This window comes from Pantoea sp. CFCC18177 (assembly GCF_059412425.1).
Window position 1 is genome coordinate 114,849 of the sequence record NZ_JBNBPL010000008.1, and the last position, 56,285, is coordinate 171,133.

The window sequence follows — 56,285 nt, forward strand, 5'->3', positions numbered from 1 at the left end:
GACTCAGTCTGGTCATTTTCCACCTGGAAACGTGCGACGGAGTGCTGCAGATTGACCACCTGTTGTTGCAGGGAACTCGCGGCGGTGGCCACTTCTGAAACCAGTGAGGCGTTCTGTTGGGTCACGCCATCCATCTGCTGAATCGCAATATTAATCTGCGAGATACCACGCGTCTGTTCCCCTGACGCCAGCATCACTTCATCCATAATCTCCACCACTTTCTTCACATCAGCCATGACCTCATTCATGGTTGAGCCCGCCTGCTTCACCATGCCTGAGCCCTGCTCGATGTTACTGATCGAGTCATTGGTCATCGCACCAATCTCTTTGGCGGCGGTGGCGCTGCGCTGGGCCAGCACCCGTACTTCAGAGGCCACCACGGCAAATCCGCGTCCTGCTTCTCCGGCGCGCGCAGCTTCCACTGCGGCATTAAGCGCCAGCAGGTTGGTCTGGAAGGCGATACCATCAATCACGCCAACGATGTCACCAATCTTGGCCGAACTTCTCTCAATGGAACTCATGGTGGTCACCACATCCGACACCACGTTGGCACCGCGCGAAGCAGAGTCAGACGCTTTCTGCGACAGCGCGTTGGCTTTGCGCGTGTTGTCTTCGTTATTTTTAACCGTCGCCATGATCTGCTCCATGCTGGAGGCGGTCTCATCCAGTGACGCCGCCTGCTGCTCAGTGCGGCTGGAGAGGTCGATATTGCCTGACGCGATCTCCTCCACCCCGGTGCCGATGGTGTCGGTGCCGTTACGCACCAACAGCACCATGTTCTCCAGGCCATCACGCATGCGTTTTAATGAGGTAAACAGGCGTGCGATTTCATTTTTGCCGGTGGTATCAATCTGTGCGCGCAGATCGCCCTCGGCGATACGGTCAAATACCGCAATGGCGTTATCCAGTGGTTTGACGATAAGGTGAGTCATCACCGCCCAGGCTAACCCGGCCAGCAACAGCGCAGAGGCGATGGAGAAATAGAGGGCGTACTGCATACGTTGTACCCGCACGCTCGAGTCATCGTAGGCCAGATCGATACTTTTCAGTTTAAAGGCAACCAACGCTTTGGAAGCACCATCAAATGCGCCGTACAGGGCGGTCGATTTCCCGGCACGCTGGCGATATTCATCCAGTTTTCCGGCTTCCAGTGCGGCAAAGGCGGGGTCGATAAACTCTTTCATCAAGGCATCGCGGGTGGTGGCCATTTTCGCCGCAATCGGGCGCTCAGCCGCCAACTGCGGATATTTCAGGTAGTCCTGCCATTTGGCACCGGCGCCATCGATTTTCCCGCGTGCGCGATTCAGCGCGACTTTGGCTTTATCCGTGTCGCCGCTGCTCATTAAAGATTCGTATAAACGCAGATCGAGGCGGGCGCGTAATAACAGTTCTGAGCTGTCATTCAGTGCCACCAGCCCTGGCAAGACTTCCGTATCCACATGCGCAAAGGATTTATTCTCCGACTGTACGGCCACCAGTCCCAGGGTGCCGACAAACAGTAATAACGCAGCCAGTGACACAATCATGATACTGAGTGCAGTTCGAATCTTTATTCTACGAAACATAGAGTATTCCCTGATATTGGTTGAAAGATAAATTAGCGCCTGCGATAGCAATATAATTTTTAAACAGGAAGTATCGGGTGATACTTCCTGTGAAGATTAGGGGTATTATTTTGTCGGTATATTCGCTAAAAATGATGTGAGCTTTTGACTGTAAAATTTGGCTTGCATCATGGTGCCATGGCCGCTGGTGTCGGCACTGGCGGGGATCAGAAATAACTCCGCCTTTTTAATCTTATTTAATTCGCCTTGCAGGATGCCGGTCTCAACCGGATTACGCTCATCATCTGCGGAGTTAATAATTAACATCGGTGCTTTAATACGATTTAATGCCGGCAGGGCATTATAATTGGCTGACGAACTCCAGATATAAATAAAGTCGTTGGCATCTGCGGTGACCGGTGCGGCCAGGCGTTCATCAATCAGTTTATCTGCCTGAGCTCGCGTTGGGGCTTTATGCTGATAGGCCAGCGTGCCGCCGGTAGTGGCGATACTGAACATGATGTTGGCGGTCTTTAGCGTGGGTGGCTGCTGCTTATAATTACCCTCAGCCCAGGCAGGATCGCCTTTTATCGACTCAATCAACATGCGGCGCAGCATCCAGTTGCGACCTGACAACTCATTTGGCTGTGAGGCCATCGGCACCAGTGCATCCATCATGGCGGGGTATTTCTCACCCCACATCCAGGTCTGCATCCCGCCCATGGAGTAACCCATCACCAGATGCAGATGCGAGATGCCCAAACCTTCGGTTATTAAACGATATTGGGCGGTCACCATATCGTCATAATCATAGTGGGGGAATGCCATGCGTAAACCATCCGAAGGTTTGGATGATTTTGCAGAGCCAATACTTTCAGGAATGATAATGAAATATTTACTGCTATCCAGCGCCTGACCGGGACCAAATAACTCGCCCGCAAAGCCGGGGGCCAGTAATGCTTTTACAGGTTGGTTAGTTCCGTGCAGTAATAATACCGCCGGTTTACTGCGATCGCCGATAGTGTAGTAATGAATGCGCAGGTCTTTCAACTCTTCGCCGCTGTTGAATTTGAATTTAGCGGCAACCCAGTCAGCTTCATGAGTGACAGGGGATGCACTCTCGGCAAGGGCTAAAGGTGACAGTGTTAACAGAATGGCACCAACCATCCCTGATATTATGCGGGTATTCATAACATTCACTCTTAAGTTGTGTGTAACGTCTGAATGCCCAATATTAGGTTTTATTAGGATTAATCCCAATACATATCAATCCCTTCTGCGATTTAAAACACAATTCACTTATTTTTTGAGTTTGAACCCTATTATCTTCAAGCGGTTGTTTTTAGGGTAATACACCCATTGACAATAATATCCCGGCGAAATCGTTAATTTCCGCACAACGCTCCCTGTTGTGCGGAACTCAGGACTACTCTTTCGGCGTACCTAGCCATTGTGCGGCTTGGGTGGTCTGACGCGCCTGTTGTACCTGTTCAGTGGAGACCGGCTGAGCAGCGTTACCCCAGCTATTGCGGATATAGGTCATCACATCGGCAATATTGCTGTCTGACAGTTTCCATGCAAACGCCGGCATACCCGCCGCCGTTGGGTTAGCATGGGTGAACGGCCCCTCGCTGCCATTGAGCACCACGTTAAGCAGGCTGGAAGCGTCGGCAGAATTCACCTGCGCATTACCGGCGAGCGTCGGGATCATATTTCTGATCCCTGAGCCATCCGAAACGTGGCAGGCATTACACTGCGACTCATACACCTTTTTGCCCACCAGCATCGCGCTCTGCTGGCTGTCGATCGCTGTAGGTACAGTGGTCTGCGATGCAGGCAGTGAGTGTAAATACTGCGCAATAGCGTGCAGATCGCTGTCACTCATATACTGCGTCGAATTTTCAATCGCTTCGGTCATCGGGCCTGAAGATGCTGTTTTGCTGTTCGCGCCAGCGCGCAGATAGCTCACAATATCTTCGTTGCTCCACTTCCCGAGACCGGTGTGTGGATTCGGCGTCAGATCCGGCGCAAACCAACCCTGCAACGATCCGCCCTGCAGATAAGCAGAGGTGTCGCCGCCAAGGACGTTTTTGGCCGTGTGACAAGAGGCACAGTGCCCTGGCCCCTCAACCAGATACGCACCGCGATTGATCTCGGGGCTCACTTGCGTGTTGGGTTGGAAGACCTGATCTTTAAAGAACAGCAAGTTCCAGCCCGCCAGGGTCCAGCGTTGGTTGAACGGGAAGGGCAGTTGGTTCTCTACCACTTTGTTGTTCACCGCCGGAATGGTGCGAATATAAGCCCACAGGTCGGTGAGATCCTGGTCGGTTAATTTGGCATAGGCATTGTAAGGCATCGCTGCATACAGGTTGCCGTGTGAACCGATACCGTGGCGTACTGCGCGGTCAAACTGCTCCTGCGTCCAGCCGCCGATGCCGGTTTCCTTATCCGAGGTGATATTCGAAGACAGGATGGCACCAAACGGCGTATCCAGCTTATATCCCCCGGCAAAAGGTTGGCCGCCCTCTTTGGTGTGGCAGGCGGTACAGTCAGATAAACGCGCGACATACTCGCCTCGTTTGATCTGGTCCTTAAGGCCCGCACCCTCTTCAATCTTCACCGTTTGCGGATAGCTTTTATGCAAGCCGTACTCGACCAGCGCGGTATATCCCAACGCCCCGGCCACTGCCACCACGCCCACTGCGAGCGCAATGCGTCGTAATTTATTCGCCATCATGTTCTCCTTAACCGACCAGTGAGCCTGGATTTTTCAGGTATTGATTGACGATGGCGTGCGCCGTCCACAACGTCAGCGCACTGAGCGTGATAGTCGGGTTATAGCCGCCGTTATTCGGATACGATGAAGCACCCAGCACGAACAGGTTGTGCGCATCCCAGTGCTGCTGATAGCGGTTCAGTACCGACGTCGCCGGATCGGTGCCCATCACGGCGCCACCGATGGTGTGCGAGCTGTCATACGCGCGGAACGGCGAGTTGTGCGCATCCGGGAAGGCTTCCGTCTGCCAGCTGCTGGCGCCGGACACTTTGCAGATATCCTCGATGCGGTCGCGGATAAAGCGCGCCATTAAACGGTCATTCTGGTTGTAGTCGAAGGTGAGACGCAGCAGCGGCTGGCCGTTGGCATCGGTGTAGTTCGGGTCCAGTGACAGGTACGAATCACGGTGAGAGTAGGAGGTGCCTTGCCCCTGAATCTTTGCGTAGTTTTGGTAGCTTTTCTGGAAGGTTTTTTTCCAGGCGGAGCCCCACATTTTGCTGTTGGGCGGCAGACGGTCGGTCATGCTCAGCGGCGTGCCCTGATCGGACAGTGCCTGAATGCCTGCACCGCCGAGGAAGCCGAGACCGGTATGGTCAAAGTTATCGCCGTTGAAATCATCAATTTGCGTCGAGAGCGCACCGGTCGAGATGAACGGATTCATCTGCTCATTCTCGTAGTAGAGATAGCCCATCGACATGGTTTGATAGTTATACGCACGACCCAGCGTGCCTTCACCGGTGGCGTGATCGTAGGCTTTGCCGATTTTCGACAGCAGTAGCAGACGCACGTTGTCCAGCTGATACGCCGACAGGCAGACGATATCCGCTGGCTGGAAACCGGTATTGCCATCGGAATCCAGGAAAGTCACCCCGGTCACCGTTTTGCCGTCTTCCGCTTTGTCGATGTACAGCGCGGTACACTCGGTCAGCAGGGTGAAGTTGGTGCGATCCATTAACGCCGGCACCACACAGATGTTCGGTGATGATTTCGACCAGTTGCCGCAACCATAGAAGCCGCAGTAGCCGCAGTAGGTGCAGGGTGCAAGGTTGATGCCGAGCGGGTTGGTGTAAGCCGCGCCGATGGTGCCAGCCGGGATCGGGAACGGGTGATAGCCCATTTTCTCGGTGATCTGATGGAACTTATCGTTCCAGTGCGAGCGGATCAGCGGTGGCGTCGGATATTCACTGGTGCGGCTGCCTTCAAACGGGTTACCGCCTGCCTGTTTTTCCCCGTTCAGCACGCCGGCTTTACCGGAGATGCCGGCAATTTTCTCTACGCGATCGTAGAAGGGTTCCAGTTCCGCATAGCTGACGCCCCAGTCCTGAACAATCAGGCCATCGGCCAGCTTCATGTTGTGGTAGCGGTCGCGCAGGCGGGTAGCCATTTCGAAATCGGACGGATTGAAACGCCAGGCGTTGGCGGCCCAGTGTTTACCGGCACCGCCCACGCTGAAGCCCATCTGGAAGGCATTCCAGTCACGCGCAGGCAGCGCTTTCTGGCTGCTGTCATTACGAAACGTCAGGGTTTCGACGCGAGGCGGTTTGAGGATTTCGCGGCGTACGCCATAGCGCAGTTCGTCAGCGGCAATGGCAGGGGAGAAGTTGGTCTGGGTTTGTTCCCATGGGCCACGTTCAATGGCGACAACGTTTAATCCGGCGCGGGTCAGTTCTTCAGCCATAAGTGAACCGGCCCAGCCGAGGCCGATAATAACGGCATCAGCCTTGGGTCTGGTGTAATTCATGATGTGCCTTTTAATTTAAGCTTTCAGGAGGTCAATAATGCTGATGGGTTCAATATTGAGTTTCTGTCCCTTTAACGGCGCATAGTCGCGATAGTCATAGCGTGCACCGGGGAAACCAATCATTTTCCAGCCCACCATATTACGGTTGCCACCGTATATAGGATCGGCGAGGAAACCTTCCTGAACATTACCCAGCAACTGGCTAAAAAGATATTTGGCGGAGAGGGAGGCGTAAGTAAATTGGTCCGCTTCCATTTTTTCCAGATAGCTGTCTTTGGCATTATCATCTAAGTCAATAAATGATTTGCCGAGTAGCGTCTGGCAATGAGCCTCTAATTCCGCTAATCCTTTGCGATAGATATCAGCAGGGGATAAAGGGGATTGATTGCCCTGAGCAGCGGTGCCATTTTCGAACGGACCCACATTGTAACGCCAGCTGCCGCGGCCGTAATCGCCAGCCAGTTGGTTGTCGATAAACACCACGCATCCCGCCTGAGACGCGCTGACACTCAGTTCATCTGCGGGGATGAGGCGGTCAAAAATCGCCGTGACCAACTGAGATTCACGCTCGGTGAAAAACAGCCGTTTGGTGGGATCGGCAGGGGTCGGCGGCTGCGTTTGTTTTGCGCGCCATATTTTGCCACCGGATAAGACATTGTCCGCTGCACCGGCGGGTTTAAATATCGATGCAGCTGTTCCTGTTGCGGCCAGAACCATTCCCGTTTTAATAAAAAATCGACGTTCCATACGATGCTCCATAGACGTAGAGTCACCGACTACATGAAAACACGCTCACTGAAAATAGATCAGACGAGTTTATCGAATAGACAGTGTTATTTTGAGTTTTTTAGAATTGAATAAAAATGACGTTGCGGGTTATTACTCTCCTTAATAAATTGCCGTCACTTTATTTCATGACGGCATGATTAATTAACCTTTTTTTAAATGAGAATGTCGCAGGCGTAATTCGCCATGACGCCACTCTCCATTTTCAGTCGCGACATTATCCAGTAAACGGTTTATCGCTTCGGCAATTTGCAAATCAGCCCGTTGGTTCCAGCTGGTTAGGTTCCATGTGGTCGCATGTGCCTCATCAATATCATCAAAACCCACGACGCCGATATGTAGCTGCGCATCATGATCGCGGATCGCCTGCAGGGCACCAAAGGCCAGCACATCATTTTCGCAGAACAGCGCATCAATTCGCTGCTCTGGCGGCGTATCACGCAAGTAGGTTGCCATCACGTTGTACGCCTGGTCACGGTCGTAGCGTTGTGCAATCAGCACCGCGTCCAGTGACTGACCCGCTGCGTCAAGGCTGGCGGCATAGCCTTCCATCCTGAGTAGGTGGCTGGATGACGTGTCCGGTCCTTTCATATAGCCGTAACGCTGATAACCCTGCTCTAACAGGAGATTACCGAGCGTTTCGCCTGCCGTATAACCATCAACGTTGACCACTTCGACATCCGCGGCATCGGTGTTACGGAACACATGCACGGCGCGGATGTGGTGCAGCGATTTAGCAATCACCAGCAACTCATCACTGACAATGGTGGCCAGATAGAGAATGCCATCGACCTGCAACTGTCCGGCCATCTGCAACACGGAGTGATAGTTTTCCGCTGACTCAATGTTCAGCAGCAGTGACATGTAGCCACGCTCATTGAGTTGCTGCGTTGCCTCTTTCAGCATTCTTAGCGTGTGCGGGTTGCTGAATTCATCCGCGACGATGCCAATAATGTTGGTTTTGTTCTGTTTGAGGCTTCTCGCCAGTAGGTTCGGCCTGAAACCCAGTTTGTTCGCTGCTGCCATGACGTTTTCAAGTGCCACCGGTGAAATGGACGCGCCGGGCTTAAACGCGCGCAATACGGTCCATTTCGATACCCCGGCCAGCGCAGCGACATCATCCGCTGTTGCTTTGCCGGGTTTGGTTTTGTTGTCATTTTTTTTCATAGGCTGATCACGCTGATCCAGAGGGCAATAACCTCACAGCATAAAGCAGCCTCCGCGTATTCCCAAATGACCGGGGCCCGTTCCTGGGCTTTTGATCTCCACATTAACCGTGGTGATAACAAGATGTTGCGATTATGTTTAGCAATGCCAACGTTGGCAACCCCTTTTGCCAACGTTGGCATTGATGTAAAGCATGATGTGCGTCACATTTGTGCGGTTAGTTGAGTGGAATCATGGAGTTAAGTTAAATAACTGTGATTTCCTTAACAAAATCGGGGAATTGTTAAAATTTGTAAGTCTTGGAAGAGCCGATAGAAAATCGGAAGTGAGTTGTCTGATGCTTGTCAGTTGATTTACTGGCGCTAACGACGTCTGGAGCCGCACCGGGGCTGGCGGTCCTCGCGCCGCTGTCGCGGTACCTTCACTTCACTCGTCTGCCTTACGGACCGGTGCCGATGGAACATCCATGTTCCAGCGCCACCTTTCGCCCGCGTCCTGCGGGCTCTCCTGGCAGACTCATTCCGTTCAGCGCTGCGGAATGCCAGCCCCGGTGCGGCCCCAGCCGGCTGATTAACTTATGTGTTGGTTGTCAGAAAGGGCAGAGGAGTGGCGGTAGGGTACTGCACTGAAAAGAGAGGCTGCGAATCAATAAACAGCCTGAATACCTGTATTTAGTCACTGTTTGGGAGAGTGGTGCAGGGGGTATTTGCGTTCACTCGATTACCCATTTGCATTTCTAATGGTCATCTCCAACAAAAATAGAGACAGTTTCCTGGTGAGTTGACTGGCAGCTATGAGCGAATTGCGGACGTCAAAATCATGACGTTATGGTATTACTACCAAATTGAACCTAACATAGGTTCAAGGTATTTATAATGTATGCGCACGTTTTTGATGGTGAATCTGAGTTAAAAAGTGTATTACTGAGACTCACAATTCGTAATCTTTTTTCTGGTTCTTATTGGAGAAAATATGAAGCTAGATCCTGAAAAATATAAAAGAAGTGTTGCTCTATTATGTCCTGTCTGCGGGAACCTAGAGATGGAATATGCTGAAGATTCTGAGATGGTAAAATGTACGGACTGTGGCATGGAGTTAACGAAAAACGAGTTAATCCAGGAAAATGGTTCAAGTATTGATGCTCATGTCAATGAGATAAAAAAGGAGTTATCGCGAGATATACAGAAACAGTTTAGTGATATATTTAAAAAAACATTCAAGTAATTTAAAGCATAAGGATATAACAATGTCGACGAGTGACCTTATCGCTTTTGGTGCGCTTGCAGTATCAATTTACACTGTCATTGCATCCGAATTTAAATCAAGGAAAAGCGATAAAGAACAACGAGTTATAAAAGATGAGCAAGACAGGTTGCGTAAGCTTATCCTGGAAAAAGAAACAAAGTCTGCCATTAATGAAATGAAGGCAGAGCTTGGTGCGAGAATAGTTAATCCATCTAACAATAGATACAGGTTAAAAATCTACAATAGAGGTAAGGTAGAGGCAAGAAACATAGATGTTCACTTTCCTGATAATGATGGTGATGAATACCTGATAATGTCTGAGGTGAAAGATAAATTTCCGTATGAGTTATTGCGTCCTCAACAGGCAGTGGAGATGATCGCATCAATAAATTTTGAGAGCAAAACGAAGTATCGCATACAGCTCACATGGGATGATGATTACCAGAAAGGTAATGTAGGCGACTTTTACCTCTCAATATAGCTTATTTAAAGCTTGTTTTCATATCAACCGACGTTCAGTAAAAAGCAATACTATAGCTATTGAAGATGAACGCCTAAACATTCCTGATGACTCCAGCATGTCTGCATGGCTATCCAGTGATAACTTGTTCTCCACGAATTAGTTCATGCAGGGGTTGGAAACATCCGCTTCTGGCACAGGGCTGCCTGTTGTGTGGGGCGGATGCCCGCCTTGAGCGAACAGCGGCCATGAGTAATTGTTTTAGTATTTTGAGCGAATGTTTTTCAACGGGGAAAAGATCGTGTTTTTTTGTTTGGATAGGCGATGCAGGGAGCGGGGTGGCACCACCGAATTTAAACTCCCGAGAAGCCACTCGACTGGAGTTTCCGGTGGTGCCGATTCACCAGGCCCGGGCGACTCACTACTTCCGGGCTGTCTGGTCTTACGTCAAAAACCGCGCACGAACAGGATTACTCAGCACCTTCTACAAGTGTAAACGTGCCCGTTGCCGAACGGAGACGTATGATTTTCGCAGCCTGATAGGAAGGACTTTCATAGAAGTTTTTAGCATCTTCATAGGTGTTAAATTCAAAAATCATATGCTGCTCATGATGCTCGCCTTCAAGATTTTCAAACTGGCCTGACCATGCAATGATTTTCGGTTCGAACTCCTTTACGGCTTCGTCAGCAGCCCGGACATAATCACCGAATGCCTTTGGATCAGTAACGGTAAAGTGTGCAATTAAATAACCTTTATTCATTTTTTCCCCTTTAAACTTCATTGGTATTAGCAAGATCCTGAGGGCTGAAACGTTCAACAGCTCTGTTTCATCGCACCTTTCAGTTTCTAAAAGGCGCGGGATATCGGGTTACATTCTGGTGCTCAATCATCCAGCCAGGGTAATAAGGCGGAAGCACACTGACAGCGTCCAGACGTTCAAGCTCGTCTTCGCTGAGGATGACATCCGTAGCGGCAAGGTTATCTTCAAGCTGTTCAATGCGTTTCGCACCCAGAATGACGCTGGTAACGTGAGGTCTGGAAAGCAGCCAGGCCAGCGCAATGCGGCTGACTGTGACGCCATGAGTCTCAGCAATGGCCCGCATTTGAGTGACACAGTCCCATGCCAGCGCAAGGTTGACCGGAGGGAAATCAAAGTGAGTTCTCCGTGAGTCCTCCACTGACGGTGCGCCCGGGCCATATTTTCCCGACAGCAGGCCGCCTGCAAGCGGTGACCACACCAGAAGCCCCATGCGCTCATCCTGCACCAGCGGAACCAGTTCACGCTCAATATCCCGACCGGCAACCGAATAGTAGGCCTGAAGCGTCTCGAAACGCGTCGCATGCAGCGCCTCGCTCAGGCCCAGGGCTTTACCTAATTTACCTGCAGGCCAGTTGGACACACCGACGTAACGAACCAATCCCTGCCGGGTCAGGTCATCCAGAGCACGCAGCGTTTCTTCAACAGGGGTTACGGTGTCATTTGAATGAATCTGATATAGATCGATATGGTCAACCTGAAGGCGCTCCAGGCTTCTCTGAACCGAATCCATAATGTGCCCACGCGATGCCCCCTGGTCATTAGGTGTATCACCCATGACGCCCGCCGTTTTGGTCGCCAGAATAATCTTATTTCTTTCTACGCCCAGATCTTTTAATGCCTGGCCAACCCTGCGCTCAGACTGACCAAAGGAGTAAATATCTGCGGTATCAATGAAGTTAACTCCGCTTGCAAGTGCTGTAGCAATAAGATTGTTTGCTTCTTCCTGGTCGAGCGCACCAATCGCTGACCAGATGCCCGCGTCGGTGTTACCCCCCAGCGTCATCGTGCCAAGGCATAGCTCTGAGACAAAAAGACCTGTACGGCCAAGTTGGTTATATTTCATCAGCGTACTCCTGAATTTTTAACGTTGCAGACCCTGCAAGCCTGCGCTTAAGGGCCTGTGAACAGTTAAAACTGTGATGATTTACCTCTAAGAAATTGCTGTGCCAGTCTGGCAACACGACGACCGTAAGAGCGCGCGGTTTCAAGGTCGCCCACGGACATTTCTTCCGGTGATGCGTCTGCATCAGTCTGAGCCATTGCGCCAATGGAGGAGCCCATACGGTTTAAATCATCGCGCACCGAGGCCTTAGTATTTGCCGGTTTGATGTCCATGTTTACCCAGATACCGCCATGCTGACCGGCCAGTAAAAAGAAGTACTCAAGCGTATTGAGTTTGTCACCGTTAATGCTTGCGCTGTTGGTGAATCCCCCAAAAATCTTGTCCTGCCATTTGTTTGTAAACCAGGGCTTGGATGACTCATCAGCGAACTTCTTAAACTGCCAACTTGGCCCGCCCATGTAGGTTGGAGAACCAAACAGAATGGCGTCAGCGTTATCAAGTTTTTCCCATGCCCCATCAGCCAGATTCCCCTGTGGGTCAATAAGCAGCAATTCTGCACCTGCGCCTTCTGCAATAGCCAGTGCCATGCGTTCGGTGTGACCGTAGCCGGAGTGGTAAACAACGACTGCTTTAACGTTTGAAATTTCCTGAGTCATGTCGGGGCCTTTTAAATTGATGTCCAGGGACGACGTTGTGTTTGATTAGCTTATTGAGTAACGGCTAGAGTATAAATATCTAAAAAATGAACTAACTGTTATCCATATGGAGAACAATGAAAAACCTCGATGCACTCATGATCTTTTCGCGTGTAGCTGAAATGGCGAGCTTTACCCGCGCAGCTGAAAGCCTGGGAACACAAAAGGGGCGGGTATCGGCCGTCATTCGCGAACTTGAGCAGGAGATAGGTGTTGCGCTGCTTCACCGCACCACGAGAAGCGTGCAACTTACTGAAGATGGCAGACTGTTTTATTCCCGCGCCCGGGATTTGCTTGCAGAAGCGGAAGAATTGAAGCATCTCTTTGCGGGGCAGGACACCCTGCTCAGGGGTAAGCTTCGGGTAGACATGCCTACCGAGCTTGCACGCAGCATGGTGGTGCCTGCACTTCCGCAGCTTTTAACGAAACATCCTGAGCTGGAGCTGGAGTTGTCCAGCACTGACAGACGAGTCGATCTTGTTCAGGAAGGCTTTGACTGTGTTATCCGCCTCGGCCCGGTGTTTGATGAAACGTTGATTGCGCGAAAGCTCGGCATGCTGCGAATGGTGAATGTGGCAAGTCCCGTTTATCTGCGCCGTTATGGTGTTCCACAATCCATTGACGATTTAATCAGCCAGGGACATCAGATGGTGCATTATACGCGCCTGTTCGGTTCGCGGCTTTCTGGATGGGAATATCCTGAAGGAGAGGGCTATTCGTCGCTTCCACTTCCTGGCACGATGCAGGTCAACAGCGTGCAAACCTATCATGAAGCCGGACTTGCAGGCATAGGGCTAATTCAGGCTGGTCACTGGGCGCTAAAACACCATATAGAACGCGGTTCTCTGGTTGAAATCCTGCCTCATCTGCGTCCCTCTCCACTTACCGTTTCACTGGTTGTAGCCCACAGAAGAAATCTTTCTCACCGCGTCAGAGCGTTCACTGGCTGGATCGAAACGGTCATAGCACCTTGGTTAGATAGATGAGTGATAAAAACCGAATAGCGCTCAAGTATTTTTGTCGGGTAATGATGATGTCCGCTCCTGGCACTCAGCTGTCGAATGAAATGCTCAGGGACAGCTAAGAGCGAGGATCGGACCTTTTACGTAAAATGGAGGAGTCAGATGAAGGCATCTTGAGTCACCCGATCACATCAACCGGTATATGATTTAAGGCTAGGTGATCTTCAGCTTAAACAGCCGATATATTGCAACCCGGCCTGAATCGGTTACGTTCACTTCACGGTATCCCTGTGTACGCGTTACCCATTTTTTTTGCAGGAAAAGTGTAAACAGGGCTGAGCCAGCGTCACCGCCGAGATGGAAACGTCTTTCACTCCAGTCCAGACAGCCGCAACAGGGCTTGCGTCGTGTGCGAGAGTTAAGCAAAACGCCCATTTTCTCAACATGCATTTTGCCGGCTGATGTCAGTTCCGAGCCATCTGCTTCAAGCCATTTTTCCTGCAGCATAAATTCATAAATATTGACAGCAAGCTCGCCTGCCAGATGGTCATAGCAGGTGCGTGCGTAACGCAGATTGACCGGCGTACTGGAAACGGGGGCTTTGGAAGTCCCCATGGAAACTCCCATCAGGTTTTCCAGCAGTCCGGCGATATGATGGCCCGCAAGGCTGTAATAGCGATGACGTCCCTGCGTCAGGCAAATGACCAGACCGTTGCTGAGAAGTCGGTTCAGATGCCCGCTGGTTGTCGAGGCTGCTATGCCAGCCACTACGCTAAGTTCGGTAGCTGTCCATGCGCGCCCGTCCATCAGGGCGCACAGAATACTTACCCTTGACGGGTCAGACAGCGCAGAAGCCACCATTACCATTGATGTTTCAAGGACATCATCTGGCTCACTGTCGCGCTTTGTTTTAACGAGGTTCATTCAGAAGGTATTGCCCATTTTCGGGTGACTTCGGCTGCCCGGGCATCATCATCCGTAATGAGAATGAGCCGGTTACTGTGATCGCTGTACTGTACCAGAATATTGATGCCGTTCCGGGCAATTGTGTCAGCTATTTCTCCCAGCTCTCCGGGCCGTTCCTGAGGTAATTTTCTTACCAGGGGACGACACACATTGCAGACGTCAAAACCGGCTTCAGTCAACACCTTGTGTGCTTTATCGCCGTCTTCAACCAGGAAATGTGCGTGCCCTCCTTCTGGTCCTGTAAATACGCCACCACCTTCAAGTCCCACTCCGTTTCCACCCAGTACACTACCCAGTGAACCAAGTGAGCCCGGGCTATTTTTAAGAATAACGTGAATGTCATACATGCGGATTTGTTCCCTTATCAGAAGAGTAATCACGGAATACGCTGGCTACCCGTATTCTGTAGAATGAAAAAATCGACTGCTTACCTTCTTTCTGAGCGGCCTGATGCATTACATTTCGCTTCCATCCGGCGACAGACTCCTCATCTTCCCACCACGACAAAGAAAGAATCTTTCCGGGCGTAGTCAGGCTCTGGAAACGCTCGATTGAAATAAAGCCGGGCGTGTCGGATAAGAGAGGCTTCAGCTCCGAAGCGAGCTGAAGATATCTTTCCTGAGCCTCTGGCAGGGCATCTGCCTCAAAAAGTACTGCAATCATGGTCCGCTCCGTTGCTAATTTACGGGCAGTTTAATGATGGCAAATGCATGCTGCTTCGGTCGGCACCGAAGTATGCTTGTGTGTTAGCGAAGCCATCGACATGGATAAGCGATAAACAGCAAACTCATAAGTTGAAAGGCGGGACAACATAGAAGTGCGGATTCACACGGAATGTCCGCTTCTTGCACCACAAAGCTGCCCCTCAATAAGCCAGATCGGGCAGCTATGAGCGAAGAGCAGACATTCGCACTTGTTCTCATTGATGCTGAGCAATGTCTCACCGTCAAACTCAGTCCTGGCAATCAGGCTGAAACCTTACCCCGCGGATCATCAATGTGCTGTTTCGCCACGTCGTAACGAATACCCTCACGATTAAGGATGCGGACATGTTTCACCACGGTCGCCAGTGCTTTCAGGAATGTTTCTGAATGTTCGTGTCGCTCATAGGCTTCAATGTCCGCCCAGCCCTCTGACAGATGAAAAGCATCTGGATTCACCAGGTCTTGAGAGAAGGCATAAAATACACAGCCAGGCAGCTGCTGTGCTGCCTGCATTTCAGGCTTTACAGCATCAATGAAGGTTTGGCGGTCATCAGGGTGTACGCGATAGTAAGCGCTGACGATGATTTCAGTCGGTTGGGTTTTGTCATGATCGCCCGCAGAAGAAATGCGTGTGTCAGCTGTATTAATACTCATTTTTTATCTCCAGTTATTTTTAATCGAATGCAAAAACCACTTCAGGCGGACTGCTCGCCACTGAATGCACGCCATGCGGCGAGGGTATCCAGCGATTCCCGCAGCAGTTTGATTTTGCCCCCTTCAGCAACCAACCTCCCGGCATAAGTCTGCTTGTATACCCGATCGGTGCCCGCCAGTTCGGCTTCCACGCTGTATTCGCCAAAAGCCTGTGTAGGGGTATCGATAAAGAACTGGATATTGCGGAAGCGGAAATCAGGAATTTTAACCAACAATCCGGCGATGAAGCGTTCGATTTCAGCCGGCCCCTGCACTCTGTGCAGCAAGCCTAGCGTTTGCAGATAAGGCAGTTCCAACACGCCATCTGCGGCAAAAAGGGCCGCGGCGGCTTTAGGATCCTGGATACTGTCCAGGTAGTTCTGGAGTAATTGAACGGCAGTTTTCATGATAAGAGTGCTCCTGTTTTCAGTGCCGGACGAGTGTCGGCGGCGTGAAGCAACAATAATGAAACTCAGGAGCAATCAAAATAGCAAAGAATGAAAGCCATCATTTCATAAATGAAATAATGAAGAGGATCACTTAGGCCAGCGCCATTCAGGTTCACTGAGATGTTTGGCAAAGAAGTCTGACAGCACCTTGACCTTCAACGGCCGGCTGCGGGAAGTGGGTGTGACAAAATAGAGCCCGCCTTGTGTCATTGACCACTCATCCAGCAGATGTAACAGGCGACCATCTTTCAGATACTCCGCGGCCATAAATTCTGGCAGTTCCGCAATCCCCAAGCCCGCCAGCAGGGGCGGCAGCAGGGCGTCGGAGTTGGTCACGCGCAACGGTCCGCTCGGGACAATATCTTCCTGCGCGCCGGAATCATGCGTGAAGCGCCATACCTGGCTTCTGGCACGATAGGCATAACTGAAGCACTGCCGGGAAGTGAGTTCACGCGGATGCTGCGGTACACCCTGCTCAGCGAGATAAGCCGGTGAGGCCACCAAATATTGCGTCACGGCACACAGCCTGCGCGCCACCAGCGAAGAGTCCGGTAATGCGGCAATACGTAACGCGGCATCAAAGCCTTCGGCAATCAGATCGACTGAGGCATCGGACAGATGCAGATCGACACTCAGATCCGGGAACTGGCGGATAAGTTCTGGCATCAAAGGGGCGACCCAGCGTAAGCCAAACGACATGGGCACCGCTAAGCGCACCTGACCACGAGGCTGCACTGACAGTTCATGGGCTTCGCTTTCCACCTCTTCTGCCTGGCGATACATCTCTGACGCCTTCGCCGCCATGCTTTGACCAAACTCCGTTAACGCCAACTGGCGAGAGGTCCGGTTAAACAGCCGGCCGCCCAGCCGCTCTTCCAGGCGAGCAACGGCACGTGACACGGTGGGTACGGAAACCCCCATCACTCTGGCTGCCGCCGCAAAAGAACCTTCCTCTGCCACTTTCGCAAACATCGCGAGTCCTTCGAAATCGGGGAATCTGTTCATTTCAAATCTGCAATGATGAGTTTCAAATCATTCTATTTTGAAAGTCGTCGCACGTCGATATGCTTATTCCATCGCGACAACAACCGCTGTCGTCAATGAGCTGAATCACTTATCACAGGAATATAAGACATGAAAACTCAACGTATCGCTTCAACGCTGTTTGCTTCTTCTCTGCTGCTGGGCGCTGCCAGCCTCTCTGCTCCGGCTTTCAGCGCTGACGCTGCACCGCTGGTCACCATCTCAGGCGTTGACCACGCCGGTATCAACGTACCTGACCTGGCTAAGGCCATCGCGTTTTTCCAGACCACCTTTGGCGCCAAGATTGAATCGGACATCACCCCCGGCGCTATCCCGGATGCATGGAAAGCCGCGTTTAACTGGCACCAGTCCAGTGACCTCAAGCGTTTTGTCATGATGCGTCTGGCTGATGGCACCGGAGTCGAACTGTTCCAGTACAGCGGTGCGCAAATCGGCCATACACGTCCTCATCAGGATGATGATGCGGCAACGCATATCGCCCTGAGAACGCAGGATGTGCCCGCCAGTTTTAAGGCGATCCAAAAAGCCGGACTGAAAACCCTGAATGAGCCAGTGACCAACGCCGACGGCACTCAGTGGTTTTATTTCCTGACGCCATGGGGCTCGCAGATTGAGCTGGTAGGCAAAGCGAAAGCAGCAAACTGACAGAGGACACAAACATGAAAAAGGTATTCACCCAATCCCTGCTGCTGGCGGTACTGCTGGCCGGGTCACATAACGTATTAGCGGAGAACACAACCATGAACATCACGACGGCTCAAATCGCACCCGAAGGCCTGCAGCAGCTGATCGATCGCCACTTTGCTATCTGGAATAACACCGATGCCGTTGAACGAGAGAAAGCGTTTGCCGCGGTGTACTCCGCAGACTTTTTCGTTGCCGATTATGCCGGACTGAACACAGGGGCGGACCGCGTGAATGCTGCCATCAGTAAAATTCAGGCACAGCATCCGGGCTTTATCTTTACCCCGGCACCTGTCGAGTGGAATCACGGTATTGCCCGTGTGACCTGGGGTTATGGCCCAAAAGACAATCCGACTCTGGTGCGGGGTGAGGATGTGTTCACGGTCAGCGCGGGCCGCTTAACCAGCGCGCGTGTTTTCCTCAATAAATAACGCGACGAATTTGCCCGATTTTTGATTATCCACCTGTGTGGAAAGTGTTTTCCGGATTCGTGCATTTTTTCGCACTCATTAATGACGTTACAGTGCTTACCGAACTCAGCAGCGTGAACTGCGCGGTAACCCGATGACTTTAAAAGCCAATTTAAACTTAGAAAGGAGTTTCACCATGAGTAAAAAACTTGCAGGCAGATTGCGTTAGTGACGGGCGGTAGCTCAGGTATTGGCCTCGCCTCAGCGCAGGAGCTGGCGGAGCAGGGCGCAAAAGTCTACATCACCGGCCGCCGTCAGGAGGAGCTTGATGCCGCCGTGGCCTTGATTGGACCATCAGCCACCGGGATTCGGGCGGATGCCTCAGTGCTGAGCGATCTCGATACGGTGTTTTCTACGATTGCCAGCGCTTCAGGAAAGCTTGACGTACTGTTCGCGAATGCTGGTGGTGGTGACATGATGCCACTCGGCGCCATCACCGAAGAGCATTTTGAACGTATTTTTGGCACCAACGTACGTGGCGTGCTGTTCACCGTACAGAAGGCGCTTCCGCTGCTGACCAACGGTGCCTCCGTCATTCTTACCGGTTCGACCGCTGCGGCGAAAGGAACCGCCAGCTTCAGTGTTTACAGTGCAAGTAAAGCCGCTGTGCGTAACCTGGCGCGCTCCTGGGCACTTGACCTCAAAGATCGTGGCATCCGCGTCAATGTCGTGAGCCCGGGTCCGATCCGTACCCCAGGTCTGGGCGGTCTGGTACCCGAAGAGCACCGCCAGGGTTTGTTTGATGCACTCGCCGCCGGCGTACCTTTAGGTCGTTTGGGTGAACCGGAAGAGATCGGTAAAACCGTGGCATTTCTGGCGTCTGATGATGCGAGCTTCATTAACGCAGCGGAAATATATGTAGACGGCGGCTTAGCGCAGATTTAATTCACTACCAGACAGAATTTCTCAATTATTAATAACCACGACGACATAATTATTTATTTTGTCGGTGGACAGCCTTGCGCCATGCATATCAGAAAGATGAATAAATGTCGTTGTAAAAGACGATATTTATTCATTCGGGTATGACGTCAGGCCAGGAATAACCTGCACATCATCAACGGAGAATCCAAAAATGAGCTTTATTACCACACATGACACAACCCGTCTTTTTTATAAAGACTGGGGTGACAAAAATGCGCAGCCGGTTATTTTCTCACACGGCTGACCATTGAGTTCAGATGCCTGGGATGGGCAGATGCTTTTCCTGTTACAGCAAGGATATCGTGTGATCGCGCTTGACCGTCGCGGTCATGGTCGCTCCGACCAGCCATCTTACGGCAATGACATGGACACCTATGCCGACGACCTTGCCGTGCTGCTGAATGAGCTGGATGTAAAAAATGCGGTGCTGGTTGGACACTCGACCGGTGGTGGTGAAGTCGCGCATTACATCGGGCGCCATGGCGAAGCTCGCGTAGCAAAAGTGGTGCTGGTTGGCGCGGTTCCGCCCATTATGATTTCATCGGCTGAGTGGCCTGAAGGCACCGATATGGCGGTGTTCGATGGCATTCGCAAAGGTGTCTTTGAGAACCGTTCGGACTTTTATCTCAACCTCGCTATCCCTTTCTACGGGATGAATCGCGAGGGCGTAGAGATCAACGAAGGCCTGCGCCTGAGCTTCTGGAATCAGGGCATGGCCGGTTCGATTGTCGGTCAGTACGCCTGTATCAGAGAGTTCTCGGAAGTGGATTACACCGAAGACCTGAGAAAAATCACCGTTCCAGCACTGGTCATTCATGGCGATGATGATCAGATAGTCCCAATCGGTCACTCTGGGCTCTTATCTGCTGAGATTATCCCGCATGCCGAACTGAAAATTTATCCCGGCGCTTCTCACGGTCTGGCGGCAACCCATCAGGATCAACTTAACCAGGATTTGCTGGAATTTATTCAGTCGTAGGTCACCCGAGCCAGCCACCTCATTTAATTATGAGGTGGTCATGCTATTTAATTTGTTTTTACCCTCACGCCGCATTTTCCTTTTCATTTTTTAGAATAAAGGCACGCATGCGTATGAAGTTATATCAATTCATCCCTTCCCTGCTGGCGCTGTTATTTATGGCGGATGCTGTAGCACAGGATCACGCTCATCAGGCTGTTCAGTCGAGTGCTGCTGAATCCGCATTCATCCAGGACAATCAAACAGCGATGGACCAAATGATGACAGCCATGGAGGTCAAGCCATCTGGCAACATCGATGATGATTTTGTGGCGATGATGGCCCCGCACCATCAGGGGGCGATAGACATGGCCATCGCCGAACTTCGCTACGGCACCAATCCGCAGCTTCACCGTATCGCGCAGGAAATTATTGTCACTCAGCAGCAGGAGATCACTGCCATGTATCAGGCACTGAATAAACCGCTGCCACCCGCGCTGGCGGCTCCCGACCAGATTGCGCCAGTAGAGGGTGCAACGCCCTGATAAACCTCACCAATTCTCCTTTTGACAGACCCCCACTGAACAGGATGATGCAATGAAAACGTTATTAAGGATCGGACTTGCCGTCGCTGTCGCGCTCTCTGCTTTGCCCGCGATGGCAGGCCAGGCTCCCTTTAGTGCTGCAGCCGCCGAGATCCCCCTCAGCCACCATGACCGTGTGTATGCCGCGGAACAGTTCTCGAATACGGTCTCCGTCACCGATCCAGCCAGTAATAAGTTGCTCGGCGTTATCCGGTTGGGCGATCCCCAGCCGGCAAACCTCAGCCCTCTGTACAAAGGCCAGGTGTTGGTACACGGCATGGGATTTTCACCGGATCGTAAAACGCTGGTTGTGGTCTCGATTGGCTCAAATTCGGTGAGCTTTATCGATACTGCGACGAACACCGTCAGGCATATCACCTACGTGGGACGTTCTCCGCACGAAGCGTTCTTTACGCCGGATGGAAAAGAAGTGTGGGTGACGGTCCGTGGCGAGGACTACGTTTCGGTACTTGATGCCAGCAGCGGTGAAGAGAAGACACGCATTAAAGTGCCTGGCGGTCCGGGCATGCAGATCTTTTCGCCTGACGGGCAGTACAGTTACGTCTGCTCTTCGTTTAACCCGGAGACCGTGGCGGTTGACGTCAGGACGCACAAAATTGCCGGCTCGGTGAAACAGGCCAGCCCGTTCTGCCCTAACATCGCGGCATCGCCAGACGGTAAACAGGTATGGTTTACCCTCAAGGACACGGGGAAAGTGCAGGTCTTTAACGCAAGACCGCCATTCAACATTATTAAAACGCTGGATACCGGCCCCATCACCAATCACGTCAACATCGTCGAAAACGCGAAAGGCAGTTTTGCCTGGGTCACGGTCGGTGGTCTGAACCGAGTCAACGTCTACCGTACTGATGACTTCACACAGGTGGCTTCGATTCCGGTGGGAAATCTCCCGCACGGCCTGTGGCCATCTGGTGACGGGAAGCGTATTTACGTCGGTCTGGAGAATGCCGATGCGCTCACAGCCATAGATACGACGACTTATAAGGTGGTCGCTACCATCCCTATTGGGCAGGCGCCGCAAGCGGTTGCTTATGTGCCTGGTGCTGTGCCGCAAGGGGATGGAATGAACGGCCTGCAGCCTCTGGGGATTGCCGGCCAGGCAGTGCATCTCCAGCTGAAAAACGTGGGTGCCGCCAAGAACACGCAGCCGACGACAACAGTTTCACTGTTTGAACAAGGGATAACCCAGGTTCTTCAGGCATCGGCGACGGGTCTAGAACCCAAACAACCTTACTTGCTGGCATTGTCATCGCGAGCCGACGGCAGCGGTGAACTGGAACCCTTGACGCGCTTTATGACTAACCCTGCTGGTGCGGCCATTGTTAATGCGGTTGGCCCGATACGGCAGATCGTAGATGCCCGACACGCGGATGAACGTCGCTACCTTGTGATTGCCAAAAGCGACGGCAGCCAGCAGGGGAACGTCGTCCAGGTTCGGGCGCGCTGATACCTAACCGGTGTTGTCAATCCCGTCACTACGCCTCTGCATGACTGAAATTCTGGCTCACTCTTACCCGCCTAAATGGCGGGTTTTTTTATGGATTAATACGGTAAACACGCATCTACAATTCGTTCATATTTTTTGAATGTTTTCGATAAATCTCTTTGCTTTTAAACCCAGGCTTGTAAGCGCATGATTAATTCATCGAGGCAGATAGCCTTAAAAACTAAATAAATCATTGAGGAACAGACCATGAAAAACATCAAAACTTTCGTTGCAGTTATCGCACTTTCAGTTGTTTCATTTGCCAGCTTTGCTCAGAGCGTCACCGCTTCAGCCTCAACCCTGGATGCTGCAGAAGCGCAGATTGCTGCTCAGGCACATCAGGTCGGTGCTTCATACAAAATTACCGGAGCCCGCTTCAATAACGGCGCCTATATTTCTGCAGAATTGACTAAATAAGCACTGACAAGAGATTAAGGGCCGCCCAAAGCGGCCTTTGTTTTTTTATTGGAGACTAATAATGCACCTGCAATATGTTCACCCGAGGCGAGTCATTGGGTAGGATTAACAGATGAATTCGATGATCTATCCGATTGTAGCTTGAGTCAGCGGGTTGCTGGTCCTTTTTGAGAGGCAACAGAACGGCGCCTTAGAGCGAAAAGCGGAAGTTCATACTTATTCTCACCGCTGACCTTTATTTTTCTGTCAGTTTTTCCTGAGATTCTGGGTAACGCTCACCAACAATTGCAAATCGATCCAACGTCTTCCGAATGTCCCCAAGCTCACTTTGTGAAAATACCAGCTCGGTACTTGCCAAATTCTCGTTTAAACGCTCAACCTTCTTCGTGCCTGGAATCGGCACAATGCCATCGTACTGAGCAAGCAACCAACCTAATGCAATTTGGGCTGGAGTCGCATTCTTGTTGGCAGCTAAGAGTTTGACGTAATCAACCAGCTGTAAGTTTTGGCTGAGATTATCAGGAGAGAAACGTGCAATTTGGCTTCGGAAATCATCAGAATCAAACGTAGAGTTTTGTTCAAAACGGCCTGTAAGAATGGCTTTACCCAAAGGACTAAAGGGTACGAACCCAATCCCCAGCTCCTTGAGTGTAGGCAAAACACCCTTTTCAGGGGCTCGATACCACATTGAATATTCACTTTGCACGGCTGTTAAAGGTAGTGCTTGGTGCGCACGGCGTATGGTCTCTGCTGAGGCTTCGGAAAGCCCCCAGTGAAGCACTTTTCCTTCCGCAATAAGGTCACTTATCGTTCCTGCAACGTCCTCAATAGGTACACTTGGATCAACGCGATGTTGATAGTAGAGATCGATGCGATCGGTTCCAAGGCGTTGCAAAGAGCCTTCAACTGCCATGCGTATTGACTCTGGTCGACTTGAAAGAACCGCTGCGCGGCCATTAGGACCATCCGCATCGTTACCTTTTGATAAATCAAATCCGAATTTCGACGCAATCACGACTTCATCACGAAAAGGTGATAACGCCTTGCCTAATAAAACTTCATTGGTATAGGGGCCATAGACTTCCGCAGTGTCAAAAAGAGATACTCCTTTTTCAAATGCAGTACGTATGACCTTGATGGCTTCTTCATCTGATACATACGGGGGATAACTTTGAGTAAATCCCATACAACCCAAGCCAAGTGCTGAAACTTTTAAGTTTGAGCTTCCTAAAATACGTGACTTCATCACTCGTCCTCCAAAGGGTTCAGAAACGGTCAATAAAAAATACAGGACTAAAACAAACGAGCCCGGAATTAACATCCAGGCTCGTTTGAATTTAATTACATCTCTTGGCTCGTAGGTCTGAAGAGTATTTCATTGATATCTACATTCACAGGTTGTGTTATCGCAAATTCAACAGCGCTAGCAAATGAGGATGGCGGTATTGCATGTTCGTCGTAAAATTGCTGAATCTGACCAGCAACACCCTCTTCAGTAATATGATGAGTCAACTCGGTATCAACAGCGCCAGGAGAAATAATGGTCGTGCGCAGATTGTAAGGTTTTACTTCGGAACGAAGCCCTTCGCTAATCACACGGACAGCATGTTTAGTTGCGCAGTAAATAGCACCGGCGGGTGTTACTTTATGGCCAGCAATCGAGGATATATTGATGATGTGACCAAATTTCTGCGCTTTCATAATCGGAAGAGCAGCGGCAATTCCGTAGAGAGTGCCTTTGATGTTGATATCAATCATGTTATCCCACTCATCAACCTTTAGGCTTTCCAGCATGGATTGCTGCATTAACCCGGCATTATTAATGAGGACATCAACACGACCGAAAGCATCAACCGCAGCCTTCAGTAATTTCTCAACCTGAACTTTATCGGTGACATCCGTGGCAAGAGCAATGGCTTTACCACCCGCACGTTCAATGTCTTGAACCAGCTTTTCAAGTCGATCGACACGTCGAGCACCCAGTACAACGATTGCGCCTTTAGCACTCAAACTGCGCGCCGTGCATTCGCCTAGCCCACTGCTGGCACCCGTTATAACAATGACTTTCCCGTTGATATCATTACTCATTCTGTATCACCGTATTGCTCATCAGAAACTTTTTCCAGCCACTCTACGACGCTGCCATCCTGCGCTTCCTGAATCGCAATGTGAGTCATTGCGGTGGTCGCACTCGCACCATGCCAGTGTTTTTCGTGAGCGGGAATACAGACAACATCACCAGCACGAATCTCGCGTGCAGGTTCTCCCCAGGTCTGCACGTAGCCAAAACCTGAAGTCACAATGAGACGCTGGCCAAGTGGATGGGTATGCCATGCAGTACGTGCGCCCGGCTCAAAAGTGACATGGCCAGCGCTGGCACGCGCATTTTCATCGGTAGCAAACAATGGATCGATACGAACCGTGCCAGTAAACCAGTCTTCAGGGCCAACCATTGAGGCTTGTGATCCAACTTTATTGATTGTAGTCATCTCATTTCCTTAAACTTGTGGAGTAATAATCTGAAGATTAGAACAAGCAGACTTTAATGCCTGAGTCATCTTCTTATAAAAGCAGAGTTAAACTGCATATCAGATCTCCAGTATGCCTGACGAGAAGCTATGCATTAACCCTCTAAACATGAATGCATATATGAAGGAATCTCATTAATAAATGAACGATAAAATATCAATAATTTCATCGCGTTAACATTTCCGGTGTTAATCAAGAGTTGCTTCCGCATACTCATCAATTTTTCTGGTTTTGTCTATTTATGAGAATCTGTAATGACTCTATTCATGTTTTAACTGATGTCTTTTAAAGGTGAAAAACTTAGGATGATTGTTGTAAGCCAGTTTGAATATTTATCATGTTTTCACTCATAGCTCTGTCTAATTTATTTCATCATTCATTTTAACAATAATTATATTTTACATTTAAGAAGGTTAACCATGTCTGCGTTTAAAAACACAATACTCTGCATATCATTGTTAATGGCTTATTCTGCCAACACTTATTCCGCCTCACCTAAAACAGTTGCCGAAGGGATAAATATTGTAGGCTCACAAAAGATTACTTTTAACAACGGCACGGTAAAAATGGCCGGTAATTTGTATCTTCCTCCTGAATATGATGCTGCGAAAAAATATCCCGCCATAGTGGTATCGCATCCATGGGGTGGCGTTAAAGAACAAACTTCCGGTTTGTATGCACAGCAACTTGCACGAAAAGGATTTATTACTCTTGCGTTTGATGCATCACATTACGGCGAGAGTGGTGGGGTTCCGCGCGACCTTGAAGATCCCTCTGACCGTGTACAGGATATTCGTAGTGCAGTGGGATATCTTGCTAGTCTCCCGCAAGTTGATGCTAACCGCATTGGAGCTGTCGGCGTTTGTGCTGGAGGCGGATATACCCTTCATGAAGCTCAGACGGATTTGCGTGTAAAAGCGGTTGCAGGCGTTGTGGCATACGATATTGGCGAAGCTACGCGAACAGGAATTGAGGGTATGCCTGTTAGCGCTGAAGATCAGCACAAACTACTGGCAGGTGTAGATGAGCAACTCAACAAAGAAGCTGCCGGGGCACCTGTACTGGTCCAGCCGTTACTGCCGCCGCTGAGCAGCATTAATGCCAGCACCCCAAGCTTCGTGCGGGAAGCGACAGACTATTATCTGACACCGCGTGGTGCACATCCAAATGCTCATAATCGCTATGTCATTACAAGCCCGGGATTACACCTCGCCTACTATCCGCTGGAACATATGGATACGATCTCACCGCGTCCCGTTCTGCTTATTTCAGGTTCGCGTGCCGAGACACTAAAATTCAGTGAAGCGGCTTATGCTCAAGCAAAGCAGCCGAAAGAAATCATGGTGATCCCAGGTGCGTCGCATTTTGATCTTTACGACAAGCCTCAATACGTCACACCTGCCGTTAACAAACTGGCTGAATTCTTCGGTAAGAATCTGTAGTCGTTCCTGGGGAGGTTTAAATTCGAAAAAACCTCCCCAATCAACTTATTGCTTTTTTCTGGCCAGTAACGCAATCGGTATAGCCATCATCACGACAATAGAACTCCAAAGGAATACCATACTCATGTGACCGGTCGTAACTACGAGTCCCAGCAGCGGGCTCGCCAATCCAATCGCAAGATCAGGAAAGGCAGAGTAGGTTGCCATTGCCACTCCTTTATTGGCCCTACCCAAGCGGCGTACAGCCTCAGAACCGAATGCGGGATACACCATTGCCCAACCAGCGCCGGTTAATGCAGCGCCTGCAGCTGCAATCCATGGTGAAGGAGCCGCCCACAGTAAAATTTGTCCTAGCGCTGTCACCAGGGAAAATGAAATCCCAACGCGAATACCTCCAGACTGATCGATGAGTTGGCCAAGGAACAGGCGTGCGGCAATTAATGCGGCTGCAAATGCGCTCACCGGTAACCAGCCCATTCCCCAGCTCTTTTCTGCGTACATCAATACCGAAAACGAAAGCAATGCTGCATAACCCACACCATTGAAAGCCGCGCCCAATCCGGGCAACCATACAGATGAGAGTGCTTTGGAAAGCGTTCCCTTCTGTTCTGCGGGCTCCACTCGCTCTGGCAAAATGCGAACAACGATCATGGCAGCGATGGGAAGTAACGCAGTGGTTATGGCTATGGCGGCAAAACCAAAATGATCAAATATAGCAGTACCCAGCGGAGCACCAAGGGCAAAAGCAGCAAACATCGCGGTGCCCACCCAGGCAATAACCCGCCCGGTTTGTTTACCCCCGGCAAGCGCGAGTCCAAGGGTCATGCCGCCGGTGATGATGAAGCTCTCGGCACCACCAACAATCGCTCTTCCAATCAAAACCAGCACGATAGCGGCAATGGGCTGGGAGGCGAACGGCAGAGAAATTAAATAAAATATGCCTCCTGCTACAGCCAGTAATAATCCCAGATGAATTGACTTTCTGCCGCCAAATTGATCTGCATAGCGTCCGGCTGCGAAGCGAGTAGCCAAAGAAGCCGCGAACTGTGCGCCAGTAACTAAACCTACGGCGAAAGTACCGAACCCTAATTGGTGATGTACGTAACGAGGTAACACAGGTAATGCGATACCGATAATCAAAAAACCGGCTAAAACAACTAACATTAATGTCAGCAGCATCCGCATAAAACTCGTTGATTCGTTAGACTCTACTGACTCACTTTGCATAACAGATCTCTTGAAAATAATTGAAAACTAGGCCCGCCAGATGACGGACCACTGATTTTCCCCCGCTACTATGGGAGTGCGAAAGCAATGATGTAATCGCCCCTGATTGGTGTAGTGCGATTCCCCCCGGCACTTATCACTACATACTGGCGTCCATTTTTTGCGGTATAGGTCATCGGTGTTGTTTCACCACCCACAGGTAAGCGTCCCTTCCAAAGTTCACGACCGGTTCTGATATCCATCGCGCGGATGTAATAATCCTGTGTTCCTGCCATGAAGACCAACCCTGATGCTGTCGTCACTGGGCCACCTAGCGTCGGCAGACCCACGGGCATAGGCAAGTGCATAGCAATACCCATTGGTCCGGTATCTTCAACCGTTCCCATAGGCACGGACCAAACGACTTTTCTGGTCGCGAGATCGATGGCGGTTAAAGTTCCATATGGCGGTTCCTGGCATGGAATACCCAACGGGGAGAGGAAGCGCGATTGTTCTACACCCCATGGCGTGCCATATTGCGGTGCGCCACCGTCATGCGTTCCATCACCGACCGCGTTTGCATCATATTGCTGCCTGCGAACCAAACGGTTCAATACCCCCATGCGCGAGTCATTTACTAACAGATAGCCAATATTTTCGGCAATTGAGGATGATCCCCAGTTCATGCCGCCCGCCCAGCCAGGGAAGAAGATCGAGGTCTTTTCTGATGGTGGCGTGAATTCACCTTCGTAACGGGCCTGACGAAATTCGATGCGACAGACGAGTTGATCGAGTGGCGTCATTCCCCACATGCGTGATTCTTTCAGTGGCTCAGTACCAATGGATGGCATACCTACAGAATAAGGTTGTGTCGGGGAAGTGCGGTCATCACTGACGCCACCTTGAGGTACTGCTCGCTCTTCAACCTTTGCGATTGGCTCGCCGGTACGTCGATCCAACATAAAGATTTCACCACGTTTAGTGGTTTGGATCAGCGCTGGGATGGTACCGCCTTTGCCATCTGGAACATCGTAAAGCGCCGGTTGTGAAGGGACATCATAGTCCCAGCGGTCATGATGGACAGTTTGGAAATGCCAGCGTTCACGGCCTGTAGCGATATCTAAAGCCACTACGGAGGATGAGTATTTGTCTGCCTCAGCCGAACGATGCCCTCCCCAGAAATCAGGGGTTGCATTGCCGGTTGGCAGATAGATGAGGCCTAATTGATCATCGTATGCCGGAGTTGACCAAACGTTAGGCGTTCCCGGTGTATAGCCCTGACCTTCAGGTGGTAACGCGGTAATGGCCGGATTGCCCAAGTCCCAGGCCCATACTAACTTCCCGGAATGTACATCGAATGCGCGGATGACACATGACGGTTCGCCCGTTTCATGGTTATCCTGAACCAATCCCCCCACCACAACCAGGTTACGTACGACTGTTGGAGCTGCGGTAGGAAAATAGAATCCTGGTTTGAACGTTCCCATACCAGTATGAAGATCAACGATGCCATGTTCGCCAAAGTCTTCACAGGGTTTGCCCGTTTGCGCATCTAAAGCCACAAGGCGAGCATCTACAGTCGTTGAGATAACACGACGACGACACTCAATTGCAGGATCGGCTGTAGCTGATGCCAGCGAGGGATCGTTTGAGGCATCATAGAAAGCGACACCACGGCAGCGTGGGAAAAAGTTGCCGCTAGCGTGTGGGTTATAACGCCAGATTTCCTGCCCTGTTTCAGCGTTTAGGGCGAAAATCTGGCTCGAATGTGTGCAGCCATAAAGCATGCCATTGGCGAATAATGGCGTAACGACATGGGCTTGCGGTCCTTTTGGAACTTCACCCGTTCGGTAAGTCCAGGCCACGCTTAAATTGGCTACGTTATCCGGGGTAATTTGATCTGCATTGGCGAAGCGTGTGCCTGCAGGCGTTCGCCCATAATGGAGCCATTCTGCTCCGGGCTCCGCACCCGATGCCTTTCCTGCTATAGGCTGTGGGGGCGCACTATCAGCGACCACGGGTTGCGGTAGAAAAGCTTTCCAGCCTGTAGCAATGAGAGCGAGGATGATGATTCCAGCTGCACTGTATGCAGATCTTGTCGGAACATGTCCTTTCCTGAATTTAAGCAGTGGTGTAATCAACAGAACAAATACAGCTAAGACGCTTAAAGCAAAAAGGCGTGAAACAAGTGGCCAGAATGTGAAGCCAACCTCCCATATTGACCAAATGAAACTAGCGATGAAAGCGATGAGGTAAAGAGTCACGCCAATAGGGCGACGTAGGCCAAGTAATATCCCCGCGAGGATGATAACTAATCCCGCTGGAGCAAAGTACCATGAACCGCCTAAGCTAATAAGATATACACCGCCAGCTAGCATAAATAAGCCAACCACAGCGATGAGCGTAGCCAATATAATTATTACGGCTTTTGCTGCCCCAGATTTATTTAAAGTAATCATTATTTAATATCCTTTTATTAACGTTACAAGCAGGTGTTAAATCGAACCATTCGCCTCCAAAATGCGAAGACTCTTATAAAAAGAGAAAATGGGGCTCATCCCATAATTGAGACAAGCCCCGAGGGTATTTAACGGACGGTATAGCCACCATCAACAGGTAGTGCATGGCCAATGACAAAAGTAGAGGCTGGGCTGCACAACCAAAGTACGGCATCAGCAATTTCTTCAGCGCGGCCCAGACGCTTAATGGGTACATCTTTCATGAGTTCAGCCATCGCTTCAGGTTGGCTTTCCAGCATGCCAGACACCATCGGCGTATCAATAATGCCAGGACAGATAGCGTTAACGCGGATGTTTTGCGGGGCATATTCCAGACCGGCGCTTTTGGTTAATCCCACAACGCCATGCTTTGATGCATGGTAAATGCCACGTTCTGCAATACCAACCAAACCGCCAAGCGAAGAGTTATTAACGATTGCGCCACTTCCTTGCTTCTTCATCTGAATCAATTCATATTTCATACAGTTCCAGATGCCGCGCAGATTTATATCCATAACGAAATCATAATCTTCAGGATCGGCGATGGCCGTTTCAGCGACGGGACTTTGCACGCCCGCATTATTAAATGCCGCATCTATGCGTCCAAATGTGGATACAGCCTGATCAATCATGGCTTTGACCTCATCAATGTTCGCAACGTTGCAGCGGATACCAATCGTACTGTAGCCTGCCGCATTGAGTTCAGCTGCTGCGTTTATAACGGCCTCTTCATTCACATCTACCATGACGACTGATGCACCTGATGCTGCGAAGGCCTTGGATGCGGCAAGACCCATTCCAGATGCTGCACCAGTAACCAGTGCAACTTGATCTTTGAATGAAAAACTCATGTTTTGTTTCCTCTTTATGACGTACAGGAGATCACCAGCGCAAATTAATTAATATGCGCTGGTGCTATACGAAATTTGGTAATATTCAGAGTGTTAAATAATAATCCCGAGCATGGCAGATTTAATCAAAGAGGGTCATAGCCGGGTTTTTTATAGAGATTATCAGGTTTACCTATAATCTCAGGCTTGTAAACATCCTCAACCCATTTTTCCTTTAAAATATCCTCGATAGACAAAGAAATGAATTCTTCGCTGATACTCAATGATTTACTCAGGGTATCCGTCAACGCCTCGGCAATCATTTTTTTGTTCTCTTCAGACTGACCAACAATCTTGACAATTATATGGGGCATAAATAACTCCCTGGTTAATTGCTACGCTTTTAATGGCCTGCCAATTAGGCCATCGAATAGAGTCAATCTTAACATTACGCGCAGGCTGTGATTACCAACTCTGGATGGGATGGAATTATGAGGAATTCTCATTACTGAAAACCATCTTCGCGTACTCAATCATTATTTCAGTGTTAACTTCAGTAACTTGTCTGCAGACGGGCCTTCAGAGCGGGGTGAACGATTGGTAGTAATCACATAGATTGCGGTATCTGTGGCCAGCACATCACGTAAACGATCGCCCGAACTAAAGATTTGCCTGAGATTCTTTTGCTGGTTATCAAAAACATACAATCCTCTCGCACCCAGAGCAGCAACTAACAGATTGTTGCCTGCGAACGTTGCACCTGAAGGAGCCCAGGTTTGCGAGCCAGAATTAAGCCAAGCGGTTTTCATACCTGCACGTCTTTCATCACCCTGAATGACTGGCCAGCCGTAATTTGAACTGGGAGTAATAATGTTCACTTCATCATGCGCTATCTGACCATGTTCAGTGGCAAACAGCTCTCCACGTTGATTCCATGCTAATCCCTGAGGATTACGATGCCCCCAGCTGTAAATCAATGAACCGGCAATCGGGTTATCCTGCGGAACCTTACCATCCAGTGTCATTCGTAACACTTTGCCTGCCAGACTTTGCATATCTTGTGGGCGGTCTTCGTTTTCAGTCCACCCTGTCGTGGCATAAAGGTAACCATCTGGTCCAATGGCAATACGCCCACCGTTATAGAGACGATGGCCAGGAATACCCGAAAGAATGACTTTCGTTTCCTGCCATTGTTTCCCATCAAAATGCACCTCGATGATTTTATTGGTCAGCCCAGTATTGCTGCGGTAGGTGTGATAAAGCCAGGCATTGCCACTCTGGGCAAAGTCTTTTGCCAGCGCCATCCCCATCAGCCCGCCGCCACCTTCATTAACAATCGGGTCTGATGTTTTAACGGCATAGCGTTGAAATTGACCATGATGCAGCATCACGATGTTTCCGGCTGCTTCCGTAATGATGAGCTGATCGCTTGCTGCCTCGATATCCCATGGGTAGTTAAGCTGATCGCTAACAACCTCAACGTTCCAGTCTTGCTGGCGAACTGACTGAAGGCGTTCATCGATGTGATCTTCCGTTGTGGCCTCTGCTAACGGTGCGAGTAAGGCAGTCGCAGAGAACGACAGGGCAAGGAGTAATCCTTTCATCTATTTTCCCCATTACATATAAAACACCGTGTCGTTACTTAATCGCTGGATTGATGAGAACCGTCGCTTCCCGCGTGCGATTGCTTATCATCGGGCTGAGATATTGGCTGTTTTTATATTTTTTACGGTAGGCATCATCAATCTTATCGTTGATATCACCACTGACAGTTTCGAAAGTGACATCCCGGCTTTCACCCGCAGCAACAATTTGTCCCGCCTTTTGCTTCACTGCAGATTGGTACCATCGCGAACCTACGCCGTTATAAGCACGCACATATAAAGCACCTTCAACTTCCACACACCAGATCCAGGTCGGTGTTCCCAGGGTTTTACCATCAGCTCTCAACGGTGAAATGTGCAGATCATCCGCCTCGATAATATTGTTAAGTTCCTCACTGGACCACGGCATAAAAATCCCTCGTCAATGCAATAAGTAATAAAAATCCCTCCGTTTAAACGGAGGGTAAATACCTACAGAAAGCATGAATAAAGACTCAATTAACATAGCGTGATTATGGATTGCTGATTAGGCGGAACTCATGAATAGAGTCATGAGGAAATGTCATTAATCGATTTTTCAATGCCTAGCAGATTCATAGACACTCTTTAAAAACTATAGTTAAATCAGTTCCAACCAGTACAGGAGCGAATAACATGGCCCGAGACAACCTCAATGATTTAGTGGCATTCGTCACTGTCGCACGAGAACAGAGTTTTACCCGCGCAGCAGCGCAGTTGGGGGTATCTCAGTCTGCACTCAGCCATACCATGCGTTCGCTTGAAACCAAAATGGGTGTGCGATTGTTAACACGCACGACACGTAGCGTTTCACCCACTGAAATCGGTGAACAGTTGCTGGCAAGCCTTGCACCTAAGTTTGATGACATCTACAGCGAACTGGCGGCTCTTCACGATAAAAAAGAGCATCCTGCAGGGACCATTCGAATTTCTGCCACCGATTTCGCCATCGAAACTATTCTCTGGCCAAAATTATCGCCACTGATGCGCAAGTATCCCGATATCAATATTGAGTTCGTTAATGATTACGGCCTCACCGATATTGTGGAAAAACGCTATGACGCCGGTGTACGTTTGGGCGGGCAGTTAGCGAGCGGAATGATTTCGGCGCGAATTGGCCCAGATATGCGCTTTATCGTCGTGGGTTCGCCGGACTATTTTTCGGGTAAAACGCTGCCAACGTCACCGCAGGAACTTCTTAAGCACCAGTGCATAAACCTGCGACTTCCGGTACATGGTGGCTTCTACGTGTGGGAATTTGAGAAAGATGGCCGGGAAGTAACGGCACGCGTTGATGGACAGATTATTTTTCACAGCATCTTTCAAATTGTCAAAGCGGCTGTGGCGGGCTTCGGCTTAGGCCATGTACCAGAGGAACTTGCTGAACCCTATATAAAATCTGGCGAGTTAGTCCAGGTCATGGAAGAGTGGACTCCCTATTGGGAGGGGTTGCACATCTACTATCCTAACCGTCGCGGTTCTTCAAAAGCCTTCTCACTGGTCATTGAAGCGCTTCGCTATCGAAATTAATCAGGCTGGCTGTGTAGTCAACAAAGCCAGCCTGTGATTAGCTGTTACGCGATTCGAAAACCTTTTTTACCACAGGTAATGCTGAAAAGACCTTCGGCCAACCGGCGTAGAATGCCAGCTGCGTCAGCATTTCGGATGCCTGGCTCTGTGTCAGACCATTATTCATGGCTCGATTGAGATGGTATCCGATTTGCTCAACCTGGCCACTGGCAATTAAGGCACTGACAGTGACCAAGCTGCGATCTCTTGGTGCGAGATCAGGACGTCGCCACAAATCGCCAAACACCGCCTTCTCAGTAAATTCCACGGTTCCTGAAGAAACGTTATTAAAGCTATTAGCAACCTGAGTAGATCGCGCCTGTTCAACTTTTTGATCGACCGGCTGCAGTGTGACATCGGCTTGAGGTAACTGCGCTCGCGTTATGCCGCGTTGGGCGAAAACAGTGCGAGTAATTTCAGCGGCGGAGGTCGCACTTGCCCAGCCGCTGTAATAGGCCAGATGAGCTATGATTTCGGAAATTTCACCCGGTTTAACCCCATTATCTAACGCCAGGTTTATATGGTAAGGCAGTTCTACCCGATCATTGCGCGCGATGAGCGCTGCGATAGTGACGATGCTGCGATCGCGTGGGCTAAGCTGAGGTCGTTTCCATAGATCATCATCCACATACTTTTGCGTGTAATTCTCTAAAGCTGGGGATGCTTGACCTAAATCAGCTAATGAGGGGGAAGCAGATACGGATTGATTTTTTGACGCTGATTGCACACAGCCACTTAACAATATTGCCAATGAGATCATAGTTAAAGTGCGGGTTCGCATAGTTAAATCCTTATGATTCATTGTTATATTGCTGAGCTGAAACCTTTTCCATCCACTCAACATTTTTTCCCTCAGGCGTGCCTTCCTGAATCGCCAGATGTGACATACCTGTCGTAGCGGTCGCGCCATGCCAGTGCTTCACGCCCGGCGGACAATGGATAATGTCTCCAGCATGGACCGTTTTCCTTTCCCCGCCCCATTCCTGTGTCCAGCCCGATCCTGAGGTGATCACCAATGTCTGGCCTAATGGATGAGTGTGCCAGGCGCTGCGGGCGCCAGGTTCAAAATTGACATGTCCCACGGTGGTACGAGCGGGAGATTGTGGCTGAGTGAAAAGAGGTTCAACGCGCACTGTACCGGTAAAATTTGCTTCAGCTCCGGTAATCCAAGGTCGGCTACCGTTTTTACTGATGCTCACTTTCTCTTTAATGGGCTCGGCAGAAAGCGCGTGAGAAATATCGCTATTATCTGCCATGACAGAAAAGCTGGTAGCAAGCGTCAGCATAATTGATGCAGAGGTTATTCTGGACATAATTATCTCCTGATAATAAACAGACTGTATTGAAATGCTAATGGATTTAATTGCTCATTTTTCTAATTATTAAATAAACGCAAATTTAAAATTATAATTTATTCTTAATGAATCTAATTTAGCTATCTGTATTTAATGGGATGACTCTGATCGTGGCATTTCTGGAATCACCCGTTATCATATGATTCAGATAACTACTTCCCTGGTATTTTGCTTTATAGGCGTTGTCGATTTGTGTATTGATATCGCCATCTACAGATTCAAACCTGACTTCTTTAGTCATGCCTGCAGCAACAATTTTACCTGCCTTTTCTCGCAAAGCTGCCTGGTACCAACTTGAGCGTTGGCCGTTGTATGCCCTAACGTAAAGGTTGCCATCAACTTCTACACACCATATCCATGTGGGAGTGCCATATGTTTTCCCGTCTTCACGAAAAGGCGCGATATGCAGATCATCCGCTTTTATTATTTGGCTCAGCTCATTCTGGCCCCATTGCGCTGCCGGTAAGCTTGCATCTCGCACACTCAGCGTTTGAACGGAATTAGGTGGCGTTGTAGCGGAAGTTGCAGCATGGCCTAGCGATGATATTGTAATAAAACCAAAAAAAAGGATGGATACGTTAAATGATTTATTAGTGGGTCGCATATTTTCTCCGCAGCTTTTCCGTCATCTCACATAAAGACGTGAATATTGACAACCTGATTTTATTTTAAATTAGGTTAATCATGAGGGGGAAAGTTGAGAATATAGCAACTTTGTAGGTGGCACTATGGCGAAAAATTAAATACTACTATGAGAGATTTTCATTAATCAAGAATTGAATCTTCTTTACAGTTTATGACGCAAAAAGACAATGATTGCAATTATATCACTGCAAACAGTTCTATCTATGACCTATATCCAACGCTGAATTTATGAGTTTCTCTCATGGCTGTATCCAATAAAATGCAATTGAAAAGGCAGATTGTGATGCGTAGTTTGAATGAAAATAAGTGTCGTGTATGAAAGTTTGTATCCCGACAGGGATAGCTCATTTCTCTGGGGAAAACATGAATAGACTCTCCGACAAAAGCAAGATTATAAACTGGCCAATTGAACTCCTCCTCAGCACACTGAACATAAGCCATATAAACAAAAAAGAGATAAAACTTTTGTTATGGGCTTGGGTCTATATTTTCTCACTGTTTCTTTCTTATTACATTTTACGTCCAATAAGAGATGAGCTGGGTGTGGCTGGCGGTGTTAAAAATCTCCCATGGCTGTTTACCGGGACACTGCTGGCTATGCTGATAGTAAATCCCATCTTTTCATATTTAGTCAAACGCTGTAGCCGTGAACGTTTTATCAAACTTACCTATCGTTTTTTCTCGTTCAATTTATTGCTATTTCTTGCGGCGTTGCAGTTTTCATCAACCGAGCAAAACGTCTGGATTGGCCGGGTGTTTTTTATCTGGGTATCCGTATTTAATCTTTTCGTCGTCTCGGTATTTTGGTCTTTTGTCGTCGATATCTTCAATTCCGAGCAGGGAAAACGACTCTTCGGTTTTCTAACTGCAGGCGCAACAATCGGTGGCATTGCAGGTTCATCACTGACTTCCAGCATGGTTGATGGAATCGGTCAAAATGGCCTGTTGTTGATTGCGATGGTGTTGATTGAATGTTCGGTTTTTGCTTCGCAGCGCTTGGCAAACGTACATCAGCGCCAGGGTAAAGAAGTTGGTACTCTCCCGGATGATCAGAAACCGATCGGTGGGGGAATTTTCACCGGCATGGCGCATACTTTTCGATCACCTTATCTGTTTTCGATTGCTTTATTTATCTTCTTTTATTCAACAACATCTACCATCCTTTATTTTCATCAAGCCAGTATTGCTGAGTCTGCTTTCAGCGACCGTAACAGCCGAACCGCGTTTTTTGCCAATATCGACTTCTGGGTGAATGTATTCACGCTACTATTCCAATTGCTGTTAACGGGCAGAATACTGGGCTGGCTGGGTGTTGCTTTTACACTATGCGCATTACCACTGATTACCACGCTTGGGTTTGCCGCATTAATTGGCTATCCCACCATTGCCATATTTGTCGCAGTGCAGGTTGCAAGGCGAGTCAGCAATTTTTCTCTGGCAAGACCGGCCCGCGAGATACTGTTTACCTCTGTCACGCGTGAAGACCGTTACAAGACTAAAAATTTCATTGATACCTTTGTCTATCGCGCGGGCGATCAATTGGCTAGCTGGACCTACGCTGGATTCATTGCCGCAGGCTTAAGCTTGAGTGGGATTGCTGTGGTTGCTGTGCCGGTAAGTTGCCTGTGGCTGATTCTGAGTATTTGGTTAGGTCGTAAGCATGAAAAATGGGGTGATGTTCCCATTAAGAGCAACACATGAATATTGTTCCCTACTGCTAAGGAGAACCATGATGGCAGCTAATTTCATTAACGGCATCGAACGAACATCATTGAACCCGTCCCTCAGCCGTCGACAGATAGTGAACCGGTTACTGTCTTTGAGCATTCTTTCCAGTGTGTATCCACTCAATGCTCTGGCGGCAGTTACCGCTGATACCACCGCTCCTACGCAAGCCAAAAAGCGTGTGCTAATCACCGGCTCATCGAGCGGATTGGGATTTATGGCAGCCAATATGCTGGCAAAACAGGGGCATCTCGTCACTGTACATGGCCGTTCAGCACAGCGTACGCAGGAGATCTTTTTAAAAATCCCCGAGGCTGAAAGCAGTGTTTATGGTGATTTTTCCAGTCTTCAGCAGGTCAGATCATTGGCTGAGCAGGCCAACAAACTGGGTCGATTTGATGCGGTGATCCACAACGCAGCAATAGGAACCAGAGAATCTAACCTGAAAAAAAGCGCTGACGGATACCCCGAGGTGTTTGCGATTAACACGCTTGCACCCTATGTGCTGACTGCACTTATGCAAAAGCCTGGGCGGTTGATTTACATGAGTTCCAGCATGCAATTTGGCGTCGACGGCAACGAAGCTTTAGACGATTTACTCTGGCAAAAGCGCCAATGGCAGGGCTATACGGCTTACAGTGAGAGCAAATTCTTCGACTCAGTATTGGCGTTTAGCGTTGCGAGATTATGGCCCGAGGTTTTCTCAAATACTGTTGATCCCGGTTGGGTTCCCACTCGTATGGGGGGAAGTGGTGCGCCTGACGATCTTCATCAAGGGTATCTCACGCAAAGCTGGCTAGCAGTGAGTGATGAGCCTGCGGCAACCGTCTCAGGCCATCATTTCCATCACATGCAGCAGCATCAAACCAATCCCGATGCACTAAACCAGGCGATACAGGCCCAGTTCCTGGCGCGCTGCGAAGAACTTAGCGGGGTAAAAATGCCATCCTGAGAGCGTTAGCTAATTGGTAAACGCAATGCATCAAGGACCAGTTGAAACGCTGGCAGGGCGTGTCGGCGACTAGGGTAATAGAGGTGATAACCAGGAACATATGGACACCACTCTTCAAGCACAGTAACTAACTGACCTGATTCGATGTAAGGCTGCAAAAGATCTTCCGGCGCAAAGGCTAATGCATAACCCTCAATTGCTGCAGTAAGCATCTGCGGAGAAGTATTGAAGATCATCTGCCCGGAGACCTGAACGTTGAGGCTTTTACCCTCGTGAGCAAATTCCCATGCGTATAAACCGCCATGGGTGGCAAGACGAAGGTTGGCGCAATTATGGGATATCAGCTCGTGAGGCGTTTTTGGTGCAGGATGGCGGCTGAAATAATCTGGAGAGCCTACAACAAGCATTCTGAAATCGGGCGAAATTCGCATGGCAATCATGTCATTGGCAATTTGACTTCCGTTCCTGACACCCGCATCAAATCGCTCTGTCACGATGTTAATTAACCCATACTCGATATTTATCTCAATATTGATTTCAGGATATTCCCGCAATAATGGGGCCAACTTCGGCCATAAAATTGTCTTCGCAGGATGGTCATGTGCGCTAATACGGATGGTTCCTGATGGCTTTTCGCGCAGCTCGGTTAATGCCGCGAGCTCAGCCTGAATGCCTGAATAATAGGGGGCAAGATTAGAGAGTAGCCTTTCCCCCGCTTCAGTGGGAGCGGCACCACGCGTCGTTCGGGTTAACAGACGCATCCCCAGACTTTCTTCCAGCCCGTTAATGCTGTGGCTAACGGCTGACTGAGAAATGCCTAATTCTGCCGCCGCTTTGGTGAAGCTTTTTTCACGGGCGACAACGATGAATACCGACAATGCGTTGTAATTAATCGATGTCATTATGAATTTACCTCATACTAGTAATCAAAGTATGCCACTTCTGAGATGACTGTGCATTCTTTACACTCTGTTTTGATTTTCAATCCTTTTCTGCATCGTTTGTCGTTGTTGAAATCATCAGAGATGTTATTTATGAGTCAAACCTCAGCCCTGGAAGAAACTCGGGAAGCCTCAGTAAAGGCCCAATGGAGCGCAGTTTTTTCACTTTCATTTAGCGTGATTTGTCTGGTTACCGCAGAGTTACTGCCAATCAGCCTTCTGACACCTATCGCATCAGCACTTAACGTTACAGAAGGAATGGCAGGCCAGGCCGTCACGGCAACGTCAATCGTAGGCACCATCGCCAGCCTGTTCATCGCTGCCGCCACGCGTCGGCTCGATCGTCGCCATGTACTGATGATGTTTAGCCTGTTTTTCATTGCCTCAAACGTGCTGGTAAGCCTCTCAACGCACTACAGCACGCTGATTGCCGGTCGCGTATTGCTGGGCGTTGCACTCGGTGGCTTTTGGTCAATGGCCGCGGCGATTGCCATGCGTCTGGTGCCTGTCTCTAAAATTCCGCGCGCGCTTTCGATCATTTTTGGTGGTGTTTCGATTGCGATGGCTATTGCTGCTCCACTTGGCACCTGGTTGGGTGGTTTGATTGGCTGGCGCGGTGTATTTGGCGTAACGGCAATCCTGGGGCTGATCGGCATCTTGTGGCAGTGGCGTGTGTTACCTGAGATGAAACCTAACAGTCAGTCAACTCTGGCGGCGCTGTTTGGCTTGTTGAAAAGGCCGCAATTTGGGGCGGGTATCCTCGGAATGGCGATGGTCTTCGGCGGGCACTTTGCCTTCTTCACTTACCTGCGTCCATATCTTGAGCATGCCATAGGCTTTGGCGTGAATGGCGTATCAACACTGCTGTTTTGCTTTGGCGTAGCGAACATTGTCGGCACCTCCTTCGCAGGACAGATGCTGCGTTACAGCCTACGTTTAACACTCACACTGGTTCCCTTAGTGATGGCGCTGATGGCTGTTGCACTTGTCTATGTCGGGCAATCGGCGATTGGCGTTTCAGTCTTAGTGGTGCTTTGGGGATTCCTGTTCGGGGCTGTACCTGTCGCTTGGTCAACATGGGTGACACGAACCGTTTCCGATGAAGCCGAAAGCGGCGGCGGATTACAAGTTGCAGCGATTCAATTCGCCATCACCTTAGGTGCTGGACTTGGCGGCATTCTCATTGATCACTCAGGCCCATACGGTGCAGTCATTGGCAGTGCTGTCACGCTGCTCATTGCTGCGCTTTTAATTATGAGCCGGGTTCGCCCACAACCGATCCACTAACCCTTCTTCAGGAGTCGTTATGCAGAACAACATTACGGGAAAAGTTATTGTCATTACCGGCGCAAGCAGTGGCTTGGGTGAAGCTACTGCTCGCCTTCTGGCAAGCCAGGGCGCAAAAATCGTACTGGCAGCCCGACGCGCCGACCGCATTAATGCGCTTGCGCAGGAGCTAGTTGAGTCTGGCGCACACGCCATCGCCGTGACAACCGACGTTGCTAAACGCAGCGATGTTGAAAATCTGGTCGGCGTGACAATTAAGACTTTTGGCCAGATTGACGTGATGATTAACAACGCCGGTGTGATGCCACTCTCTCTGATTGAAAAACTTCAGATAGAAGAGTGGGAGCAGATGGTTGATATCAACCTTAAGGGTGTATTGTATGGTGTTGCCGCTGCACTGCCTCATATGCAGTCGCGGAAAAGCGGCCAGTTCATCAATGTCGCTTCAACTGCTGGTCATCGCGTAATGCCCACGTCCTCAATCTATTCGGCAACCAAATATGCTGTGCGCGCATTTTCTGAGGGATTGCGTCAGGAAGTTACGCCACACAATATACGCGTCACCATCATCTCACCAGGGGCGTCGGCCACAGAGTTGACCACGCACGTCAGTGATAAAGAAATCGCAGACAATTTGAAAGCCAGCGCTGATTTCGCTCTGCCAGCCAGCGCGTTCGCCAATATGGTTTCTTTTGCTATTAGTCAGCCGGAAGAAGTAGACGTGAACGAAATTTTGTTCCGTCCAACCCGACAAGAGAAGTAAGCGCTTCCGTCTGAAATCATTTGATTGAGGTATGATCATGCAATTTAGAAAACTGCGAGAGCTCGATGTTTCGGCTATCGGTCTCGGCTGCATGGGATTCAGCCATGGCTATGGTCCAGCGCCTGAACGTGGAGAATCGATCCGCCTGATCCGCCGTGCCTATGATATGGGCTGTAATTTTTTTGATACCGCAGAAGGTTATGGCAAAGGCGATAATGAACTAATTGTTGGCGAAGCACTCAAGCCGCTACGCCAGCAAGCGATACTGGCGACTAAGCTTCACATCCCAAATAACTACGATAAATCACTCAAGGCAGTGATTACCGCACATCTTGATGCTTCGTTGCAGAGGTTACAAACCGACTATGTTGATCTCTATTATCAACATCGTGTGAATAAAAGCATTCCTGTAGAGGACGTCGCAGAGTGCATGGGCGAATTGGTCAAAGAGGGTAAAATTCGCGGTTGGGGCCAATCCCAGGCCACCGAACATGAGATACGCCGCGCCCATGCCGTGACACCGTTAACCGCGATTCAGAGTGAATACTCCATCATGGAGAGAATGTTCGAAGAAGATGTGATCCCGGCTTGCGCTGAGCTAAGCATTGGTTTCGTCCCTTTCTCTCCTTTGGCAAGTGGATTCCTGAGTGGTAAACATAATGCACAAAGCCAGTTTACAGGCGATGATGTGCGCAAAGGCATTACCCGTTACAGCAAAGAAAATATTGAGGCCAATCAGCCATTACTTGATTTGCTAAATCAATTCGCTCGTAAAAAACAGGCCACAGCCGCTCAGATTTCGCTGGCGTGGATGCTGCATAAACATGATTTCATTGTCCCGATTCCTGGCATGCGCAGCGAAGCACGTTTTCGCGAAAACTTTGGTGCGGCAGACGTTGCACTGACTGTGCCTGAGTTTGAACAGATCGAGGAAGCGCTAGCACAGATCCAAATTCACGGTAATCGTACCGACGAAGATATTGCGAAGTTATATCGATAGCAGATTAGTCCGGTGTTAGAAATAGACGCAATTAGCATTAAAAATAACCACACCGGTACCGAATGCGGTTCCGGTGAGAATCACCATGCCACTATGGTAATTGCTAAATTACATCATCATTCACATTGATGATTACGATAGTAGGAGTGTCTGCTCTTGGCACAGGGCTGTTGTCGCAGCCCTGACAGCCTTAGACTTTAATCGATTCAGATATCTCCAGCGCATCATCAACTTCAATGCCCAGATACCGAACTGTACTTTCCAGTTTCTTATGGCCCAAGAGGAGTTGGATCACTCTGAGATTCTTGGTTTTCTTGTAGATCAGGTAAGGTTTTGTTCTTCGCATGGAATGCGTGCTGTAAAGCGAATCTTCGAGACCAAGCTTTGCGACCCACCCATGAAAAATTCGGTTGTATTGCCGGGTTGATATGTGTTGATTAATACCGACCCGAGACCGGAACAAGAAGTCTTTACTGTGCAAATTGCCAAGCTTAATCAATGCAGCAACAGATTCTCTCGTCCCTTTAGTTATCTCAAATTGGACAGGGCTACCGATTTTCTGTTGTAACACCGTTGCTCTGCTTGAAACAGAACTACCATATGCAACATCAGATACCTTGAGTTTTACCAGATCACAGCCTCGTAGCTTACTGTCCAAGGCCATATTGAATAGAGCCAAATCGCGCGTTTTACCTTCCAGTTCAAGTCTGATTCGGATTCCCCAAATATGAGATATCTGAAGTGGTCTTTTTTGGCCGATGAGACGGTTTTTGTTCCACGGTGATGTGTTCATACTCAAAATCTCCTGCAATGTGGGTGATCTAAGTATGGCTGTCCCTCATGAGCGAAGAGCGGACGCTGGTATATAGCAAACGAGCGCCCGTTAATATTAAACAGAAAGTTTACTTAACCCGCTTCCCCGTTTCGTCAATGACCTTTTCGCCATCTTCTTTGGTAAAAGAGCCTTTCTGACTTTCAGGTAGAATATCCAGCACCATTTCGGAGGGGCGGCAAAGACGTGTGCCGAGCGGTGTTACTACAACCGGCCGATTAATTAGGATCGGATACTGAAGCATAAAATCAATTAACTGTTTATCAGAAAATTTGTCCTCTTCAAGACCCAGCAGCTCATAAGGTTCGACATTCTTACGCAGCAATGCACGTACTGAAATATCCATATCTGAAATCAGTTTGATAAGTTCATCACGAGTTGGGGGCGTATCGAGATAATAAATAATGCTTGGTTCGTTACCGCTGTTACGGATCATCTCCAGCGTGTTACGTGAGGTGCCACAGGCAGGGTTGTGATAGATGGTAATGTTGCTCATATCAGTATCTCATTACAAAGTGACAGAGAGACGCCACGCCAGCGCGGCCAGAGTGACAAACAGCACCGGCACAGTCATGACAATGCCGGTACGGAAGTAATATCCCCAGGTGATCTTCATATTTTTCTGGGCAAGCACATGCAGCCACAGCAGGGTTGCAAGACTGCCAATCGGGGTGATTTTCGGGCCTAGATCGCAGCCAATCACATTGGCATAAATCATTGCCTCTTTGACGACGCCAGTCGCCGTACTTCCTTCAATCGACAGCGCACCAATCAGCACCGTCGGCATATTGTTCATCACTGATGAGAGAAATGCCGTCAAGAAGCCGGTGCCGAACGTCGCTGCCCATAACCCCTTGTCTGCCAGCAGATTCAGCACGCCAGACAGGTACTCCGTGAGCCCTGCATTGCGCAGGCCATAGACCACGAGGTACATGCCCAGCGAGAAAATAACGATCTGCCATGGCGCACCGCGCAGGACTTTCCCGGTGTTGATGGAATGACCTCTTTTCGCCACCACAAACAGCACTGCTGCGCCAGCCGCCGCTATCGCACTGACCGGGACCCCCAGCGGCTCCAGAACAAAGAAACCGACAAGCAGCAATAACAGGACAATCCAGCCCGCCCTGAAGGTTGCCGGATCCTTGATCGCACTGGTAGGCTTCTTCAACAGCGAAACGTCATATGTTGCCGGAATATCCCTGCGGAAGAAGAGATGCAGCATGATCAGCGTGGCCGCAATCGCTGCCGCATCCACGGGGATCATAACGGAGGCGTACTGCATAAAGCCCAGACCGAAGAAGTCCGCCGAGACGATATTCACCAGGTTAGAAACAATGAGAGGAAGGCTGGCTGTATCTGCAATAAATCCTGCTGCCATGACAAAGGCCAGTGTCGTGCCCTGGCTGAACCCCAGTGCGAGCAGCATCGCAATCACAATTGGCGTCAGGATTAGCGCGGCGCCGTCGTTGGCAAACAACGCAGCAACAGCGGCACCGAGCAAGACTATCCAGGTGAACAGTAGGCGACCACGTCCGTTACCCCAGCGGGAGACGTGCAGTGCGGCCCATTCAAAGAAGCCGGACTCATCGAGCAGCAGGCTGATGATGATGACCGCAATAAATGCCGCTGTCGCGTTCCAAACGATACTCCAGACAATGGGAATATCAGCGATATGGATGACACCGGTCCCAAGAGCCAGCACTGCCCCGATACTCGCGCTCCAGCCAATACTCAGACCTCTGGGTTGCCAGATCACCAGTACCAGCGTCAGTAAATATATACTCCCTGCCAAAAGCATCTCAGACTCCATCATATATGATTATGTAAATATGTTATCCTGCCTCAGCAGGAGGTGCTGGCTGATTTATCCAGCCATTCACGCACATCCTCCCGCATACATTGCCAGGACGTTGTGATTGTCTCAGCTGCCCACGCCGGTATGTGGGGTGACAGACGATAGTGGATCCATTTGCCTTCACGACGGTCAAGAACCAGCCCGGCATCGCGAAGGATAGCCATATGTCGCGAGATTTTGGGCTGCGATTCAGAGGTGGCCGCGCAGATATCGCAGACGCACAGTTCACCGGACTCCCGGAGAAGCATGACGATGGCAAGCCGTGTTTCATCCGACAAGATTTTGAAAAACTGAACAGGTTGTAGCATTTATCACTCCGTTCCCTTTAGAATACACATATGCTAAATCATATGTATTGATTTTGAAATCACCTGTTCTCTCCGGAGGAGAAAAATGGAACAATTTCCTGCCCTGAACACAGAATGCTTTGATCAACACATCGCGGAACGCCTCCACCTGCAGGAACCGCCACGGATTCTGATCCTGTATGGCTCAGTAAGAGAGCGATCCTACAGCCGTTTTGCCGCGGAAGAAGCTGGTCGCCTGCTGACGGAGATGGGCGCGGAGGTAAAACTCTTTAACCCCACCGGTTTACCCCTGCCGGATGATGCGCCGGACACGCACCCTAAAGTGACCGAGCTACGCGGTCTGGTCAGATGGTGTGACGGGATGGTGTGGAGTTCTCCGGAACGGCACGGGGCTATGAGCGCAGTTATGAAGGCGCAGATTGACTGGATACCCTTAAGTGAAGGCGCGGTTCGTCCTTCGCAGGGCAAAACACTTGCGGTAATGCAGGTCTGCGGCGGTTCTCAGTCCTTCAATGCAGTGAACCAGATGCGTATTCTGGGCCGCTGGATGCGGATGTTTACGATCCCCAACCAGTCCTCCGTAGCCAAGGCATGGCAAGAATTCGACGAAAACGGACGAATGAAACCTTCGTCATGGTATGACCGCATCGTCGATGTAGCTGAGGAGCTGTTTAAAATCACACTGCTGCTTAAGGGACAAACCGGTTATCTTGCGGATCGTTACAGCGAGCGAAAAGAGAGCCATCAGGAGCTTTCATCCCGTGTCAATCAGGACAAAATATAACGTCTGTTCTTCGTGAATCTCTACTGCATGGGCTTAACAACGTCCGCTGTTGGCACAGGCTGTGTGAAAACTGTTTTGGTCGCTTAATCTGCATAAAACAAGGGTTGAAACAGCGCTCATACGTAAAATTTGGCTCAGCTAACCTGTCGATTTATTCCAGATTTTGCGTAGATGCGCGCACTTCAGTTTTAGGTCACAGTTTTCACACAGCCTGGGCACACAGCAGTCGTTCAGATTTAAGGCCATACGCCAACTCAATCTGACAGGCAGATTGCGTCAGCGATGGTCAAGTTATCTGCAAGTGGTCGCCAAGTAAAATGCCAATAGGTCGTCAAGCCAGATGCAAATACGCAGGCAAAAAAAACCGGGTTAACGTCAGTTAACCCGGTTGTCCTATTCAGCGTTTATGGCAGCGCATAAGCGATGACGTCATCGCCACGGTTGTCATTGGTGCCGGTGCGGGTTGCACCGCCCGCGACCACCACCACATACTGCTTACCGTCCTCACCCATGTACGTCATCGGTGCGCCTTGTCCACCCACAGGCAGACGGCCGCGCCACAACTCTTTACCGGTGTTGTTATCCAGGGCACGCACGTAGTAGTCGAGTGAACCGTGGAAGAAGGTCAGTCCACCTTTGGTCACCAGCGGGCCGCCCATGGTTGGCATACCTAAAGGAATATCCAGACCCGGTGCCACACCGTGAATTGGCGCATCCTTGATGGTGCCCAGCGGGACCTGCCAGCGGGTTTTGCCGCTTGCCAGATCGATCGCCGTCATCGAACCAAATGGCGGTTTAAAGCAAGGAACACCCAGCGGAGAGATAAACATGCCGCGCTCCACGCCCCACGGTGTACCCAACTGCTCGGAATACTCCCCTTCGGTGGTCGCTTGCAGACCGCGCGCATCGGCATCTTCACGTTTGATAAACTGGCCCCACTGCGCCATGCGAATATCGTTCACGATCAGCGTACCGGTTGAGGCATCAATTGCACCGCCACCCCAGTTAAAGCCACCGTAATAGCCCGGATAAATCAGCGTACGCTGTTTGTCAGAGAGCGGCGTGAACTCGCCTTCCCAACGCATTTTCTTAAACTGAATACGGCAATACAGCTGGTCGAAAATCGATGCGCCCCACATATCAGACTCTTTCAGTGCTTCGGTACCCACTGAGATCGCCGAGTAAGGCTGAGTTTCTGCCACACGCATGCCCGGCATGGCGTCGGTCGAGACTTTACGATTTTCCACCGGGATCACTGGCTTGCCATCGCGACGGTCCAGCACGAACACTTGTCCACGCTTGGTCAGCTGAATCAGGACCGGCGTGATGCTGCCGTCTTTGCCTGGCATATCGTAGAGAATCGGCTGCGATGACACATCGTAGTCAAACTGATCCTGGTTGGCGGTACGGAAATGCCAGACCTCTTTACCGGTTTTCAGCTCAACGGCGACCACCGAGTCGTTGTATTCGTCAGAGTAGCTGTGACGGTTGCCGGTCCAGAAATCAGGGGTCTGGTTGCCGGTCGGGAAGTAAGCGATACCCAGCTTGGCGTCATAGGCGGCGGTACCCCAGAAGTTCGGGGTTTCAATCGCGTAGTTCTGGCCTTCAGGCAGCGGGCTGCTGTCTTTCGCACCGCGTGAGGCATCCCAGGCCCACAGCAGTTGACCGGTACGGGCATCATAGCCACGCACCACACCCGAGGCTTCGCCGGTGGTGAGGTTGTCATTAAGCTTGCCACCCACCATGATCACCCCGTCTGCCACCAGCGGAGCAGAGGTCAGATAGTAGGAGCCATGCGCGGTAGGGCCAAGGCCGTTCAGCAGGTTCACGAAACCGTTGCTGCCAAAGCTTTTATCCAGCTTGCCGGTTTCGGCATCCAGCGAGAAGATACGACCATCCACAGTGGTGCTGATGATGCGTTTATTGCCGGCAATGGCAGGCTGCGCGTCACTTTGCGCAGCAGGCGCTAACTCGGTGTAGGCCACGCCACGGCAGCGTTTCCAGCTCTTGTTGCCCGAGGTCTCTTCAATCTGTGGGTCGAAGCGCCATTTCTCTTTACCACTGACCGGGTCCAGCGCAATCACTTTGTTCAGCGGCGTACACAGGTACATGGTGTTGTCCACTTTCAGCGGCGTCACCTGATATTCAGCACCGTTAATCGCCAGATCGCCGGTGTGATAAGTCCAGGCCACTTTCAGGTCTTTCACGTTAGTGGTATTGATCTGATTGAACTGCGCAAAGCGCTGACCGCCGGTATTGCGTCCCCATGCTGCCCAGTCATTACCGCTGTTGTCGGCGGCTTTTTCATCCAGTACGGGCAAGGCTTCACCGCTGGCTTCCACCACCGGATGGATGCGGAACATACTGGCAAAAATCGCCACAATACTAAGTGCGAGTACCGCAGAAAGGGTTGCGGAGCGTTTGCATGAGAGAACCGGTAATTGACTGCTGTTCAGCAGTTTTGCGGCGCTCAGCGTGACAATCAGCGCCACCACCAGGAAGGTCACGGTACGCGGAACCAACTGCCAGAAATCCATGCCGACTTCACCGAACGCCCAGATCAGGTTGACGGCGAGGAGTGCCCAGGCCACATACAGTGCCCAGCTTTTATGGCGGATCAGGCCAACACCACTGGCCGCAATCACCAGCCCAGCAGGCAAGTAGAACCAGGAACCGCCCAGCGTAATGAGATAGATTCCGCCTGCGCCAAGGGCCAGCCCCAGCAGCAGCAATACAATACCCACCAGGGTAACCACAATATTTCTACCGTTATTCATGCGAGATATTATCCATATTTAAATAAGTCCTTTTCAGGAAGTTCAATAAAGTGACTTATGCTCATCAATACTATTTATATTTATAATGTCATGTTTTAAAACAATATTTTATGTCTGACACCTCCGTAAGCTGACACCTCGATTACCCCGCAGGCAGTCCAGTAAACGGCCTCAAAAACCACAAAAGCCAGCCTCACGTGCGCACACATGCTCTGAAAATGTTTCGGGTTTGTGACGGGTGTCAAATGTTGCTGGAGTTTGCAACCGTTGGCAAAACATGTCAATTACTTGTAATGATAATTGTTATCATTTTTTGACGGGGTATTGGGCGGCCAGGCTGTGCATCAATCCCATAATAAGGGATTGATTATTGGGAAAGTGGAGGAGATGCAGAGGAGAGCTTTAGCATTTTTCCTTTGAGTCGCCCCATCCAGCTTTCAACATCTCATTCAGCAAAGTTTTAAACGCCTGCGTAGCCGCATGGATGGAACCTTGCCGCATCAGCAGCACGCCAGTGCGTTCTGCAAACGCGGGTTCGATTTTCAACGCAATCAGTGTGGCATGCCGACGCGCTAAGGTATCCGGTAACAGCGCCGCCAGCGGGGCATGTTCAATCAATTCCAGCACCACTCCCAGAGTGTTCGATTCCGCCACAATGCTCGGTGCGACACCTTGCTGATGCAAGTGATGATCAATCTCCGTTCGGGTGGTAAATCCGGTATTCAGTAACACCAGTGGCAACGCGTCTAAATCGGCGAGGATCAGTGAACTCCGTTTTGCCAGGGGATGATTGTTGTTGACCACCAAAGAGAGCGCTTCCTGCATCAGAGAGATGCGCTGCAAATCCACGGAGTGTTCGCCCGCGTATCCCAGCCCCACATCCAGTTCATCAGCGATCAGTTGCTGCTCAATTTTGTCCTGTGTCGCCTCATTTATCGCCAGATGAATACCAGGCCAGCGCGCCCTGAACTCGGCCATCAAGGGCCCAACCAGCCACGGCGTGTAAGTGGGGGTGACCCCCAGCCGCAGTGTACCGCGCTGCAAATCCTGCACATCATGGATGGCCCGTTTCCCCGCCTCTAAATCTTTCATCGCCTGCGTGGCATAACGCTGGTACACGCGCCCTGCATCCGTTAAGCGAATGGTGCGCGCGCTGCGGTCAAACAGTTGCACATCCAGCGCCTGCTCCAGCAACTTAATTTGTTGTGACAGGGCCGGTTGAGACACATGTAACGCCTCTGCCGCACGGGTGAAACTGCCGCACTCCGCGACGGCGAGGAAATAGTGGATATAACGCAGGATCATCATACAACCTATAATTTCAGATTATAGGTTTGATAATAAATGAGACTTTTTACTTATCAAGGATCGGGGGTAGCCTTTTCACATCGACACTCGTCGTGAAAACAACAGGAGGCAGTATGAATTTCGTGAAACGCACCATCGACCTGGCGATGAAAAACGTAGAAGAGGGCGGACGCCCGTTTGCCACGGTGATCGTACGTGGTGATGAGGTGATCGCAGAAAGCGCCAACCAAGTGGCGCAGACCACCGATCCCACCGCGCATGCGGAAATTCTCGCGGTGCGTGAAGCCTGCCGCAAGCTGGGCACGGAAAACCTCAGTGATTGCGATATCTACATTTTGGCCAGTCCCTGCCCGATGTGTTTAGGGGCGCTCTATTACTGCAGCCCGCGCAAGGTGGTTTACATCACCACGCGTGAAGAGTACGTGCCGTATTATCGTGATGACCGAAAATATTTCGAGCTGGAAACGTTTTACGCGGAGTATGCTAAACCGATCGCGCAGCGCCGCCTCCCGATGATTCATCAGGCGGATCCTCAGGCGATTGAGGTATATAAGCGTTGGCAGGCGTTGAATAAATAGCTTCTGCAAACGCCGTCAGGAGCTGCACAGAGGCGGCTATAACGCTTCACAGCACAATACTGTGATAGTGCTCGGGATGCTCAAGTACGTGCGCAATGGTCTGCAAGTTCTCCGCGCAGACCGCACGCGACCAGGCGCCGCCGAGGCAAATACGCAGCGCATCCGGTGGATTGTTATCGGTGCAAAATGCCGCGCTGGAGACAGCGCTGACGCCCAGCTCACGCAGTTTGACCGCCACTTCGGCCGGGTTCCAGTTCAGATGACGCGGCAGCAACAGCCACAGATGAAAGCCCTGAGGCGACGCCTTCACCGTGAATGCTCTCAGTATATCGGCGGCCAGTTTTTGCCGGATGCCCGCTTCGGTGCGGATGGATTGCAGCACGCGATCGGCAGTACCGTCCTGAATCCACTGGGTAGCCAGCGCATTGGTGATCGGGCTCGCCATCACATTCAGCGCACGCAGCGCACCGGCTAACAGCTGCGTATTACGCTTGCCCGGCCCTTTGATAAAAGCGGTGCGCAGACCAGGGCCAAAGCATTTCGACATGCCGGTGATGTACCACGTCAGCTCGGGGATCAGCTCGCTGAACGAGGCAATATGCTCGGTCATCAGCGCGGCATAGGCCTCATCTTCAATCACCGGGATGCTGTAGCGGGCGGCGACATCCGCCAGCGCTTCACGCCGCCGCAGCGGCAGCGTCAGGGTGGTAGGGTTCTGTAAGGTAGGATTGATATACAGCGCACTCACCTGGCTGGTCTGGCACTGCTGTTCAAAAGCGCGGGGCAGCGGACCGTCTTCATCACAGGGCAAGGATTGCAGGGTGATGTTGAGCTGGCTGGCGATGGCTTTAAGCCCTGGATAGATCAGATCGCTGACGCAAACGCAGCCGCCTTTGCGGCACAGCAGTGTCAATAACCCCACCAACGCACTATGAATGCCGGGCGCAATCAATACTTCTTCGATATTCACTTTGGGTAGCTGTTTCTCCAGCCACACTTTTGCCATCGCTTTGTCGTCAGCCTGCCCGCCGAAGTCCTGATAGCGCAGCAAACCAAGGATGTTTTTCTGCGCAAACAGATTCATCGCCCCTTCACTGATCGCCTGCGCCAGCTCTTCGCCCGGCTCAATCGGTGAGTTCATGGTCATCTCATAACTGCTGCCGCCACTCAATGGCACGGCCGGCACTTTGCCGCGAATAAAGCTGCCCAGGCCAGGGCGGGAGTCAATCAATCCCCGCCGTTTTGCCTCGGCGTAACCGCGCGTCACGGTGGTGTAGTTGAGTGACAGCGATACGGCGAGATCGCGCAGCGGCGGCAGGCGGTCGCGCGGCTGAAATTCACCGCTGTTAATGCCGTCCGCAATGATATCTGCAATCAGCAGATAGGCCGGGCGCGGCGTGTGTTGGTTCTGATGGGTACCCCAGCGGCTGGAGAGTTTGGTCAGCATGGCAGCCTCAGATTGAGCAGATTTCGTTCACTATGCCGTGGGATGTCATGACCTGCAATCACCAATCCTATTGATTGCATCATTGATTGCATGATGATTTCATATGTGTGCTTTATTGGTGCATTTTGGCATCAATTTAGTGCATTTCGCGACATGTAGCCCTCTTCGAATGCGACGGTTCAACCGCGTGACTGTCCCATTAGAAATTTTTTAGCGCACAAAGTGAGCAGTTGATGGGATCTTGATTGCATCGGGTCGATCGGCGGCTGGCACGCCCTTTGCTCCTGTTTAAGGGCATCACCTGCGGATGTGCCATCACGGGGAGCCAGACTCCCTCAGACCCTGAACAGGAGAACAGTGCTATGCCGAAAATCACATTACCTGCCCATCAGACCGGCGATTTCTTTGTCGATTATGAAGAGAAAGTGTTTGAAGACGTGAAAGCGGAGCCGGGCCAGAAAGCGCTGGTGACTTTCCACACCGTGGCATTTGAGGGATCGATTGGCCTGGTCAACATGCTGCAGGCCACTCGCCTGCAACGCAAAGGTTTTGAAACCTCCATTCTGCTGTACGGGCCGGGTGTGCTGCTCGGCGTGCAGCGTGGCTATCCCACTATCGGCGCGGAAGCCTTTCCTGGCCATCAGAACTACGCCAATCAACTGACCAAGTTTATGGGTGAGGGCGGCAAAGTGTTTGCCTGTCGCTTCGCCTTACAGGCGCTGTATGGCCACGGTGAGCCATCACTGGTGGAGGGTATCCGCCCGATTAATCCGCTGGATGTGCTGGATCTTAAGCTGCTGCACGTGCGTGACAACGCGGTGATCATTGATACCTGGACAATGTAAGCGGAGGCGCACCATGGCTGGATCACGCATCATTCGTGCGGCCGCCGCCCAGATTGCCCCCGACCTGCACGAGGCCAGCAAGACGCTGGCCAGGGTGTTGGAGGCCATCGACGAAGCCGCAGAGCAGGGCGCAGAAATCATCGTGTTTCCCGAGACCTTTGTGCCCTATTACCCCTATTTCTCGTTTATCACCCCGGCGATGACGGCGGGCGCGGCCCATCTGCAACTCTACGATCAGGCCGTGGTGGTGCCGGGGCCGATTACCCACGCGGTAGGCGAACGGGCGCGTTTGCGCAAAATAGTGGTGGTATTGGGCGTCAACGAGCGCGATCGCGGCACGCTCTACAACACGCAACTGGTGTTTGACGCCAGCGGCGAACTGGTGCTGAAACGTCGCAAAATCACCCCGACGTACCATGAGCGCATGATCTGGGGCCAGGGGGATGGCGCGGGCCTGAAAGTGGTGGAGACCGCCGTTGGACGGGTGGGCGCGTTGGCCTGCTGGGAGCATTACAACCCGCTGGCGCGCTACAGCCTGATGACGCAGCACGAGGAGATCCACTGCAGCCAGTTTCCCGGCTCGCTGGTGGGGCCGATCTTCGCTGAGCAGATGGATGTCACCATCCGCCATCACGCGCTGGAATCCGGCTGCTTTGTGATTAATGCCACCGGTTGGCTGACGGAAGCGCAGATTGCGGAGCTCACTGCCGATCCTGCGTTGCAGAAGGGGCTGCGCGGAGGCTGCAACACCGCCATCATCTCACCGGAAGGGCGGCATCTGGTGCCGCCGCTGACCGAAGGGCCAGGCATCTTGATTGCCGACCTGGATATGGCGCTGATCACCAAACGTAAACGCATGATGGACTCTGTGGGGCACTATGCTCGCCCTGAACTGCTGAGTTTACGGCTTAACGACAAACCCGCCCGCTATGTCATCCCGGATACCGAAGGAGATCGCGATGCAGAACCAGCCTTCAACGCGTCAGCAACTGATCACTGAACTGCTCACCCAGGGTGTTCAGGTCATCAACCCGCAGCAGGAGCATGTCAGTCGTCACGGCGGCGCGGGTCCGTCGGATCATCAGGCGATGGACATCGACGGCGTCACCGTCATGGTGCCGATTTACACCCATTCGGCGCACCGCTCGCCGTGGCAGGTGCGGCATGAGGCGTCCGGGGCCACTCGTCTGTATAACCAGAGCATTCCGGTGCGCGAGATCAGCATCGCGCACAAGCCGCGCTTCTACGATCGCCAGACGGCGGAGGGGATCCCCTACTCGCAGATCGCCACGCTGCACGGCACCGATGTGCTGGCGACCACGGTGTTACAAACCTGCATCCGCTATGAAAATCGTGCCAAAGCCTGCCAGTTCTGCGCCATCGGGCAGTCGCTGGCGGCGGGCAGCACCATCGCCCGTAAAACCCCGCAGCAACTGGCCGAAGTGGCTAAAGCCGCGGTGGAACTGGACGGGGTAAAACATATGGTGATGACCACCGGCACCCCGTCGGGCAGCGATCGCGGTGCGCGTATCCTGGTGGAGAGTGCGGTAGCGATCAAAGCGGCTGTCGATTTGCCGTTGCAAGGCCAGTGCGAACCGCCGGGCGATCCGATGTGGTTTCAGCGCATGAAGCAGGCGGGCATTGATTCTCTGGGCATGCATCTGGAAGCGGTCACACCCAGCGTGCGCAAACGCATTATGCCGGGCAAAGCCCAGGTCAGCGTCGAGCAGTATCTGGTGGCGTTTGCCGACGCGGTTGAGGTGTTCGGTCGCGGGCAAGTCAGCACTTACATTCTTGCCGGGCTGGGCGATACGCCCGAGGCGATTTTGTCGCTGTCGGAGACGTTGATCGAACTGGGCGTCTATCCGTTTGTCGTGCCTTTTGTGCCGATCAGCGGTACACCGCTGGAGCACCATGCCGCGCCGGACAGCGCCTTTATGTCCGCTATCCTGCAACCACTGGGTCAGATGCTTAACCGCGCTAATCTGCGTTCAAAGGATATCAAAGCGGGCTGTGGTCGCTGCGGGGCGTGCTCATCCCTCTCCAGTTTTGAGCAGGCCACGGCCTGAGGAGGCAAGATGCATCACTATGCGGGTTACACCATCAAATGGGTCACGCTGCCGTGGGAGCGCCAACAGGCATATACGCTGCGCCAGCGAGTGTTTTGCCACGAACAGCAGCTGTTTACCGGCCACGATCTCGACGACATCGACCAGCATGCGCACCTGCTGGTGGCGCTAGGCAGCATGGCGGGCTGGCACGAGGAGGTGGTGGGTACGGTGCGTATTCATCAACTGGAACCGGGTATCTGGATGGGGTCACGGCTGGCGGTGGACAGTGCCTATCGCCGTCAGGGGCAGCTCGGCCCGACGCTGATTCGTCTGGCAGTGTGCAGCGCCCATGCGCTGGGCTGCACGGCCTTTTATGCCCAGGTGCAGCACCAGAACGAACCCCTGTTCAGACGCATGCACTGGCAAACACTGGACTGGCTGGAACTGCGTGGCGTAAAGCACGCGCGGATGCAGGC

At 50.9% G+C, this 56,285-nt stretch carries 56 protein-coding genes and 2 pseudogenes (2 of these 58 cut by a window edge); 23 read left to right on the forward strand and 35 right to left on the reverse strand.

The annotated features are described in order from the left end of the window. The 6 genes from ACPUC8_RS10570 to ACPUC8_RS10595 form a co-directional block, all read right to left on the reverse strand. A protein-coding gene (locus ACPUC8_RS10570) for a methyl-accepting chemotaxis protein (protein ID WP_494926210.1) crosses the window boundary here: on the reverse strand, positions 1–1,565 show its 5' portion. 43 nt of this gene lie to the left of the window's left edge; the window shows 1,565 of its 1,608 coding nt (coding positions 1–1,565); the start codon lies at positions 1,563–1,565; its stop codon lies beyond the left edge, outside the window. 105 nt (positions 1,566–1,670) lie between these two features. Further along, the gene (locus ACPUC8_RS10575; protein WP_494926211.1) at positions 1,671–2,735 is read right to left on the reverse strand and encodes an alpha/beta fold hydrolase; all 1,065 of its coding nucleotides are present in this window, start codon (positions 2,733–2,735) and stop codon (positions 1,671–1,673) included. Between the two features lie 235 nt (positions 2,736–2,970). Beyond that, positions 2,971–4,278 carry a c-type cytochrome gene (locus tag ACPUC8_RS10580; protein WP_494926212.1) on the reverse strand — a complete coding sequence of 436 codons (1,308 nt, stop codon included), beginning with the start codon at positions 4,276–4,278 and terminating at the stop codon, positions 2,971–2,973. A 10-nt stretch (positions 4,279–4,288) separates the two neighbouring features. Then, positions 4,289–6,061 carry a GMC family oxidoreductase gene (locus ACPUC8_RS10585; RefSeq protein ID WP_494926213.1) on the reverse strand — a complete coding sequence of 591 codons (1,773 nt, stop codon included), beginning with the start codon at positions 6,059–6,061 and terminating at the stop codon, positions 4,289–4,291. 15 nt (positions 6,062–6,076) lie between these two features. Further along, on the reverse strand, positions 6,077–6,808 hold the full coding sequence (locus ACPUC8_RS10590) for a gluconate 2-dehydrogenase subunit 3 family protein (RefSeq protein ID WP_494926214.1): 732 nt from the start codon (positions 6,806–6,808) through the stop codon (positions 6,077–6,079). Positions 6,809–6,991: 183 nt separating this feature from the next. Then, positions 6,992–8,014 (reverse strand): LacI family DNA-binding transcriptional regulator, encoded by a 1,023-nt coding sequence (locus ACPUC8_RS10595; protein WP_494926215.1) that lies wholly within the window; start codon positions 8,012–8,014, stop codon positions 6,992–6,994. Between the two features lie 972 nt (positions 8,015–8,986). Between ACPUC8_RS10595 and ACPUC8_RS10600 the strand changes: the two genes are divergently transcribed. Continuing rightward, positions 8,987–9,238, forward strand: a complete 252-nt coding sequence (locus ACPUC8_RS10600) for an ECs_2282 family putative zinc-binding protein (RefSeq protein ID WP_494926216.1) — start codon at positions 8,987–8,989, stop codon at positions 9,236–9,238. Positions 9,239–9,260: 22 nt separating this feature from the next. After that, positions 9,261–9,740 carry a hypothetical protein gene (locus ACPUC8_RS10605; protein ID WP_494926217.1) on the forward strand — a complete coding sequence of 160 codons (480 nt, stop codon included), beginning with the start codon at positions 9,261–9,263 and terminating at the stop codon, positions 9,738–9,740. A gap of 449 nt (positions 9,741–10,189) precedes the next feature. Here the strand turns inward: ACPUC8_RS10605 and ACPUC8_RS10610 are convergent, their stop codons facing one another. The 3 genes from ACPUC8_RS10610 to ACPUC8_RS10620 all read right to left on the reverse strand — a co-directional run bounded on the left by ACPUC8_RS10610 (position 10,190) and on the right by ACPUC8_RS10620 (position 12,259). After that, entirely contained in the window at positions 10,190–10,480 is a 291-nt protein-coding gene (locus ACPUC8_RS10610) for a DUF1330 domain-containing protein (RefSeq protein ID WP_494926218.1), read from the reverse strand. Between the two features lie 79 nt (positions 10,481–10,559). Next, positions 10,560–11,603, reverse strand: coding sequence for an aldo/keto reductase (locus tag ACPUC8_RS10615; RefSeq protein WP_494926219.1), 1,044 nt, complete (start codon positions 11,601–11,603; stop codon positions 10,560–10,562). 65 nt (positions 11,604–11,668) lie between these two features. After that, positions 11,669–12,259 carry a flavodoxin family protein gene (locus ACPUC8_RS10620; protein ID WP_494926220.1) on the reverse strand — a complete coding sequence of 197 codons (591 nt, stop codon included), beginning with the start codon at positions 12,257–12,259 and terminating at the stop codon, positions 11,669–11,671. Positions 12,260–12,375: 116 nt separating this feature from the next. Between ACPUC8_RS10620 and ACPUC8_RS10625 the strand changes: the two genes are divergently transcribed. Further along, positions 12,376–13,284, forward strand: a complete 909-nt coding sequence (locus ACPUC8_RS10625; RefSeq protein ID WP_494926221.1) for a LysR family transcriptional regulator — start codon at positions 12,376–12,378, stop codon at positions 13,282–13,284. Positions 13,285–13,473: 189 nt separating this feature from the next. Here the strand turns inward: ACPUC8_RS10625 and ACPUC8_RS10630 are convergent, their stop codons facing one another. The 6 genes from ACPUC8_RS10630 to ACPUC8_RS10655 form a co-directional block, all read right to left on the reverse strand. Next, on the reverse strand, positions 13,474–14,184 hold the full coding sequence (locus ACPUC8_RS10630) for an ArsR/SmtB family transcription factor (RefSeq protein ID WP_494926222.1): 711 nt from the start codon (positions 14,182–14,184) through the stop codon (positions 13,474–13,476). Further along, positions 14,181–14,573 carry an amino acid-binding protein gene (locus ACPUC8_RS10635; RefSeq protein ID WP_494926223.1) on the reverse strand — a complete coding sequence of 131 codons (393 nt, stop codon included), beginning with the start codon at positions 14,571–14,573 and terminating at the stop codon, positions 14,181–14,183. The genes ACPUC8_RS10630 and ACPUC8_RS10635 overlap by 4 nt, the downstream gene beginning before the upstream one ends. Next, positions 14,566–14,889, reverse strand: coding sequence for an antibiotic biosynthesis monooxygenase family protein (locus ACPUC8_RS10640; protein WP_494926224.1), 324 nt, complete (start codon positions 14,887–14,889; stop codon positions 14,566–14,568). Before ACPUC8_RS10640 ends, ACPUC8_RS10635 begins: the two co-directional genes overlap by 8 nt. Before the next feature lie 302 nt (positions 14,890–15,191). Further along, positions 15,192–15,584 carry a putative quinol monooxygenase gene (locus tag ACPUC8_RS10645; RefSeq protein ID WP_058972796.1) on the reverse strand — a complete coding sequence of 131 codons (393 nt, stop codon included), beginning with the start codon at positions 15,582–15,584 and terminating at the stop codon, positions 15,192–15,194. A 41-nt stretch (positions 15,585–15,625) separates the two neighbouring features. Then, positions 15,626–16,030: a nuclear transport factor 2 family protein gene (locus tag ACPUC8_RS10650; protein ID WP_494926225.1), complete on the reverse strand. Its 405-nt coding sequence runs from the start codon at positions 16,028–16,030 to the stop codon at positions 15,626–15,628. 129 nt (positions 16,031–16,159) lie between these two features. Further along, positions 16,160–17,044, reverse strand: coding sequence for a LysR family transcriptional regulator (locus ACPUC8_RS10655; protein WP_494926226.1), 885 nt, complete (start codon positions 17,042–17,044; stop codon positions 16,160–16,162). 162 nt (positions 17,045–17,206) lie between these two features. Here ACPUC8_RS10655 and ACPUC8_RS10660 point away from each other — a divergent pair, with 162 nt between their 5' ends. The 7 genes and pseudogenes from ACPUC8_RS10660 to ACPUC8_RS10690 all read left to right on the forward strand — a co-directional run bounded on the left by ACPUC8_RS10660 (position 17,207) and on the right by ACPUC8_RS10690 (position 22,660). Then, positions 17,207–17,761 carry a VOC family protein gene (locus tag ACPUC8_RS10660; RefSeq protein WP_494926227.1) on the forward strand — a complete coding sequence of 185 codons (555 nt, stop codon included), beginning with the start codon at positions 17,207–17,209 and terminating at the stop codon, positions 17,759–17,761. Between the two features lie 14 nt (positions 17,762–17,775). Then, entirely contained in the window at positions 17,776–18,231 is a 456-nt protein-coding gene (locus ACPUC8_RS10665; RefSeq protein WP_494926228.1) for a nuclear transport factor 2 family protein, read from the forward strand. Positions 18,232–18,406: 175 nt separating this feature from the next. Further along, positions 18,407–19,155, forward strand: a pseudogene (locus ACPUC8_RS10670) (SDR family NAD(P)-dependent oxidoreductase). A gap of 190 nt (positions 19,156–19,345) precedes the next feature. Then, a pseudogene (locus ACPUC8_RS10675) lies at positions 19,346–20,173 on the forward strand (alpha/beta fold hydrolase). A 113-nt stretch (positions 20,174–20,286) separates the two neighbouring features. Further along, the gene (locus tag ACPUC8_RS10680; protein WP_494926229.1) at positions 20,287–20,697 is read left to right on the forward strand and encodes a DUF305 domain-containing protein; all 411 of its coding nucleotides are present in this window, start codon (positions 20,287–20,289) and stop codon (positions 20,695–20,697) included. Positions 20,698–20,809: 112 nt separating this feature from the next. After that, a complete protein-coding gene (locus ACPUC8_RS10685; RefSeq protein ID WP_494926230.1) occupies positions 20,810–22,204 on the forward strand; it encodes a YncE family protein in 1,395 nt (464 codons plus the stop codon). 246 nt (positions 22,205–22,450) lie between these two features. Continuing rightward, complete coding sequence (locus tag ACPUC8_RS10690; RefSeq protein WP_058972803.1) at positions 22,451–22,660, forward strand: DUF1471 domain-containing protein; 210 nt, start codon at positions 22,451–22,453, stop codon at positions 22,658–22,660. Positions 22,661–22,895: 235 nt separating this feature from the next. Here ACPUC8_RS10690 and ACPUC8_RS10695 read toward each other — a convergent pair whose 3' ends face one another. The 3 genes from ACPUC8_RS10695 to ACPUC8_RS10705 form a co-directional block, all read right to left on the reverse strand. Then, positions 22,896–23,906: an aldo/keto reductase gene (locus ACPUC8_RS10695; protein ID WP_494926231.1), complete on the reverse strand. Its 1,011-nt coding sequence runs from the start codon at positions 23,904–23,906 to the stop codon at positions 22,896–22,898. A gap of 95 nt (positions 23,907–24,001) precedes the next feature. Beyond that, positions 24,002–24,748: an SDR family oxidoreductase gene (locus tag ACPUC8_RS10700; protein ID WP_494926232.1), complete on the reverse strand. Its 747-nt coding sequence runs from the start codon at positions 24,746–24,748 to the stop codon at positions 24,002–24,004. Further along, on the reverse strand, positions 24,745–25,149 hold the full coding sequence (locus ACPUC8_RS10705; RefSeq protein WP_494926233.1) for a (R)-mandelonitrile lyase: 405 nt from the start codon (positions 25,147–25,149) through the stop codon (positions 24,745–24,747). The genes ACPUC8_RS10700 and ACPUC8_RS10705 overlap by 4 nt, the downstream gene beginning before the upstream one ends. A 459-nt stretch (positions 25,150–25,608) precedes the next feature. Here ACPUC8_RS10705 and ACPUC8_RS10710 point away from each other — a divergent pair, with 459 nt between their 5' ends. Next, a complete protein-coding gene (locus ACPUC8_RS10710) occupies positions 25,609–26,631 on the forward strand; it encodes an alpha/beta hydrolase (protein WP_494926234.1) in 1,023 nt (340 codons plus the stop codon). Positions 26,632–26,676: 45 nt separating this feature from the next. On the opposite strand, the gene ACPUC8_RS10715 is transcribed toward ACPUC8_RS10710, so the two are convergent. The 6 genes from ACPUC8_RS10715 to ACPUC8_RS10740 all read right to left on the reverse strand — a co-directional run bounded on the left by ACPUC8_RS10715 (position 26,677) and on the right by ACPUC8_RS10740 (position 33,178). Beyond that, positions 26,677–27,858, reverse strand: coding sequence for an arabinose transporter (locus tag ACPUC8_RS10715; protein WP_494926235.1), 1,182 nt, complete (start codon positions 27,856–27,858; stop codon positions 26,677–26,679). Between the two features lie 68 nt (positions 27,859–27,926). Further along, positions 27,927–30,296: a membrane-bound PQQ-dependent dehydrogenase, glucose/quinate/shikimate family gene (locus ACPUC8_RS10720; protein ID WP_494926236.1), complete on the reverse strand. Its 2,370-nt coding sequence runs from the start codon at positions 30,294–30,296 to the stop codon at positions 27,927–27,929. A gap of 128 nt (positions 30,297–30,424) precedes the next feature. Continuing rightward, the gene (locus tag ACPUC8_RS10725; RefSeq protein ID WP_494926237.1) at positions 30,425–31,186 is read right to left on the reverse strand and encodes an SDR family NAD(P)-dependent oxidoreductase; all 762 of its coding nucleotides are present in this window, start codon (positions 31,184–31,186) and stop codon (positions 30,425–30,427) included. A gap of 125 nt (positions 31,187–31,311) precedes the next feature. After that, positions 31,312–31,539, reverse strand: coding sequence for a tautomerase family protein (locus tag ACPUC8_RS10730; RefSeq protein ID WP_494926238.1), 228 nt, complete (start codon positions 31,537–31,539; stop codon positions 31,312–31,314). A 162-nt stretch (positions 31,540–31,701) separates the two neighbouring features. Then, the gene (locus ACPUC8_RS10735) at positions 31,702–32,769 is read right to left on the reverse strand and encodes a PQQ-dependent sugar dehydrogenase (RefSeq protein ID WP_494926239.1); all 1,068 of its coding nucleotides are present in this window, start codon (positions 32,767–32,769) and stop codon (positions 31,702–31,704) included. A gap of 34 nt (positions 32,770–32,803) precedes the next feature. Further along, entirely contained in the window at positions 32,804–33,178 is a 375-nt protein-coding gene (locus ACPUC8_RS10740) for a DUF2255 family protein (protein ID WP_494926240.1), read from the reverse strand. A gap of 245 nt (positions 33,179–33,423) precedes the next feature. Between ACPUC8_RS10740 and ACPUC8_RS10745 the strand changes: the two genes are divergently transcribed. Next, positions 33,424–34,317, forward strand: coding sequence for a LysR family transcriptional regulator (locus ACPUC8_RS10745; RefSeq protein WP_265908981.1), 894 nt, complete (start codon positions 33,424–33,426; stop codon positions 34,315–34,317). A gap of 37 nt (positions 34,318–34,354) precedes the next feature. On the opposite strand, the gene ACPUC8_RS10750 is transcribed toward ACPUC8_RS10745, so the two are convergent. From ACPUC8_RS10750 to ACPUC8_RS10760, 3 genes are all read right to left on the reverse strand, one after another. Beyond that, positions 34,355–35,137, reverse strand: a complete 783-nt coding sequence (locus ACPUC8_RS10750; protein WP_494926241.1) for a carboxymuconolactone decarboxylase family protein — start codon at positions 35,135–35,137, stop codon at positions 34,355–34,357. A 10-nt stretch (positions 35,138–35,147) separates the two neighbouring features. Next, positions 35,148–35,669 carry a (R)-mandelonitrile lyase gene (locus tag ACPUC8_RS10755; protein ID WP_494926242.1) on the reverse strand — a complete coding sequence of 174 codons (522 nt, stop codon included), beginning with the start codon at positions 35,667–35,669 and terminating at the stop codon, positions 35,148–35,150. 118 nt (positions 35,670–35,787) lie between these two features. Next, entirely contained in the window at positions 35,788–36,315 is a 528-nt protein-coding gene (locus ACPUC8_RS10760; RefSeq protein WP_494926243.1) for a DUF2255 family protein, read from the reverse strand. Positions 36,316–36,719: 404 nt separating this feature from the next. Between ACPUC8_RS10760 and ACPUC8_RS10765 the strand changes: the two genes are divergently transcribed. Continuing rightward, positions 36,720–38,057 (forward strand): NTP/NDP exchange transporter, encoded by a 1,338-nt coding sequence (locus ACPUC8_RS10765; RefSeq protein WP_494926244.1) that lies wholly within the window; start codon positions 36,720–36,722, stop codon positions 38,055–38,057. Between the two features lie 28 nt (positions 38,058–38,085). After that, positions 38,086–39,033, forward strand: a complete 948-nt coding sequence (locus tag ACPUC8_RS10770) for an SDR family NAD(P)-dependent oxidoreductase (RefSeq protein ID WP_494926245.1) — start codon at positions 38,086–38,088, stop codon at positions 39,031–39,033. A gap of 5 nt (positions 39,034–39,038) precedes the next feature. On the opposite strand, the gene ACPUC8_RS10775 is transcribed toward ACPUC8_RS10770, so the two are convergent. Next, the gene (locus ACPUC8_RS10775; RefSeq protein WP_494926246.1) at positions 39,039–39,935 is read right to left on the reverse strand and encodes a LysR family transcriptional regulator; all 897 of its coding nucleotides are present in this window, start codon (positions 39,933–39,935) and stop codon (positions 39,039–39,041) included. A gap of 132 nt (positions 39,936–40,067) precedes the next feature. Between ACPUC8_RS10775 and ACPUC8_RS10780 the strand changes: the two genes are divergently transcribed. From ACPUC8_RS10780 to ACPUC8_RS10790, 3 genes are read left to right on the forward strand one after another with little or no spacing between them, the layout of a single operon-like run. After that, on the forward strand, positions 40,068–41,261 hold the full coding sequence (locus tag ACPUC8_RS10780) for an MFS transporter (protein ID WP_494926247.1): 1,194 nt from the start codon (positions 40,068–40,070) through the stop codon (positions 41,259–41,261). A 19-nt stretch (positions 41,262–41,280) separates the two neighbouring features. Next, positions 41,281–42,024 carry an SDR family oxidoreductase gene (locus ACPUC8_RS10785; RefSeq protein WP_494926248.1) on the forward strand — a complete coding sequence of 248 codons (744 nt, stop codon included), beginning with the start codon at positions 41,281–41,283 and terminating at the stop codon, positions 42,022–42,024. A 37-nt stretch (positions 42,025–42,061) separates the two neighbouring features. Continuing rightward, positions 42,062–43,024 carry an aldo/keto reductase gene (locus ACPUC8_RS10790; RefSeq protein WP_494926249.1) on the forward strand — a complete coding sequence of 321 codons (963 nt, stop codon included), beginning with the start codon at positions 42,062–42,064 and terminating at the stop codon, positions 43,022–43,024. Positions 43,025–43,214: 190 nt separating this feature from the next. Here ACPUC8_RS10790 and ACPUC8_RS10795 read toward each other — a convergent pair whose 3' ends face one another. The 4 genes from ACPUC8_RS10795 to ACPUC8_RS10810 form a co-directional block, all read right to left on the reverse strand. Next, positions 43,215–43,817, reverse strand: a complete 603-nt coding sequence (locus ACPUC8_RS10795) for a site-specific integrase (protein ID WP_494926250.1) — start codon at positions 43,815–43,817, stop codon at positions 43,215–43,217. A 109-nt stretch (positions 43,818–43,926) separates the two neighbouring features. After that, on the reverse strand, positions 43,927–44,352 hold the full coding sequence (gene arsC, locus ACPUC8_RS10800) for a glutaredoxin-dependent arsenate reductase (protein WP_494926251.1): 426 nt from the start codon (positions 44,350–44,352) through the stop codon (positions 43,927–43,929). 12 nt (positions 44,353–44,364) lie between these two features. After that, positions 44,365–45,654 (reverse strand): arsenic transporter, encoded by a 1,290-nt coding sequence (locus ACPUC8_RS10805; protein WP_494926252.1) that lies wholly within the window; start codon positions 45,652–45,654, stop codon positions 44,365–44,367. A 44-nt stretch (positions 45,655–45,698) separates the two neighbouring features. Further along, positions 45,699–46,019, reverse strand: coding sequence for a transcriptional regulator (locus ACPUC8_RS10810; RefSeq protein WP_494926253.1), 321 nt, complete (start codon positions 46,017–46,019; stop codon positions 45,699–45,701). Between the two features lie 85 nt (positions 46,020–46,104). On the opposite strand from ACPUC8_RS10810, the gene arsH reads away from it, so the two are divergent. Beyond that, on the forward strand, positions 46,105–46,803 hold the full coding sequence (arsH, locus tag ACPUC8_RS10815) for an arsenical resistance protein ArsH (RefSeq protein WP_494926254.1): 699 nt from the start codon (positions 46,105–46,107) through the stop codon (positions 46,801–46,803). Positions 46,804–47,207: 404 nt separating this feature from the next. Here arsH and ACPUC8_RS10820 read toward each other — a convergent pair whose 3' ends face one another. Then, positions 47,208–49,580: a membrane-bound PQQ-dependent dehydrogenase, glucose/quinate/shikimate family gene (locus tag ACPUC8_RS10820; protein ID WP_494926255.1), complete on the reverse strand. Its 2,373-nt coding sequence runs from the start codon at positions 49,578–49,580 to the stop codon at positions 47,208–47,210. Positions 49,581–49,982: 402 nt separating this feature from the next. Further along, complete coding sequence (gene cynR / locus ACPUC8_RS10825) at positions 49,983–50,885, reverse strand: transcriptional regulator CynR (protein ID WP_494926314.1); 903 nt, start codon at positions 50,883–50,885, stop codon at positions 49,983–49,985. Between the two features lie 116 nt (positions 50,886–51,001). On the opposite strand from cynR, the gene ACPUC8_RS10830 reads away from it, so the two are divergent. Next, positions 51,002–51,466 (forward strand): nucleoside deaminase, encoded by a 465-nt coding sequence (locus tag ACPUC8_RS10830; protein ID WP_494926256.1) that lies wholly within the window; start codon positions 51,002–51,004, stop codon positions 51,464–51,466. A gap of 46 nt (positions 51,467–51,512) precedes the next feature. On the opposite strand, the gene ACPUC8_RS10835 is transcribed toward ACPUC8_RS10830, so the two are convergent. After that, positions 51,513–52,913, reverse strand: a complete 1,401-nt coding sequence (locus ACPUC8_RS10835; RefSeq protein ID WP_494926257.1) for an aminotransferase-like domain-containing protein — start codon at positions 52,911–52,913, stop codon at positions 51,513–51,515. Between the two features lie 362 nt (positions 52,914–53,275). Between ACPUC8_RS10835 and ACPUC8_RS10840 the strand changes: the two genes are divergently transcribed. The 4 genes in view from ACPUC8_RS10840 to ACPUC8_RS10855 are tightly spaced (at most 13 nt apart) and all read left to right on the forward strand, a layout consistent with a single transcriptional unit that may run on beyond the window. Continuing rightward, complete coding sequence (locus ACPUC8_RS10840; RefSeq protein ID WP_039326963.1) at positions 53,276–53,758, forward strand: MSMEG_0572/Sll0783 family nitrogen starvation response protein; 483 nt, start codon at positions 53,276–53,278, stop codon at positions 53,756–53,758. A 13-nt stretch (positions 53,759–53,771) separates the two neighbouring features. Then, positions 53,772–54,758 (forward strand): Nit6803 family nitrilase, encoded by a 987-nt coding sequence (locus ACPUC8_RS10845; protein ID WP_494926258.1) that lies wholly within the window; start codon positions 53,772–53,774, stop codon positions 54,756–54,758. After that, entirely contained in the window at positions 54,718–55,827 is a 1,110-nt protein-coding gene (locus ACPUC8_RS10850; protein WP_494926259.1) for an MSMEG_0568 family radical SAM protein, read from the forward strand. The genes ACPUC8_RS10845 and ACPUC8_RS10850 overlap by 41 nt, the downstream gene beginning before the upstream one ends. Positions 55,828–55,836: 9 nt before the next feature. Then, positions 55,837–56,285, forward strand: partial view of an MSMEG_0567/Sll0786 family nitrogen starvation N-acetyltransferase gene (locus tag ACPUC8_RS10855; protein WP_494926260.1) — the 5' portion only. 118 nt of this gene lie beyond the right edge of the window; the window shows 449 of its 567 coding nt (coding positions 1–449); it begins with the start codon at positions 55,837–55,839; its stop codon lies off the right edge, out of view.

Bases quoted from the DNA above. Each gene is read 5' to 3' on its own strand.
- ACPUC8_RS10705 (WP_494926233.1), bottom strand. From the start codon at position 25,149: ATGACTACAATCAATAAAGTTGGATCACAAGCCTCAATGGTTGGCCCT.
- ACPUC8_RS10845 (WP_494926258.1), top strand. From the start codon at position 53,772: ATGGCTGGATCACGCATCATTCGTGCGGCCGCCGCCCAGATTGCCCCC.
- ACPUC8_RS10710 (WP_494926234.1), top strand. From the start codon at position 25,609: ATGTCTGCGTTTAAAAACACAATACTCTGCATATCATTGTTAATGGCT.
- arsH (WP_494926254.1), top strand. From the start codon at position 46,105: ATGGAACAATTTCCTGCCCTGAACACAGAATGCTTTGATCAACACATC.
- ACPUC8_RS10835 (WP_494926257.1), bottom strand. From the start codon at position 52,913: ATGCTGACCAAACTCTCCAGCCGCTGGGGTACCCATCAGAACCAACAC.
- ACPUC8_RS10785 (WP_494926248.1), top strand. From the start codon at position 41,281: ATGCAGAACAACATTACGGGAAAAGTTATTGTCATTACCGGCGCAAGC.
- ACPUC8_RS10745 (WP_265908981.1), top strand. From the start codon at position 33,424: ATGGCCCGAGACAACCTCAATGATTTAGTGGCATTCGTCACTGTCGCA.
- ACPUC8_RS10830 (WP_494926256.1), top strand. From the start codon at position 51,002: ATGAATTTCGTGAAACGCACCATCGACCTGGCGATGAAAAACGTAGAA.
- ACPUC8_RS10575 (WP_494926211.1), bottom strand. From the start codon at position 2,735: ATGAATACCCGCATAATATCAGGGATGGTTGGTGCCATTCTGTTAACA.
- ACPUC8_RS10620 (WP_494926220.1), bottom strand. From the start codon at position 12,259: ATGACTCAGGAAATTTCAAACGTTAAAGCAGTCGTTGTTTACCACTCC.
- ACPUC8_RS10790 (WP_494926249.1), top strand. From the start codon at position 42,062: ATGCAATTTAGAAAACTGCGAGAGCTCGATGTTTCGGCTATCGGTCTC.
- ACPUC8_RS10805 (WP_494926252.1), bottom strand. From the start codon at position 45,654: ATGCTTTTGGCAGGGAGTATATATTTACTGACGCTGGTACTGGTGATC.
- ACPUC8_RS10700 (WP_494926232.1), bottom strand. From the start codon at position 24,748: ATGAGTAATGATATCAACGGGAAAGTCATTGTTATAACGGGTGCCAGC.
- ACPUC8_RS10840 (WP_039326963.1), top strand. From the start codon at position 53,276: ATGCCGAAAATCACATTACCTGCCCATCAGACCGGCGATTTCTTTGTC.
- ACPUC8_RS10715 (WP_494926235.1), bottom strand. From the start codon at position 27,858: ATGCAAAGTGAGTCAGTAGAGTCTAACGAATCAACGAGTTTTATGCGG.
- ACPUC8_RS10695 (WP_494926231.1), bottom strand. From the start codon at position 23,906: ATGAAGTCACGTATTTTAGGAAGCTCAAACTTAAAAGTTTCAGCACTT.
- ACPUC8_RS10610 (WP_494926218.1), bottom strand. From the start codon at position 10,480: ATGAATAAAGGTTATTTAATTGCACACTTTACCGTTACTGATCCAAAG.
- ACPUC8_RS10685 (WP_494926230.1), top strand. From the start codon at position 20,810: ATGGCAGGCCAGGCTCCCTTTAGTGCTGCAGCCGCCGAGATCCCCCTC.
- ACPUC8_RS10730 (WP_494926238.1), bottom strand. From the start codon at position 31,539: ATGCCCCATATAATTGTCAAGATTGTTGGTCAGTCTGAAGAGAACAAA.
- ACPUC8_RS10725 (WP_494926237.1), bottom strand. From the start codon at position 31,186: ATGAGTTTTTCATTCAAAGATCAAGTTGCACTGGTTACTGGTGCAGCA.
- ACPUC8_RS10630 (WP_494926222.1), bottom strand. From the start codon at position 14,184: ATGAACCTCGTTAAAACAAAGCGCGACAGTGAGCCAGATGATGTCCTT.
- ACPUC8_RS10755 (WP_494926242.1), bottom strand. From the start codon at position 35,669: ATGTCCAGAATAACCTCTGCATCAATTATGCTGACGCTTGCTACCAGC.
- ACPUC8_RS10820 (WP_494926255.1), bottom strand. From the start codon at position 49,580: ATGAATAACGGTAGAAATATTGTGGTTACCCTGGTGGGTATTGTATTG.
- ACPUC8_RS10775 (WP_494926246.1), bottom strand. From the start codon at position 39,935: ATGACATCGATTAATTACAACGCATTGTCGGTATTCATCGTTGTCGCC.
- ACPUC8_RS10665 (WP_494926228.1), top strand. From the start codon at position 17,776: ATGAAAAAGGTATTCACCCAATCCCTGCTGCTGGCGGTACTGCTGGCC.
- ACPUC8_RS10660 (WP_494926227.1), top strand. From the start codon at position 17,207: ATGAAAACTCAACGTATCGCTTCAACGCTGTTTGCTTCTTCTCTGCTG.
- ACPUC8_RS10690 (WP_058972803.1), top strand. From the start codon at position 22,451: ATGAAAAACATCAAAACTTTCGTTGCAGTTATCGCACTTTCAGTTGTT.
- ACPUC8_RS10655 (WP_494926226.1), bottom strand. From the start codon at position 17,044: ATGTTTGCGAAAGTGGCAGAGGAAGGTTCTTTTGCGGCGGCAGCCAGA.
- ACPUC8_RS10750 (WP_494926241.1), bottom strand. From the start codon at position 35,137: ATGCGAACCCGCACTTTAACTATGATCTCATTGGCAATATTGTTAAGT.
- cynR (WP_494926314.1), bottom strand. From the start codon at position 50,885: ATGATCCTGCGTTATATCCACTATTTCCTCGCCGTCGCGGAGTGCGGC.
- ACPUC8_RS10740 (WP_494926240.1), bottom strand. From the start codon at position 33,178: ATGCCGTGGTCCAGTGAGGAACTTAACAATATTATCGAGGCGGATGAT.
- ACPUC8_RS10780 (WP_494926247.1), top strand. From the start codon at position 40,068: ATGAGTCAAACCTCAGCCCTGGAAGAAACTCGGGAAGCCTCAGTAAAG.
- ACPUC8_RS10650 (WP_494926225.1), bottom strand. From the start codon at position 16,030: ATGAAAACTGCCGTTCAATTACTCCAGAACTACCTGGACAGTATCCAG.
- ACPUC8_RS10595 (WP_494926215.1), bottom strand. From the start codon at position 8,014: ATGAAAAAAAATGACAACAAAACCAAACCCGGCAAAGCAACAGCGGAT.
- ACPUC8_RS10795 (WP_494926250.1), bottom strand. From the start codon at position 43,817: ATGAACACATCACCGTGGAACAAAAACCGTCTCATCGGCCAAAAAAGA.
- ACPUC8_RS10765 (WP_494926244.1), top strand. From the start codon at position 36,720: ATGAATAGACTCTCCGACAAAAGCAAGATTATAAACTGGCCAATTGAA.
- ACPUC8_RS10605 (WP_494926217.1), top strand. From the start codon at position 9,261: ATGTCGACGAGTGACCTTATCGCTTTTGGTGCGCTTGCAGTATCAATT.
- ACPUC8_RS10585 (WP_494926213.1), bottom strand. From the start codon at position 6,061: ATGAATTACACCAGACCCAAGGCTGATGCCGTTATTATCGGCCTCGGC.
- ACPUC8_RS10625 (WP_494926221.1), top strand. From the start codon at position 12,376: ATGAAAAACCTCGATGCACTCATGATCTTTTCGCGTGTAGCTGAAATG.
- ACPUC8_RS10640 (WP_494926224.1), bottom strand. From the start codon at position 14,889: ATGATTGCAGTACTTTTTGAGGCAGATGCCCTGCCAGAGGCTCAGGAA.
- ACPUC8_RS10810 (WP_494926253.1), bottom strand. From the start codon at position 46,019: ATGCTACAACCTGTTCAGTTTTTCAAAATCTTGTCGGATGAAACACGG.
- ACPUC8_RS10735 (WP_494926239.1), bottom strand. From the start codon at position 32,769: ATGAAAGGATTACTCCTTGCCCTGTCGTTCTCTGCGACTGCCTTACTC.
- ACPUC8_RS10850 (WP_494926259.1), top strand. From the start codon at position 54,718: ATGCAGAACCAGCCTTCAACGCGTCAGCAACTGATCACTGAACTGCTC.
- ACPUC8_RS10635 (WP_494926223.1), bottom strand. From the start codon at position 14,573: ATGTATGACATTCACGTTATTCTTAAAAATAGCCCGGGCTCACTTGGT.
- ACPUC8_RS10600 (WP_494926216.1), top strand. From the start codon at position 8,987: ATGAAGCTAGATCCTGAAAAATATAAAAGAAGTGTTGCTCTATTATGT.
- ACPUC8_RS10680 (WP_494926229.1), top strand. From the start codon at position 20,287: ATGAAGTTATATCAATTCATCCCTTCCCTGCTGGCGCTGTTATTTATG.
- ACPUC8_RS10590 (WP_494926214.1), bottom strand. From the start codon at position 6,808: ATGGAACGTCGATTTTTTATTAAAACGGGAATGGTTCTGGCCGCAACA.
- ACPUC8_RS10760 (WP_494926243.1), bottom strand. From the start codon at position 36,315: ATGCGACCCACTAATAAATCATTTAACGTATCCATCCTTTTTTTTGGT.
- ACPUC8_RS10720 (WP_494926236.1), bottom strand. From the start codon at position 30,296: ATGATTACTTTAAATAAATCTGGGGCAGCAAAAGCCGTAATAATTATA.
- ACPUC8_RS10645 (WP_058972796.1), bottom strand. From the start codon at position 15,584: ATGAGTATTAATACAGCTGACACACGCATTTCTTCTGCGGGCGATCAT.
- ACPUC8_RS10580 (WP_494926212.1), bottom strand. From the start codon at position 4,278: ATGGCGAATAAATTACGACGCATTGCGCTCGCAGTGGGCGTGGTGGCA.
- ACPUC8_RS10615 (WP_494926219.1), bottom strand. From the start codon at position 11,603: ATGAAATATAACCAACTTGGCCGTACAGGTCTTTTTGTCTCAGAGCTA.
- arsC (WP_494926251.1), bottom strand. From the start codon at position 44,352: ATGAGCAACATTACCATCTATCACAACCCTGCCTGTGGCACCTCACGT.
- ACPUC8_RS10770 (WP_494926245.1), top strand. From the start codon at position 38,086: ATGATGGCAGCTAATTTCATTAACGGCATCGAACGAACATCATTGAAC.